The organism is Arthrobacter sp. SIMBA_036, from assembly GCF_046535135.1.
In the GTDB taxonomy this organism is placed as follows: domain Bacteria; phylum Actinomycetota; class Actinomycetes; order Actinomycetales; family Micrococcaceae; genus Arthrobacter.
On sequence record NZ_JAWRXG010000004.1, the window covers coordinates 230,687 to 288,357 of the forward strand.

Below are 57,671 nucleotides of genomic sequence, written 5' to 3' on the forward strand. Positions count from 1 at the left end.
GAACCGGGCAGAGCGTCGGGCGACCTCACGGCAAAACCAGCGATGGCTGAAAGCCCTTTGGGCATCCGACGCTCCGGCTGAGGCTAAGCAGCTCGGCAGGGAGCTAGTGGCTATTGCGACACCTGACGGGCGCGTTACATTGCCCGCCCAGAGGTCAGTGACGTTCATTCTTACGGTTCCCCAGCAGCGGGCCGCGGTGGCGACCCGATGAACAAGTGGATCTGGTTAGAGGCTCTAACTTTCGCTCGGACGGCACCGAACGGAGCAGTGCGCACTGGATACGCCCTCGCAGCCTATGCGGACAGTGAGACGGGAAAGAACGCATATCCCAGTCAAGCTACCCTCGCTGAACGCTTGGGAATCAGCGACCGGGCAGTTCGGAAGAACCTTTCATGGCTGAAAGACGCCGGATGGATTCTTGAGGAACGGCGTGGGCGTCGAGCGGGCACGCAGGGCATCAGTTCAAGCTACTCACTAACATTCCCAACCGGAACGAATGTTCCTACTGGGGAAATGCCAACCGGAACGAATGTTCCTCTTGGGAATGGCCCAACCGGAACTTTTGAATCATCCCAACCGGAACGTTTAGGTTCCCCAACCGGAACAGAAGTTCCTACTACCCTGTCTTTAACCAAGCAAGACCCTATAGAGCGCCCCAGGCGCAACACCAAATCCTCTGCACCGGAAACCATGGACGTCACAGAGGCGCTGCGTTCTTGGGCCAAGGACAATCACATCACGGTGAACCTTGAAGCCGAGACCGCTAAGTTCCTTTCGTGGCATGCGGCCCGTGGGAACACTTTCAATGATTGGAACCAGGCTTGGCGTAATTGGATGCTCCGGGCCCAGGACTGGGCTCCGAAAGCTTCGCCGGGTTGGGATGGTCAGGCTGTTGCTGTTCCGGCCCCGGTTGAGGAACCGGACTACACCCCGAACCCGAACGGCTGGGGACAGTGGTGGCCAGAGAAGGTGCAGCCATGAACGCTATCGATGGTTACCGGCAGTTCGTCAGGGCTTTCCCGAAGCACAGGTTTCAGCAGGGCGGAATCGCTGCTTATGAAGCTGCGCTGCGCACGACCTCACATGCTCACCTCATGTTCGCTACCCGCCGGTTCGCGACTGAGGTTCGAGCTGCGTGCCCGAACGGGAAAGCTTGGAAGTTCTGCCCCGGTCCGGCCCGCTGGCTGGCCGAAGAACGCTACCGCGCCTACCTGCCCGAAGAGGAGACGCCATGACTCGCCGCTACTTCCGCATCCATGCGTACCTGTGGGATCCGGGCAAGCCCACGGAACTTACCGGCGTCATGCTTCATGCCGGGGCCGGCTCAGTGTTCCTCACCCCCGAGCAGGCGTTCGCCGTAGCCAATCAAATCGTGGACTTGGCGGAGACGCTTACTGAAAAGCAGGAGGCCAACAGTGCAGCGCCATGACCCAGGCTTCCGGAAGCTCCAAGCCCGCCTTGACGGCCAGCGTCGGACCCGACCGATCTCCCGGCGCACCCTGGAACAGCTCGCCCCGCTGAGCTGGTCCGTCGGGGCCGTCTGTAGCCAGAGCATTCTCGAATCGACAAGGACAAAACCTCATGACCGCAAGACCAACTGACCTACCCGCTTTCCTAACCGATGCGGATCTGTCCGAACGCATCGCAGACCTCGAGCATCTTGCACGCAGCGAGCCTGATCAGAAAGAAGAACAGAAGTGAGTGATGACAAAAACTAGCCGAGTACAGGCCGGCCGGGACCGGTTCGCCAGCCAACACCCCTTAGCGGGAAATCCCGAAGAGTCCGCACGGGCGGACCGGGAACGAATCCGACAGGAACGTGCGGATCTGAAACGGGGCACCCTGACCGCAGGCAGGGACCGCTTCGCAGCACGCCACGGCAAAACCAGCGACGAATAGGAAAAATCCAAATGAAGAATGACCTTATTGCCGAAGCGATGTCGCAAATCCACGGATACTCGGAGGCGGAACGTGCCGCTACTGTCTCGGCCCGGTGGTTGAGGGAGCTTCGGGCGAACCTTGGCCCACAGGCGACAGACTTTGGGTCTCCCGTGCAGTCCGAACTCGCGGACGCCGCAGCGGGAGATGGAAAGTTCCCTGCCGGGGTTGGGATGCGACACGTTCAAGCCGTTCAAGCAGTCCAGGCGGGAAATGAAGAGATCCATCAAGTGCAGCGTTTTCATGAGGACTCTCTCGCGCGGAAACGTGACGCTATCTCGAACGGTTCCGCGCCGGCTCTTGCCTTCCTGAACGAGGCCCTTGCCGGGTTCGTGGACGAACTCCTGGAACTCACGCCGGAATTGATGGCACTTCCTGACCTGGAGACCATCGCGGAAACCGGGAACACCAAAGCGCTGGCTTTACGGAAACGCCGCGCTGAGTTGGTGGAAACGTATCTTCAGATCCGCGCCGCCCAGACGACCATCACGCACACCGTCCTGGACAGCCTTTCGGACAGCACCCTCCGAACCCGCGGCCGTCAAGCGGTGCTCCGCGTCGGGCAGGTCCGGCAAGCCATCGACGTCGAGAAGGCATGGACCGATCGCCGCAGCAACGCATGCACGGAAGCCAAGAACCGACGCCTGACCGGCTTCACGGAACTCATGGGCTGGTGGGGCGCGGACCCTGCCCCGATCCTCGCAGCGGACGACTGGGGCGCGCCACTTCCCGGAAGAGACCTAGACGAGCAAACGGCGGCGCTCATCCGGGTCGCAGAGAACACGAATCCCTGGGTGCCCACCGTGGACCAGTTGCTGAGGGCTGAGGAACTGGCCGAAATGGCGACGTCACCGCTGTACCGGCAGGGCGACGACGAGCGCATCGCGAAAGCCCTCGAGGCGCTGGCGGACGTAACGGGGCACGCGTCAACGGATGCCCCCGCCCCCACAGGAGCGGCACCCAGACCCCGCGGCCCTATCAAGCTCACCCCCGCCCAGGGCCGAGCCCTCCTCCATGCCAGGAACAGCAGGTAACCCGCATACCCCCGTTGGCCGAGGCTCATAACGAGGCAGGCCTCGGCCAACGGGCCACCACCATGACAGCAAGACACCAAGACGAGAGGAATCAAAAAGACATGGCACTCGAAAGCAAAGCCACGTTGATAGCAGCACAGCAACGAGCCGAAGCGTACGCGGAAACAACCGCGGACGCACTGAAGGCCGCGCATGCGAGCCTGCAAGCAACACTCAGAAGCAATTTCATCGCCGGCACAGCCGTTGGGACCACAGCCGACTCGGCCGCAACGGACGTGGCAAGGCTGACCGCGACACTCACAGCCACACGCGCAGTCGCAACGGAACTGTCCTTTCAGGTGAACATCAGCTAAGGCGCTCGCAAAGCTGTGGACACCAAAGACCATGCCAATCAAAGGGCAACGGTGTCCACAGCACGACACCCCCACACCCCCCACCCCCCGGGCCGAACAGGCCACCCCCGGTGCATAGTGCCCGATCTATCTATTGCATTTTTTTCTTTCGGGATTCCGGGGCTGTGGACACTCGAAGGATTCCGACTATGCAACCGGCACCTTATGTTTCTCGTGAGGTTTGCAGGGTACTCATGCACTAGGTCGTATGGTTTTGCATATTGGTGTACTCGGAGGGCTGGTGGCTATGGAGCGTGAGCGTGTGGTTCTTAGTGACTGCGTCGTGGAGCGTTTTCATTCGCCTTTCGCGTATTTGCATATGACGTGGTCCCCTGGCGTGCGGCTTGACGCTGAAATGGCCCTTGCGGCTCTTGCTGCTGTGAACGGGCTCGCGAACGGCGCTTCGCTTCCGTTGATGGTGGACATGGCGGGGATGGCTTTCCTGAGCAACGGCGCGCGGCAGGTGTTCGCTGCTCCCTCCACTGCGTCTCGTGTTGCCTTGGTAGGTGCAAGCCCGGTGGATCGCATGCTGGCCGATTATCAACTGGGCACCGGTCCGGTTCCGTGCCCTGTCCGGTTTTTCATGTCCCGTGATGACGCGCTGACCTGGCTCGGGCAGGCACGACCGTCTGACTAAACAAAGGGCGGATTCTAAGCCCCTTTCGTTCGATTTGTTCTGCTCCATTCGATAGAATTATTACGCCAACCACTTGTTTGAGAGGTGGTTGGCGTGTCATCAGAACTCGCGGCGATGTACGTGAGTATCACGCCGAACATGTCCGGTTTCCGGTCGTCGGTGTTGAAGGAACTCAAGAGCGTTGATGCTGATGCGTCCGCCACGGGTTCCTCTTCCGGTAATGCTTTCTCCTCCGCTTTCGGTAAGGCCGTCAGCGGTGCCGGTGAGGCCCTCGCAAAGGTTTTGAAGATCGGGGCCGGGGCGGCTCTTGCGGGTATCGGTGCGGCCGGAGCTATTGGTATCAAAACCGCTGCGCAGCTCGAAACCGCTCAGATCGGTTTCACGACCATGCTCGGGTCCGGGGAGAAAGCCAAAGCTTTCTTGCAGGACCTGACGAAATTCGCTGCTGCGACCCCGTTCGAGTTGCCGGGCCTGGAACAGTCAGCGTCCCAGTTGGTCGCTACCGGGATAGCGTCCGACAAGGTCATCCCGATTATGACCACCCTCGGCAACATCACCTCTGGTATGGGCACCGGTTCTGAGGGTATCCAGCGGGCTGTTGTCGCTATCCAGCAGATGAACGCGGCGCAGAAGATCAGCGCTGAGGACTTGAACCAGTTGCGTGATGCTGGTGTCCCCGTTTACGAGCTGCTGGCTAAGGCCACGGGCAAGTCCACTCAGGAAGTCGCGGCCCTCGCGCAGTCCGGCAAGCTCGGCAAGAAGGACCTTGACGACCTTATGGCGACCCTCGAATCAGGGGTTGGCCTGGAGCGGTTCAACGGGCTCATGGAGAAACAATCACAGTCCCTGGCTGGCTTGTGGTCCACGGCTTCGGACACTTTCAGTATCGGCATGGCCACGGCAATTGAGCCGCTCATCCCCATGATCAAGGACGGCATTGGCGGAGCCACGCAATGGCTTGGAGCCGTCGCGATCCCGGCGGTTGTTTCTTCCCTGACGAACTTCGCGTCGTTCGCGCGGACTGACCTTTTCCCCGCCATCGGGAACATCGGTGATTTTGTCCGGACCAACGTCATGCCACCGCTGAACGACTTCTCGAGTTTCATTCAAACGAACGTAGTTCCGGCCGTAATCGGTTTCGCCGGGTTCGTCCGGACGGATGTGGTTCCGCGGCTTATCGATATCGGCAATTTCATCCGGACAGTCGTGCTTCCCGCCATTGGCGAATTCGGCTCATTCCTGAACACGAACCTGCTTCCCGGGTTGCGTGACTTCGGCAAGTTCCTTTGGGATAACTCCGCCGCGGTCCTAGCCGTCGCGGCCGGTGTCGGCGCTTACGTTGCCGTGACCAAGACCATGGCGATTATCGCGACCGTGCGGGAGTGGATCACCGCAGCGTCCGCGGCTCAGTGGGGTTTGAACCTTGCCATGAACGCGAACCCTATCGGTCTGGTGGTCGCCGGGATCGTCGTCCTCGTCGGAGGACTGATTTGGTTCTTCACCCAAACGCAGCTGGGGCAGCAGGTGTGGGCGAACGTTTGGAGCTTCATCACTACGGTGACGAACGGGTTCGTGACGTGGTTCCGCGACGTCGCGGTTCCGTGGATCATCGGGGCGCTGAACGTGGCCGGCGCGATGTTCTCCTGGCTGTACGCAACCATCATTCAACCCGTGTTCGCAGGGATCTCAGCCGTCGTGAAATTCGCGGTTGAGGGCGTCGTCATGCCGACGATCAGCGGGGTCGTCTGGTACATCCAAAACGTGTTGGCCCCAGCTTTCACGTGGCTATGGCAGAGCGTCATTTCCCCGGCGTGGCAGGGCATTTCTACGGCCATCAGCACGGTGTGGAACTGGATTCGGGACAACGTGTTTACTCCGATGTCCGATTTCATCACGAAAACCATCCCGAAGGCGTTTGATGATGGGGCCACGGCCATCTCGACGGCGTGGAAGAACATCGCGGCGTTCGCTAAAGCGCCGATAGATTTCGTGGTCAACACGGTCCTGAACGGAGGCATCCTCGCGGCCGTGAACAACGTGATGAGGTTCTTCGACAGCGGCCATAAGGACATCTCAATCCCGTGGCCCCCGGCCGGGTGGGGCTCCTACGACGTGGGCGGTTACACAGGTCCGGGTGGTAAGTACGATCCGGCCGGTATCGTCCACGCCGGGGAAGTCGTCTGGTCGCAGGATGACATTTCCCGTTGGGGCGGTGTCGGCATCGTTGAGGCTCTCCGCACGGCGAAGGGCTACGCCGGGGGCGGTCTCGTGTCGCCGTTGGCGTCGTTCGTGATCACTCAGGGCTTCTCCGGGATCAATGGGCACAACGGCATCGACATGGCCGCTCCTCAAGGAACGGAGATCCACGCAGCCGGCCCGGGCCGTGTGTCGTTCGCTGGCTGGTCATCCTATGGTGGCGGCAACGAAACCCACATCGACCACCCGAACGGGTTGCAGACGTGGTATGCGCACCAATCCGGTTTCACGGTCGGTAACGGTTCGATGGTCGATCAGGGCCAGCCGATCGGTTTCGTCGGCATGACCGGTTTGGCTACCGGCCCTCACCTTCACTACATGGTTTTGGATGGTGGGTGGCCTAACGTCCTTGACCCAACCCCTTACCTGACTGGTGGGGGAACGGCGGGGTCCGGTCAGGGCGGCGGCGGGTTTTTCAACCCACTCGCGGGCCTGTTGGACGGGTTCCTGAGTCAGATCACCGCGGCGTTCCCCGGTGCCGGCCCGATGGTCGATATCGTGGCCGGTGCGACCAAGAAAGTTTTTGACGCCGGCCTGAGCTTTGTTGGGCACCTGTTCACGGGCTCAACCGGCGGTCCGATGCTGTTCGACAACGGCGGCTGGCTCGAGCAAACCGCTCAACCGCTCCTGGTTCAGCACCGCAAGACGAAACCGGATGCGGTCCTGTCCAACGGTGACTGGCAGGCCCTCCACAGGACCAGCCAAGCGGTGAGCGGTCTCACCCCGGAGGCATTGGAGGAAGCCCAGTACAAGGCGACCACGCGCGCTATGCAGGGCATGGAAGTGGAGCTGACTGGCGTGGACTATCTGACTAATTCGACGGCTGCACGGATCAACTTGGCACGCTCCAGGAGGGTCTAAGGGGAATGTCTGAGGAGAAACCAACTGCTGAGGACTTGGCTGCGTGGGCGGCGCGCGGTCAGGAGTATTTGAAAACTGTTGATGAGCAGATCGCAGGGTGGCGGAGCGAAGCGGCGCACATCATGGTTGACGCTGCCAGGGCCGGGACGGGCTGGGCCGGTAACAAGGACGTCGAATTTGCTGTGTCCCGTCTCGGGAACATGGTCCTTATGCGGCAAGTCGGTGAGCAGGTAGCGGACGCCCTCGCGCTTTACGACATGACATTCGCGGACAGCGGCACAACCCCGGAGCCGTAATCGTCAGTTGCTGCTCTCGGCCTCAGTAAGGTAGCGGCCGCACTGCGGTAGCTGCACGCGTTGGGTTTTGTTCTCCCCGGCCGGCGACGTCCAAGACACAGTGGCCATGTTTCGATCTGGATTGTTTGCGATCTGGTTATTCCACAATGTGCCCCCAGCGCTGAAGGGTCTCAGTTCAAAGAGCGTGATGAAGGTGACATGTTCGCCGCGGTCGATGAACGGCCACGCCTGCGGGGGAATGTGTATGTGCGTGGGGTCAAAATCGAAGGAGATCCTTACGTCTCGGCCGGGTGACTCACCGCGGTTGGTTAGCCTCAATTCCGTCGTGGGGCCACCAGCGTATCCACCCTCTGGTTCCGGTTCAGAGATCAGTGTCCAGTACGGATCCTTGTATAGAACGGTGATGTCGTTAGCGCGCCGCGACTCGTCGGCGGATTTCTCTGCCGCATCAGCCGCCCGGTCAGATGCCCGTCTGGCTTCCACTGCAACCCGTACACTGACAGCCGTAATCAAGATCGACAGGATTGCAATTATCATCGACGCCCAGTCCATCAAACCCCCCGCATTTCTCTCTCCCGGACAAACGACTCTGAGCATACACAATCCTGACTATCATGCACCGCCTCAATGAGGGATTCCGTACCGAGTATTTTGTCGGACCCCATCGGTAAGCTTTCCGCCATGGCATACAACCAGCACCCAGATGACCAACCGCCCACGAACTGGAAGCGGCAAACCAGCGAAGGGGAGAGCCGGCAGGCGTACTTCTCAGCTACAGGCGACCCTGCTTTCCTCTTGGGCGTCCACTTTTGCAGCCTGCTCGATGACGAATCGACCCCAGCCAGCGAGCTTGCTCGACTAGTGACACCAGAGTCACGTAAGGCATGGGGGGATTTCCGCGAAGTCGGGGACTGGTTTAGGAGCCTGAAAGATGTCGGCTACGGCAGCATCGCGGATAGGGCGCTAGGCGACGATGCCGTCGCGTACTTCAAAGTCATCCCCGGCACGGTGGAGAACTACCAGGTCAGGGATGAACAGATCGTCTCGGCCATTATTGTCACAGTCGTAAACCGTGCTGATCTTGGCGGGTGGCGCGTCCACGGAATCGGAGACTACTTCCCGGCTGAGGCTGTCCCACACTAGAGAGCGTTCGATCCCTCCGCGGCCTCCAGCACCCCACCAACTAGCTATTGGGTGGGGCTCCGTTCTGACGGGGGCGGCGCGCTGCTTTGACGATCAGCCATACGACGAGACCGATAATCCCAGCAACGACAGCAAGAAGAATCGCGATGATGATGACCCAGACTATCCAGTTCATGGAGTGTGCCCCTCTCTTAGGAAAACGTTCCCGATGACCCGAGCCTGTGCATTCTTGACCCAGTCGGAGCCATGGGCAAGGCCTAGAGAGCGTCCATCCCGTCACGGAGCGCCGGGAACCCCTGGACCGTGAGACGCATTCAGTAAATGATCCCTAACTGAGAGTCCGCAGAAAGTCCGCAAGACGTCCGCAATCCCCCATAAATCACCATCACTCTACAATCATGAAAACCCTAGAATCTAGCGGTTTTCAACACCGTCCAGCACTTACCACCACCCCTTGAAAAGTTCGAGCTCTACTACGGCGTCTAGCAGCCACGTATGTCGAAAAGGCCAGTCACGGTTCAACGAACCGTGGCTGGCCTTTCTGCGTGCGCCTGATCCACCGCGTCGTCGGTAGCGCAGTCCTTGCAAAACAGGGTCTCGGTTTCTTCACCGCAGCACTGACAGCGGTGGATCAATGCGGCGGATTCAATCACATAGGCTGTCATACCTCCATGGTGCCCGCGCCGTCTTTCCGGGACACGAGTAGTGTGTACTCGTATTTTCGTCGTCCCACTGCGGCCACTACGTGTATGCGGCGAGCCGGTGTGTGGATGAATAGCCCGTCAGGCCGCTGTCGTTATCCGGCCCTGCAGAGGAATCGTGGTCGGCAAAAGTAGCAAAGCATCGGCGGCAGGCGAAGAACCCAGGTTGTCCGTGTCGGGATGCCCAATGCGGTCCCGCCTGCTCGCAGCGGAAGCAGCACGCATTCGAGAATGCCGCACCGTCCGAGTCGCGCATGACCGTCACGAGGTCAGCTTAGAGGAGCCTGACGCCGACCAACAAGAGGGTCAAAGCCCCTTCCGGTGCAGGGCACCCGGCAGGAAGGCTACTGCTTCCCATATTTCTTGTGCACGGCTTGTTTGCTCACGCCGAGGCAGAGTGCGATCGCTTCCCAGGAAAGCCCCGCCCGGCGCGCCGATCGCACCAGAGCGGCTTCAGTACGCCCAACTTCCTTGTGCAGCTCCGCCACTGCATACAAGGCCTCGGCAGGTCCCATGCCGTCCATCGATCCCACAAGCGTCTTCATGCGATCCTCCTCCATGTCGTCAACGCTAGTTGACGATCAGACTGACGTCAACCTGAGTTGACGCCACACGCACGGAAAGGAACGTACATAGTCCGTTGCGGTCCAGCATTACCGCCAAGGTATTGGCCCCGGTCAATGAAACCGGCATTGCGGTAGGCAGACAACGCCGCCGGATTGGCCTCATTGACAGAAAGCACGACGCCGGCCTGCCCGCCTTGCAACCTGTCCGTCACCTTGCGCGCTTCGGCAACTGCCGCTACGGCTGCCCGGGAGCCCAAACGCTTTCCCTGGCTCGCATAGTCAATGAGGAAACCCCGCAGCAACCAGGCCGAATCGTCGTCGGCCCACCCCGCCATCCGCGCTGCCCCATGCTGCAACGTCAGCACGCCAACAGTTTTGCCCTCCGCCTCAATGACATAAGGCAGCCTTGACGCCTCATGCAGGCCCACGAGCATCATCCGCAACGGGTCCCCAACAAAAGCTCGTTGGTGAAGCCCCACCGCCATCTCGGCCACCGCACCCAGGTGAATCGCCCGGGAGTCGTCGTCGAGCAGTTTTAGCGGGATCAACCACACATCACCCCATGGTGGACCAGCGTCAGCGATGTACAGCGGGTCTTGTGGGCGTTCCGGTCCATGGGCAGTCATGATGGTCTTCCTCTGAACGGCTACAGCGTTTAGTAACCGTAGAACAGTCTCTCGAAGACGCTGCGTGCGCGGCGGCTCACCCGCAAGTAGTCCTCCTCGAACTGACCGGCATTCCCGGGAGCGTAGCCACACCATCTGGCTGCGGCTTCCAGGTCCCTCCGGGAGGAAGGCAGCAGGTCCGAGGCCCGCCCGGTGTCGATCACATTTGCCGAACGGATCCGGCTGGCCAACTGCCAGGCCTCCTCCAGGAGCGCCGCGTCGTCGTCGCCCACCAAACCAAGCTTGACCGCTGCGGCGAGCGCCTCCATGGTGGAAGTGGTCCGCAGGTCAGGATGCTTCCCCGCGTGCTGAAGCTGCAAGAGCTGCACCAGCCACTCCACGTCGCTGAGTCCTCCACGGCCAAGCTTCACGTGCCTGGCCGGATCGGCACCCCTCGGGAGGCGCTCCGACTCCACGCGGGCCTTGATCCTGCGAATTTCCCGCACGTCAGTTTCGGCCAACTCTGCCGGGTACCGGATGGGATCTATCAACTTCACAAAGTCCGCGGCCAATTCGTCGGAACCAGCCATCGGACGGGCTCGCAGCAGTGCCTGCGCCTCCCAGGTCAGTGACCACCGGCGGTAGTACTCCGCATAGGAGTCCAAGGAGCGGACCATGGCCCCGTTCTTGCCCTCCGGCCGGAGATCTGCGTCGAGGACCAGGACCCGCTCGGCCAGGATGGCAGGCTTTAGCGGCTGAGTGAGGAAACTGGAAATCCGCGCAACCACTGCGGAGGCCTGTTCCTGCGCTTCCGCGTCGGTGAACCCCGGCCGCGCGCGATGGACGTAGATGACGTCTGCATCAGATCCGTAGCCGATTTCCCGGCCGCCCTGGCGTCCCATGGCGACGACGAGAACATCTGTCTTCAACGGCCCCGAACCCGCCACTGCCGACTCCGCAACGTGCAAGGCTCCGAGGACTGCAGCACGGTCGGTTTCAGCCAAGGCATGACCCACTGCGTCTTGATCGAGCAACCCGGCACTGTCCGCGATGGCTGTCCTGAGGATTTCCCGCCTTCGGATGAGCCGGACCAACCGCATGGCACTCTCCGGATCCGGATGCCTGGAGAGTTTGGACTTGATCTCCTGCCACTGCGCCTCGAAGGGAACCGGAACAAGCTCCTTGTCATTACCGAGCCAGGCAACCGATTCCGGAGATACCTCCAACAGGTCCGATATGAGCCGGGAATTGGCCAGTACCTGACACAGGCGTTCTGCTGCAGCCTGGGAATCACGGAGCATGCCAAGGTACCAGTGGGTAGTGCCCAACGCCTCGCTGACGCGGCGGAAAGCGAGGAGCCCGGCGTCGGGATCCACTCCTTCGGCCAGCCAGCCGAGCAGTATGGGCAGGAGCTGGCGCTGCAAGGCAGCCCGTCTGCTGACGCCCGCCGTCAAAGCCTCAATGTGCCGGAGCGCCCCCCGCGGATCGAGGTAACCCAGGGCGGCCAAGCGGCCTTGCGCAGCCTCGGGGGTGAGCTTGGCATCTTCACTGCTGAGCTTGGCGGCTGTGTTGAGCAAGGGACGATAGAAAATCCGGTCGTGGAGTTCACGCACGGACCTTTTGGTCTTTTGCCAGGTCCCCATCAACTGATCGGGGTGTGGACGCTCCAGGGAGAACGGTCCCAGCACGGCTTTGGCAAGGAACCGCTGGGCATCTTCGGCCGCAGGCATCAGGTGTGTCCGTCTGAGCTGGAACAGCTGGATGCGGTGCTCCAGTAATCTCAGGTAACGGTATGCGTCGTCGAAAGCTGCGGCGTCCGCCCGTCCGATGTAACCACCGGCGGACAACGCAGCAATGGCGGAGGTGGTGTCCCGGCACCGGAGCGACTCGTCTGATTTGCCGTGCACCAACTGCAGTAGTTGGACAGTGAATTCGACATCGCGGAGGCCGCCGCGGCCCAGCTTAATCTGGCGCTGCTCCTCGGCCGGCGGAATGTGGTCCGTGACCCGTCGCCGCATGGCCTGAACGGACTCAACGAACCCTTCCCGACCCGCCGATGCCCAGACAAGTGGAGCCACCGCTTCCTCGTACCGGCTTCCGAGCTCCCGGTCTCCGGCAATGGTGCGGGCCTTCAGCAAAGCCTGGAACTCCCAGCTTTGGGCCCACCGGGCGTAATAGCTCAGATGCGAGGGCAGTGTGCGAACCAACGGCCCCGACTTACCTTCGGGACGGAGGTTCGCGTCGACCTCCCACAGCCCCGGTTCAGGCGCCGGCGAAGAAATCGCGCGCGAGAGCCCCGAGGCCAAGGCGGTACCGATCGTGGCAGCGCGGGCGTCATCCAATGTTCCGGACTCGATAACGTAAATGACGTCGACGTCGGAGATGTAGTTCAGCTCGCGGGCGCCGCACTTACCCATGCCGATCACAGCGAGCCCGACGTCGGCGACCTCACCGACGTCGAACTGTTCTGCCGCCTCGGCACGGGATACGGCGAGGGCCGCCTCGATCGCAGCTCCGGCGAGGTCCGCCAGTTCCGCGCCAACGGCTGGCATGAAGTCCTGGGGAGAAGCCGCGCACAGGTCCTTGATGGCAAGTTCCGTCAGCCCCCGCCTGTAGGCAGTGCGTAATGCGGCATAGGCAGGTTGGCCGGTCATGCCGGCGACGGGCCGCTGCGAACCGGGCTCCGCTTTCACCGAACGGAGGATCGTTGCACGGAGCTCAGCGCCTTTGGCGCTCATCGGTTCAGGGCTCACCCGGACATTGAAGACGTCCAGATGCTCGGGGTGTCGTATGAGGAACTCCCCCAAAGCTTCGGATGCACCCAAAAGACGGTAGAGCGGCTCACTGGTGTCCAGATCGGCTGCCGCCAGCTTCTTCAGGCCGGGGCTTTTCTCGATCAGCCTGACCAACGACTGCAAGGCCGTATCCGGGCTGGCAGCTACGGAGAGCCCGGCAAAGAGTGCATCCTGGTCGATCCCGTCCAATTCGGGGGCAGCAAGGAAGCGTTCGCCCTTGTCAAGATCGCTGAACCCGGCCGAAATGAGCCGACGTGCAAGGCTCACTGGCCCTGCCTAGAGGATGCCGAGGTTGCGCTGCAACTCGTACGGGGTGACCTGCAGGCGGTAGTCCTGCCACTCCGCACGCTTGTTGCGCAGGAAGTGCTCAAACACCTGCTCGCCGAGGATTTCGGCAACCAGTTCCGATTCCTCCATGGCCCGGATGGCGTCGTGGAGGCTTGCCGGCAAGGGGGCGTGTCCCATCGCCTTGCGTTCGGCCGTGGTCAGCGACCATACATCATCTTCCGCTGCAGCCGGAAGGTCGTAGCCTTCCTCGATACCTTTCAAACCGGCGCCCAAAAGCACGGCGTACGCCAAGTATGGATTGGTGGCGGAGTCGATGCCCCGGTATTCGATGCGCGCCGACTGGCCCTTCCCCGGCTTGTACAGCGGAACCCGCACCAGTGCGGATCGGTTGTTGTGGCCCCAGCTCAGGTAGCTTGGTGCTTCGCCGCCACCCCAGAGCCGCTTATACGAGTTCACGAACTGGTTGGTGACGGCCGTGAATTCCGGGGCGTGTTTGAGGATTCCGGCAATGAACTGGCGTGCGGTCTTGGAGAGCTGGAACTCGGCACCGGCTTCGAAGAACGCGTTGGTGTCCCCCTCGAACAAGGAGAAGTGCGTGTGCATGCCTGAACCTGGGTGGTCCGTGAACGGCTTGGGCATGAACGTGGCGTAGGTGCCTTGCTGCAAGGCAACTTCCTTGATCACAGTGCGGAACGTCATGATGTTGTCCGCGGTCTGGAGGGCATCGGCATAGCGGAGGTCGATTTCGTTTTGGCCCGGCCCGCCTTCGTGGTGGCTGAACTCCACGGAGATACCCACCGATTCCAGCATGGTCACGGCAGTACGGCGGAAGTCTTGGGCCACCCCACCTGGCACGTGGTCAAAGTAGCCGCCTTCGTCCACAGGCACCGGCGCACCGTTCGAACCCAGGTCCTGGGACTTCAACAGGTAGAACTCGATCTCGGGATGCGTATAGCAGGTGAATCCCATATCAGCTGCTTTGGCGAGCGCCCTCTTGAGCACGTTGCGGGGATCAGCGGCCGACGGCTCGCCGTCGGGCGTCAGGATGTCGCAGAACATCCTTGAGGTCTGTTCGGTTTCGCCCCGCCAAGGAAGTATCTGGAATGTGGACGGGTCGGGCTGGGCAAGCATGTCCGATTCGAAGACCCTGGCGAGCCCTTCGATGGCCGACCCATCAAAACCAAGGCCCTCTTCGAAAGCGCCCTCAACTTCCGCCGGCGCCAAGGCTACCGATTTAAGGGAACCCACGACGTCGGTAAACCACAAGCGTACGAAGCGCACGTCACGCTCTTCGATCGTCCGCAGAACGAACTCTTGCTGGCGGTCCATGGGGCCTCATTTCCAATTCATTGTCCATGCCTCTGGTTCCAGTGATTGGAGCCAGGACAGCTCAGCCTTCACTCTACTAAGAGTTCAGTGCCAATGTGGTGCTGGCGGCTTCGCGTAACACAGCGTTTACATACGGAGACGGCGTCCCCGCTGGTGGCAGGCACCGCACGCACGGCATAGGCTCTATCCATGGCCCCGAGCAACTTTCCAGAATCCAGCACGCCCAGCGAAGTATCCGCACCCTACGGTTCGGGCCCAGCCGCTACAAGCAGCAGTTCGACGGCGGGTAGCGCGAAGCCTGCCGGACGGGTCCGGATCCACCACCTGCAGCAGGCCAAGGACAACGGTGCCCGTTTTGCCATGCTGACGGCGTACGAGCAGTACACTGCCGAGATCTTCGACCAAGCCGGCATTGAAGTCCTCTTAGTGGGCGACTCAGCCTCGAATAACGTCTTCGGCAATGAGACCAGCCTTCCCGTCACGGTGGACGAGCTCCTTCCGCTGTGCAGGGCCGTGAGCCGCTCGGCCAAGAGGGCGCTGATTGTTGCGGATCTCCCATTCGGCAGCTACGAAGTTTCCGCCGAACAGGCCGTGGCCACCGGTGTCCGGTTCCTCAAGGAAGGCCTGGCCCACGCCGTCAAGATCGAGGGCACCGCTTACTACGCTGATACTGTCACTGCGATGGTGCAGGCCGGGATCCCCGTCATGGCGCACATCGGATTCACGCCCCAGAGTGAGCATTCCCTCGGGGGATACCGCGTCCAAGGACGTGGCGATGACGCCCAGCGACTGATCGACGACGCGATCGCGTTGCAGGACGCCGGTGCTTTCAGTGTCCTCATGGAGATGGTCCCGGCAGACACTGCCGCTGCCGTCGACGCTGCGTTGCGGGTGCCGACGGTTGGCATCGGCGCGGGCAAAAGCACCACGGGACAAGTCTTGGTGTGGCAGGACATGGCCGGTCTCCGCGGCGGCAAAATGGCAAAATTCGTCAAGCAATACGCGGACCTGCGGTCAACGCTGAGCGACGCCGCCGCGGCCTATGGGGAAGACGTAAGGTCCGGCCAGTTCCCCGGACCCGAGCACTCCTTCTAGTCCGGGCCCCGCCCGTCTTCGTTTCGGCTAGTCCTCGTCCAGGCTAGTCTTCGTCCTGCGCGTCCCACGCATCATTGCGGGCCTTGACCTTTTCCAGGGCGTGTTCGGCTTCTTCCCTGGTTTTGTAGGGGCCGATGAGCTGAGACCAGTCGGACATGGCGTCCTCTTCGATCTCGTGGGTGTTGACGTTGTACCAGTACTCCGGCACTTTTCCTCCTCCATCAGTAGTTGGTGCACGCGTAACGTTCGGCGGACCAGTGGAAGCCCCGCCGGGCATTGTTACTTACGTCTCTTGGGCCTTATATGATCAATCTATGCCTTCTCCAGCTTCCACTGCACCTACCGGCACGCTCACCCCTGGAACCATCAGCCCTGAGCGAGCTGTTCCGGCGTCGATCGCCAGGCCCGAATACGTTGGCAAGAAGGCACCCAGCAAGTTCACGGGTTCCGAGGTCAAGTCCGCCGAGACCATTGAGAAGATCCGGATTGCCAGCAAAATAGCCGCACAGGCGATTGTCGAAGTTGGCAAGTACATTGTCCCCGGCGTCACCACGGACCGGTTGGACGAGGTTGGCCATGAGTTCCTCCTCGATCACAATGCCTACCCATCCACGCTGGGCTACCGCGGCTTTCCGAAGTCGATTTGCTCGTCCCTGAACGAAGTCATCTGCCATGGAATCCCGGACTCAACGGTGGTTCGAGACGGCGACATCATCAACATCGACATCACGGCATTCATCGGCGGGGTGCATGGGGACACCAACTACACCTTCCTTGTTGGCGATGTGGATGAAGAATCCCGTCTGTTGGTTGAGCGTACGCAGGAGTCGCTCAACCGGGCCATCAAGGCCGTGGCTCCGGGCCGCGAGATCAACGTAATCGGCCGAGCCATCCAGTCGTACGCCAAACGCTTCGGCTACGGCGTGGTCCGGGATTTCACTGGCCACGGTGTAGGTGAAGCCTTCCATACAGGCCTCATCATTCCGCATTACGACGCCGCACCGGCGTACAACACAGTGATCGAAACGGGCATGGTCTTCACCATCGAACCCATGCTCACCCTCGGCAGCATCGAATGGGACATGTGGTCTGATGACTGGACAGTGGTTACCAAAGACCGCAAACGTACGGCCCAATTCGAGCACACGCTGCTGGTCACTGAAACCGGCGCGGAAATCTTAACCCTTCCCTGAGTTACCGAAATGTGTCTGCAGCCCAGGGGCTGCCGCCGCCCATCCCTCCTGCCATGATCGGAAATGCATTGTCCAAAAAGGATGAGAAAAACCACAAGCACGCCCCGCTGATCGGTATCGACATCGGCGGCACCGGAATCAAGGGCGGCATCGTCGACCTAAAAAAGGGCAAGCTGATCGGTGACCGGTTCCGGGTTCCGACGCCTCAACCGGCGACGCCGGAGGCCGTTGCGGAGGTCGTGGCCGAGATAGTCGCCGAGCTCTCGAGCCGACCCGACGCACCCGACGCCTCATCACCCGTAGGAGTCACCTTTCCCGGCATCATCCAACATGGTGTGGTTCACTCAGCGGCTAACGTGGACAAGTCCTGGCTTGAAGCCGACATCGACAAGGCGTTCACCAAGCGGCTTGGCCGCCCTGTAGAGGTGATTAACGACGCCGACGCCGCCGGGCTGGCCGAGGCCCGCTATGGCGCCGGCGAAGGCGTGGACGGCACGGTCCTGGTGATCACGCTGGGCACCGGCATTGGATCGGCCTTCATCTTCAATGGCCATCTGGTTCCCAACGCCGAGCTTGGCCACCTCGAAGTGGACGGTGTCGACGCCGAAACCAAGGCATCCGCCGTCGCCCGGGAGCGGGATGGGCTGACCTGGGACCAGTACGGAGTTCTTCTGAACCGGTACCTCCAGCACGTCGAGTTCCTGTTCTCCCCTGAGCTTTTCATCATTGGAGGCGGCATCTCCAAGCGCTCCGATGAGTACTTCCCGCACTTGGATCTGCGGACCAAGATCGTCACTGCAGAGTTGAAAAACGATGCCGGCATCGTGGGTGCAGCGCTCGAGGTGGCCCTGCATCACAAGCTCGCCAAGTAGGCTTCGGATACTTCTCCGGCGGCTGCGGATTCGTGTCCGCGGCCGCCCGGAGCTAAAGCTGGCTTTTCTCAGTACCTTTTGCTTCTGAGTTCACCGCTTTGGCATGGTCTTGGGCCTCGTGCCGCAACAAGGAGATCGCCGACTCAAAGTCCTCCAAGGACTCAAATGCCTGGTAGACGCTGGCGAACCGGAGGTAGGCGACTTCATCGAGCTTCCGGAGCGGGCCCAGGATGGCCAGGCCTACTTCGTGCGCGTCGATTTCGGCTGCACCCGATGAGCGGATGTTTTCTTCGACCTCTTGGGCCAGCATGGCCAGATCGTCTTCGGTGACGGGACGCCCTTGGCACGCCTTCCGGACGCCACTGATGACCTTGATCCTGCTGAAGGGCTCGCCAACACCGGAGCGTTTGATAACGGACAGACTGGTGGTCTCCACCGTAGTGAACCGACGTCCGCATTCAGGGCATTGCCGCCGACGTCGAATGGAAGTACCGTCGTCCGCCATACGGCTGTCCACGACGCGGGAGTCGGGGTTCCGGCAGAACGGGCAATACATGCTGGGCCTCCCCCACAGTTCCGGACGTCTGTGGGCAGGGCGCCGCGAGCGTGCCGGAGGATTCACTTCCGACTTCAGTTTACGGGCGCGGGCACCGTAATGACAAGCTTGTCATTACTACATGTAGTGCCAGCCACCCTTACATGTTGTGGTTGGCGTCCGGTTGGAAACGGATCCTGACAGCGTCTCCGTGCCCGGGAAGGTTCTCCGCGCCGGACAGGCTCACGATATGGCTGCTGACCTGCTCCAGGGCGGCACGGTTGTAATTGATGACTTGGACTGCACGCAAGAACGTGGTCACATTCAGCCCCGACGAGAAAGCCGCCGTCCCGCTGGTCGGAAGCACGTGGTTGGACCCGGCACAGTAGTCACCCAGGCTGACCGGGCTGTAGTCGCCAACGAATATCGCTCCGGCATTTCGGATCCGTGCCGCCACGGAGGCTGCGTCCTTGGTCATGATTTCCAGGTGCTCGGCGGCGTAGGCGTTGCAGACCGCGATGCCCTGTTCCAAGTCATCCACCAACACCACGCCGGACTGGGGCCCGGACAGCGCCTCCACCACGCGTTCGCTGTGCTTGGTCGCTGCCGCCTGCTTCTTCAATTCACCCACGACGGCGTCAGCGAGTTCCGCTGAGTCGGTCACCAACACGGACGCAGCCTTGGGATCGTGCTCTGCTTGGCTGATGAGGTCCGCCGCCACCAAGGGGGCCTGTGCGGAGGAGTCTGCCAAGATCGCGATCTCCGTGGTGCCCGCCTCCGAGTCGATGCCTACCACTCCCCTGACGAGCCTCTTGGCGGTGGCTACGAAGATGTTGCCCGGCCCTGTGACAACGTCAACGGGCTCGATCGGTAATTGCCCGTTACCCCCGGGGACTCCGTAGGCAAAGGAAGCGATCGCTTGGGCTCCGCCAATGGCGTACACCTCTTCTATACCGAGCAGCGCCGCTGCCGCCAGGATGGTTGGGTGTGGCAAGCCGCCGAATTCCTTCTGTGGCGGCGAAGCCAAGGCGATGGATTCGACGCCGGCAGCCGCTGCGGGCACGACATTCATGATCACCGAAGAAGCAAGGGGCGCAAGACCGCCAGGAACATACAACCCAACCCGGCCTACGGGAATCCAGTTTTGGCTGACGACGGCGCCGTCCGCCAATGCGACGTCGACGTCGGCTGGCCGTTGCTGCCGGGCGAACTGCTTGGCCCTGCTGATCGATTCCTCCAGCGCAGCGCGGACGTTCGGCTCCAAGCCTGCCAGCGCTTGGGCGAGCGCCTCTGCAGGCACCCTGGGATGGGACTGTTCCACGCCGTCGAACGTCTTTGCCAGTGCTGACAACGCCTCAAAGCCGCGGCTGCGTACGGCGGAAATGATATCAAGGACCTTTTGTTCCGCGTCCGCCATCGTTTGATGCTTCGCCCTCGGCACAGCCGCACGCAATTCCGCCAGGGAAAGGCTGCGCCCCCGGAAATCAATGGTTCGGAAGGCCAGGGAGACGGCGGGTGCGGAGGTATCGGGAGAAGTGGTCACCGCCCTATTTTACGGGCTTCCCGGAAAGAACCCCGAACAAGGAAAGGACGAACGTGACAAATGCCGTAGCACCTGGCCATAAGGCCAGCACCGAATAGGAGCGCAGCGTGAATCCATAGTCGGACCCGAGCGCTGGATCCACGGCGGGACCCCACAACTGCGCGGCCAGCAGGCCGATCGACCAGGAGACAACGGCACCTGCGGCCCCACCGAGGAGCGCAAACGCAAAGCGCCGGCCTGCTCCCCGTGTGTTCAGTTTCCCGTCCAAAAGGAAACCCGTCACCACTCCGGCAACCAATGCCAAACCGCCAAGGACCAAGTCACGCGGCAACCACGATGCTGGAACTGAGGGGTTGGCCAACGCCGGATTTCCGGACAGCAGATTGCCTCCCCCCGGGGCCAACAGCCACCAGAGGAGGCCCACAGCAATCCCCGAAGCCGCCGGGAGAACCAGCCAGGCTATGTCCCGCCGCCCTGGGCGGTGGGAGGCGGGGCCGGCTGTGGCTTCCGCGGAAATCTCTACAGTGGGGTCGGTCATGCTCCCACATTAACAAAGGTTCATGCCACCTCAACAAAGTAAGGAGCCGCACCAGAAGGGGAATACGCTGAAGGGAGTACCTACCCGCACCATGGAGGAGAAACACCCCGTGTCCACCGAGCCGACTGGCTTTCAGCAAACCTTCAGGGAAATGTTCCGCCGGCACGCGGCAGGGGTGGCGATTATCACCGCCAACCTCAACGGGCACCCGTTCGGGTTCACCGCCACGTCAGTGGCCTCGCTATCCGCTGAGCCGCCTCGCTTTACGTTCAACATGGCCCGGAGCTCGAGTTCATGGCCTGCTGTGGCCAACTCCGAATTCATCGGCGTGCACATGTTGGGCCTTGAGAACCAGGCTCTGGCCAACCGTTTCGCAAGGACCCGCAACCGCTTCGAGGGCGACCACTGGGAGCCCGGTCCCCACGACGTTCCGATCCTCAAAGACGTCAGCGGGTGGCTGGTGGGACGGATACAGATGCGGCTTTCCTTCGAGAACAATGCCGTGGTGGTGGTAGAGGTCATCGACGGCCAAGTGGGCGAGGACGGCACTCCCCTGCTGTACCACGGCGGAGCCTACAGCAAGCCAACACCCTTGGATTATGAGATCTGAACACGCTAGCTAGCAATAGGTGTAGCTAGCAAGTACTCCTCAGTTGTCGTCTTAAGTGTCAAGGCAGGCCGGCCCCAGGAGGACCTTGAGGTCGCCAAAGAGTGACCGGCTGGGATTTACCCGCAAATGTACGGGCAGGCCCATGACTTCGACTTTGGTATCACCGGTGAGCTTGAGGCGCACCTCGGAATTTCCGCGGTGCGTTCGAAGAACGTCGCGCAAATCTGTCACCACCGTCTCTGTGGCTTTATAGGTGGGAAGAGTGATGACCACCGGACCGTTCACACTTTCGCTGAGGTCCGGTACCGATAGTTCCATGCAGTTCAGCGTCACCGCACCATCGTCCCGGCGCTGCAAGCGGCCTTTAACAACCACGATCAGGTCCTCGGCCAGCACTGAAGCTATGGGACCGTATACCTGGCCAAAGAACATAACCTCAATGGACGCACCAAGGTCCTCGATCTCCGCGCGGGCATAGGCATTGCCGCTGGCCTTGGCGATCCTGCGGCTGAGGGAGGTAATCATGCCCGCAATGGTGACTATCGCGCCGTCGTGCGGCCCATCCTCGGCGATAATCGACGCAATGGACTGTTCCGCGTGCTGGTTGAGGACGCCTTCGAGGCCCTGCAACGGATGGTCCGATACGTAGAGCCCCAGCATGTCCCGTTCGAAGGACAACTTGTCCTTCTTTTCCCATTCCGGCAGGTCCGGGATCTCAGTGGTCAAGGACGCTTCAGGTTCTTGGTCTTCAAAGCCAGCAAAGAGGTCGAACTGGCCAATGGCCTCATTCCGCTTAAGGGTGATGACCGAATCGATGGCTTCCTCGTGGATCATCGCCAGCGCGCGGCGGTGATGCCCGAGCGAATCGAACGCTCCAGCCTTGATCAAGGACTCGATCGTACGCTTGTTGCACACCACGGCAGGCACCTTCAGCAGGAAGTCCTTGAAAGAGGTGTATTTGCCCTCGGTGGTGCGGGCCGAGACCATGGCGTCCACCACGTTGACGCCAACGTTGCGGATAGCGCCCATGCCGAAGCGGATATCGTGGCCCACTGGCGTGAAGTTCAACGATGATTCGTTCACATCCGGAGGCAGGACCGTGATGCCCATCCGCCGACATTCGTTGAGGTAGATAGCCGATTTGTCCTTATCGTCACCCACCGATGTCAGCAGGGCAGCCATGTACTCCGGCGCATAGTGCGCCTTCAGGTAGGCCGTCCAGTACGAAATCACGCCATAGGCAGCCGAGTGCGCTTTGTTGAAGGCGTAGTCGGAGAACGGAAGCAGGATGTCCCACAGCGTCTTGACAGCGGCCATGGAGTAACCGTTGTCCTGCATGCCTTGGGAGAAGCCGGCAAATTGCTTGTCCAGCTCGGATTTCTTTTTCTTACCCATGGCGCGGCGAAGGATATCTGCCTGGCCAAGTGAGTAGCCGGCCAGCTTTTGCGCCACGGCCATGACTTGCTCTTGGTACACGATCAGGCCGAAAGTGCCGCCAAGGATCTCCCTCAGGGGTTCTTCCAACTCCGGGTGGATGGGGATCACTTCCTGGATCCCGTTCTTCCGCAGTGCGTAGTCGGTGTGGGCGTTGGCGCCCATGGGCCCGGGGCGGTACAGCGCGAGAACTGCCGAAATGTCTTCGAAGTTGTCGGGCTTCATGAGCTTCAACAGGGAGCGCATGGGGCCGCCGTCGAGCTGGAACACGCCCAGGGTGTCGCCGCGTGCCAGAAGTTCGTACGACGCCGCGTCGTCCAGTTCCAGGTTTTCCAGGTCCAGGTCCACGCCGCGGTTCATCTTGATGTTCTCAAGTGCATCAGAAATGATCGTCAGGTTCCGGAGTCCCAGGAAGTCCATCTTGATCAGGCCGAGGCCTTCGGACGTTGGGTAATCGAACTGCGTGATGACCTGGCCGTCCTGGAAACGGCGCATCACGGGGATGACATCGATGATGGGGTCCGAGGACATGATCACACCAGCGGCGTGGACACCCCATTGGCGTTTCAGTCCCTCAATGCCCAATGCCGTCTCGAAGACCTTCGCGGCCTCGGGATCTGTGGCGATGAGCTGGCGGAAGTCCGCGGCTTCGCTGTAGCGCTTGGACTCCGGGTTTTGGATGTCCGCGAGCGGGATGTCCTTGGCCATCACAGCCGGCGGGAGGGCTTTGGTCAACTGCTCACCCATGCTGAATGGGTAACCCAATACGCGCGATGAGTCCTTCAGCGCCTGCTTGGTCTTGATGGTTCCGTAGGTGACGATCATGGCTACGCGCTCGTCACCGTACTTCTTGGTGACGTAGTCGATGACCTCGGAGCGGCGCCGATCATCGAAGTCGACGTCGAAGTCAGGCATGGAAACGCGGTCCGGGTTGAGGAAGCGTTCGAAGATCAGGCCGTGCTGCAGGGGGTCGAGATCCGTAATGCGCATGGCATAGGCAACCATGGAACCCGCACCTGAACCACGGCCGGGACCCACGCGGATTCCGTTGTTCTTTGCCCAGTTGATGAAGTCGGCCACCACCAGGAAGTAACCGGGGAAGCCCATGGATGTGATGACGCCGAGTTCGTAATCGGCCTGGGCGCGCACCTTGTCCGGAATGCCTTGCGGATAGCGGTACTTGAGGCCCGTATCCACTTCCTTGACCAGCCACGAGGTCTCGTCTTCCCCGGGCGGGCAAGGGAACCTGGGCATGTAGTTGGCACCGGTGTTGAAGGATACCTCGCAGCGTTCAGCGATCAAGAGGGTGTTGTCGCAAGCCTCAGGGTGGTCGCGGAACAATTCGCGCATCTCTTGGGGAGACTTCAAGTAGTAGCCGCTGCCGGAGAACGCAAAGCGTGAGCCGCCATTGTCGTACGTTGGCTCCAGCAAGGTAGAGCCTGATTGGATCGCCAGCAGCGCCTCATGGGCCTTGGCGTCGTGCTCGTGCGTGTAATGCAGGTCATTGGTGGCGACGAGGGGAAGGTTCAGTTCTTTGGCCAACCGCAGGAGGTCGCCTGTGACGCGGCGTTCAATATCCAGTCCGTGGTCCATCAACTCACAGAAGTAGTTTTCCGCACCGAAGATATCCCGGAACTCGGCGGCCGCTTCGACCGCCTCCCGGTACAGTCCCAGCCGGAGCTTGGTTTGGACCTCCCCGGAAGGACACCCTGTGGTGGCAATCAAACCTTCGGAGTAGGTGTTGAGGAGTTCACGATCGAGCCGGGGCCATTTGCCGAACACGGAATCGAGGGAAGCGATCGATGAAGCCCGGAACAAATTGCGCATGCCCACGTTGTTGTAGCTCAGGAGCGTCATGTGGGTGTACGAGCCACCACCGGAGACGTCGTCCTTGCGTTGGCTTTCATCGCCCCAACGCACACGCTCCTTGTCACCGCGCGCGGTTCCGGGAGTTACGTAGGCTTCGACGCCGATAATCGGCTTGATGCCTTTGTCCGTGGCTTTACGCCAGAAGTCGAATGCGCCGAAAAGGTACCCGTGGTCCGTGGTCGCCAGGGCGGGCATGCCGAGCCGTTCCGTTTCATCAAACAACTCACCCAACCTGGCTGCTCCATCCAGCATGGAGTATTCGGTGTGGGTGTGCAGGTGGACGAACGAATCATTGCTGGAAGTCACCCGGACAGTCTACCGTCCAGGGTCCGACAGGATAGGAACGTGCGCGGCACGTGCCTCTACGCCGCCCCGGTTGCCAAGAGGTCCAAAGCGAACTGCAGATCTTCCGGATATTCGCTGGTGACTTCCACCCATTCGCCGGTGCGCGGGTGGGTAAAGCCAAGCTGGCGGGCGTGCAGCCACTGACGTGTGAGGCCCAAAGTCGCAGCGAGGCGGGGGTCCGCCCCGTAGGTTAGATCACCGGCACAGGGGTGCCGCAACGCGGAGAAGTGGACCCTGATCTGGTGGGTTCGCCCGGTTTCCAGATGCACCTCCACCAAGGTGGCCTTGCCGAAAGCTTCCAACACCTCGTAGTGCGTCACTGACGGCCGACCGTCTTCGATGACGGCGAACCTCCAGTCATGCCCTGGGTGACGTCCAATCGGCGCGTCGATGGTTCCCTGCAGGGGATCGGGAAGCCCTTGGACCACTGCGTGGTACACCTTGTCCACCGTTCGTTCCTTGAAGGCCCGTTTCAGCACCGTGTAGGCGTTCTCCGTCTTCGCCACCACCATGACGCCGGAGGTGCCGACGTCCAGCCTGTGCACGATTCCGGCACGCTCCGGTGCACCCGACGTCGAAATCCTGAAACCGGCACCTGCCAAGCCACCGACCACCGTGGGCCCAACCCATCCCGGCGACGGATGGGCAGCCACACCCACGGGTTTGTCGATGACAACGAAATCCTCATCATCAAGCAGGATATTCAGGCCTTCCACGACTTCCTCCACCACCTCCAATGGATCCCGGCGTTCCGGAATCGTGACGTGCACAACCGCGCCAGCTGTAAGCTTGGCCGATTTCTCAAGCGTTGCTCCCCCGCTGGTGACGTTGCCCTCCGAGAGGAGCAACGCCGCCGCCGACCGGGAAACATCCAGCAGTTTCGCAATGCCTGCATCGGCCCGGACTCCGCCCAACTCCTCTGGAATGCTCAGGTCCCTACTCACCGGGTGCCTCCGGAGCGGGACCTTGCGCGTTGCCTGCGTCAGCGGTTCGCTCGCTCGGTGCGCCGTGGCGCGAACCGTCCATGGCTATCCCGCGAAGCGTCAAGATACAAACGATCGCGACCCCGGACACCACAGCAGAATCCGCGATGTTGAAGATCGCGAAGTTGGGGAACTGGATAAAGTCCACAACGTGCCCCATACCGAACGACGGTTCGCGGAAAAGACGGTCCGTCAGGTTCCCCAGCGCTCCCCCCAACAGCAAGCCCAGTGACAGCGCCCACCACGCAGACCCAAGTCGGCGGAGTTGGAAGAGGATAGCGACGACGACCACTGCCATGATGATGGTGAAGATCCACGTAACGTTCTCTCCAATGGAGAAGGCTGCACCCGAGTTGCGGATGTAATACCAATGCAGCAGTGGCGGGAGGACAGCAATCCGCTCGCCTTCCTCCATGGTGCTGGTGACCCAGAGTTTGGTGAATTGGTCCAAGGCGTAAGCGAAGGCAGCGCAGGCTGCGAAGAGCCAGAGCTTTGCCGGACGCCACTTGCGATCGCGTGCAGGCATGGGCGTCAGGGCGTCATCGGTAAGATCGTCGGTCATTGTGCTTTCATTCGGGAGGCTTGGTGCGTTGCCGTCGGGCGTTAACAGCAAAAGCCGGTGACCGAGGAAACCCCAGCCACCGGCTTTCAGAATACTTGCTAAACGTCGGCGGTTGCTTCGCCGACCTCAGGAGCAGCAACTGAGCCGCGGGCGTCGAGATCGCGGAGCTGGCCTTCGATGTAAGCCTTCAGGCGTGAACGGTAGTCACGCTCGAAGCCGCGGAGCTGCTCGACCTTGCGTTCGAGGACAGAACGCTGCTGCTCCAGGGCACCCAAGATCTTGCGGGACTTTTCCTGTGCGTCGTTGACCAAGCTGGAGGCCTCAATCTGTGCCTCAGCAATGATTTTTTCCTTCTGCTGTGCACCGTCGGCGACGTGCTTGTCGTGCATCTGCTGGGCCATGGCCAGCAGGCCTGCAGCGGATTCAGCGGAAGGAGTGAGGTTGTTGCTGGGCGCCGGGGCCTTCGCTGCTGCAGCGGCGGCGGCGTCGTCGGCTGCCTTCTTCTTGGCAGCTTCCGCGGCCTTGGCCTCAGCCTCGGCCTTAGCTTCGGCTTCTTTATCAGCCTTAGCCGGGGCAGGAACCTTCTCCACGACCGGGGCAGCAGCGGCGGCTGCAGGAACGGCAGCACCGGCCTCGCCAAGCTTCTTGCGAAGTTCGTCGTTCTCCTGGTTCAAGCGGCGAAGTTCAACAACGATCTCGTCAAGGAAGTCATCGACCTCGTCTTGGTCGTAGCCTTCGCGGAACTTGGTCGGCTGAAAGCGCTTGTTGACAACGTCTTCTGGCGTCAAAGCCATCTGGTCACCTCATTGGTCTAGTTAGTCAGTAGGCCTTCCGGCCGTTCAAAACTACGGTACCTAAATATCATCTGGTTACTCTAATTCAACACCATCGTGTTGATTTGGAGAATTTGCGCACGTCAGGCCCCTGTTGGAGCCCTCGGTGACCCGGCGGGCTAGGCCAAGCTGCTGGTCACTGCCATGGCGATGCTCACTGCAATGATGAGGATCAGGAAGCCCAGGTCCAAGGACACGCCACCCATTTGCAAGGGTGGAATCAGCTTGCGGAGCCTTCCAAGCGGTGGGTCCGTCACGGAGTAGACCACGTGGGCAGTTACCAAGGCCGCACCCCGTGGCCGCCATTGCCGGGCAAACATCTGCACCCAGTCAAAAATGAGGCGGATGATCAGGGCAATGAAAAACAGCAACAACACGATGTAGATAAGGCCGAAAACAATGCCCACAGGTTAGCTCAAATCTCCCGAATACTTCCGAATGCCATCGCTACCATTTCAACACAGATGCCAGGCAGGTTTCCCCGCCTGGCATCTGCCCAAACCGGTAGTGTCAGCTTTGGTTGAAGAAACTGGCCTGCGTTTCGCTGGCCTTCTTGTCATCTCCGATGACTTCAACGTACGACGGCGACAACAGGAAGACTTTGTTGGTGACCCTCTCGATGCTTCCGTGGAGTCCGAAGACCAAGCCGGCAGAGAAGTCAACCAATCGCTTGGCATCGGCTTCGCCCATGTCGGTGACGTTCATGATGACCGGAATGCCATCCCTGAAGCTTTCACCGATGAGCTTGGCATCGTTGTAGGAACGGGGGTGAACGGTGGTGATCTGCCTCAGGCCAGAGGCATCCTCGCGGCTGGAGGCCGCACGCTTGATGGGTGTCACGGGTGCGCGGTATTCCTCTTCGGCGTCAACAACGGGCAATTCACGGACTACTTCCCGGACGGGAGCGGGCGCCCGGCGCTCTTCCCGCTCCTGCTCTTGGGGACGTTCTTCATCATGCTGTGCCACGGGCTGCTCAGATTGGTAGTGTTCATCGCCGTCGGCGAGCCCAAGATAGATCATTGTCTTGCGCAGAGCGCCAGCCATGGTGCACTCCTTATCGTTTTTGCAGTAGCGGGCCGCCATGACATGCAAGTATCAGAACCCCGGCCCATCGTTCCAATAATTCGACGCTACCCCACGGCCGGACGTGATCCGAGAATATCGGAGCCAATTCTCAGGTGTGTCGCCCCGAACTTCACCGCAGCTTCCAAGTCCTGGCTCATGCCGGCAGATATACCTGTGGCTGCGGGGTGCACGGCGCGGAGGGCTTCGGAAATTCCGGCGAGTTTTTCGAACGAACGTTCCGGATCGGCACCCAGCGGAGCCACAGCCATGATTCCTGCAAGGCCAAGGCCTTCGGCGGCCTGGATCCTGTCGGCGATATCTTCGACGTCGGACGGGTCGGCACCGCCGCGGTGTCCTCCAGCGCCCGAGTCAAGGCTGACTTGGATGAAGCACTGCAGGTCGCTGCGTCCCGTGGCGTCTTGCTCCCGTTCGATGGCCTTTTCCAAGGCCGCCACGAGTTGCGGCCTGTCGATCGACTGAACGGAGGCTGCATACTTGACGACCGACTTTGCTTTGTTGCTCTGAAGCTGCCCGATGAAGTGCCAGCGGACGTCAACACCTGCCAACTCGGCCGATTTGGCTGCCGCTTCCTGGTCACGGTTCTCACCAACGTCGGTGACACCTAGGGTAACCAGTCGCCGGACGTCATCGGCAGGGTGGAACTTGGTCACCACAATCAGCTTGGGTTGGTCGTCCCGCCCTGCAGCAACGGAGGCAGCCGAAATCCGGTGCTTAACGGTGTCCAGGCGTTCCGCAAGCGTCCGTGTCCGCGCGTCCTCAGTCATGCATCCACACCAAACCAGCGAACCGACCAGTCTGTGTGTCCCGTCGGTAGGAGAAGAGCGCGTCATTTTCCAACGTGCACTCCCCCGAGTACTCCACGGCAACATCAGCGGCGGCCAATTGTTCGCGTACCCCTGCCGGAAGGTCCAAGGCGGCCGTACCCCACGAAGTGGTTGACCACGTAGCCGGTACCTGCGCGGCGACTTCCGCCCGAAGCTGCTCCGGGACCTCGTAGCAGGAGCCGCATATGGACGGCCCCAGCCAAGCACTGATGCGGATAGCTCCGCGATTGCGCATTTCGGCAACGGTCGACGGAACGACGCCGGAGGCCACGCCGGGGCGTCCGGCATGCGCCACAGCAAGGACGACGCTCCCATCGGCGCCGTCACCGACGAGCACCACGGGGACGCAGTCGGCCACCATGACAGCAAGCGGCTGGGCACGGCCGGAGAACCCTGGTACTGGAAGACCCCCGGACACCATGGCATCGGCAGTGGGGCCGGGCCCCAAGGCGTCGATTGAAGCCACGGTATTGCCGTGGACTTGATTCATATATTGGAACTGCCCCGTGTATTGGAAGTTCCCTGTGTATCGGGACTGCCCTGTGTATTGGGACTGCCCTGTGTATTGGGACTGGCCCGTGCCAAGGCCGGCCGCCCTGTTCAAACGGGTCCGGCGTGCCGCCACCTGTGCGGGGTCGTCCCCTACGTGAAGGGCCAGATTCCCGGCGCCCGTATCCGTGAAGGCTACAGAAACGCCGGGTCTCACTTCATTGCGCCACCAAAACACCGAGCAAAGTCTCCGAACGCGACTTACTTGAGGAAGTCAGGAACGTCGAGGTCGTCCGAACGGCTGCCCGAAAGGTCGGGCTCCACTACTGCCGGAAGGTCGACGTCGAACCCTGAGTCCGCTGGCAACGCGGACGGGCGCTGCTGGCCCCAGTTGCTCAGGCCGGCAGCGCCGATACCTGCCGTCGCATGCTGCGGTGCGGCAGCACTGGAGGGAGCCGCACCGGGAGCCGGGCGGTCCGGGGTGGCCGGGTGCTGCGCCGGGCGCGACTGGTCCATGGACGGCGACGTAGCCTTGACGTCGTCGAAGCCTGCGGCAATAACGGTGACGCGGGCTTCATCGCCCAAGGCGTCATCGATAACTGCACCGAAGATGATGTTGGCCTCCGGGTGCGCAACTTCCTGCACCAAGCGGGCTGCCTCGTTGATTTCGAACAAACCGAGATCGGAACCACCCTGGATGGAGAGCAGCACACCGTGTGCACCATCGATGGAGGCTTCAAGCAGCGGCGAAGCGATAGCGAGTTCAGCTGCCTTGACAGCGCGGTCCTCACCGCGGGCCGAACCGATACCCATCAAGGCAGACCCTGCCCCTTGCATGACGGACTTCACGTCCGCAAAGTCCAGGTTGATCAGGCCCGGCGTGGTGATGAGGTCGGTGATGCCCTGGACACCGGAAAGAAGGACCTGGTCCGCCGAGCGGAAAGCGTCCAGAACCGAGACATTGCGGTCGCTGATGGACAGAAGGCGATCGTTCGGGATGACGATCAGCGTGTCCACCTCGTCACGAAGCGCGTCGATCCCGGCTTCAGCTGAGCCTGCGCGACGCCGGCCTTCGAAGGTGAAGGGGCGGGTGACGACGCCGATGGTCAGCGCACCGAGGGAACGGGCAATGCGGGCAACGACCGGAGCGCCGCCGGTGCCTGTACCGCCGCCTTCGCCGGCCGTGACGAAGACCATGTCAGCACCACGCAGGACTTCCTCGATCTCGTCGGCGTGATCTTCGGCGGCCTGCTTGCCAACTTCGGGGTTGGCGCCGGCGCCAAGGCCACGGGTGAGTTCACGTCCGACGTCGAGCTTGACGTCAGCGTCGCTCATCAGCAAGGCTTGCGCGTCCGTGTTGATGGCGATGAACTCGACACCACGGAGACCCACCTCGATCATGCGGTTGACTGCGTTCACGCCACCGCCGCCGATGCCGACGACCTTGATGACGGCCAAGTAATTCTGCGGTGCTGCCACGTTTCGTGCCCCTTGCTTGTGTCCTATAGCGAAACTGATCGAGTCCAACGTGAATCCTTGGACCTTAACCCTCTAGTTGAAGGTTATACTTATGTCAAGTAACTCTACTGCGACGGTATTTCCTCTGGTTCGCACATGCAATGACCGCTTGCGCGTGTCGTCCGAATGTCCTGTTCCGAGTCGGAAAGTCGTGTCCCGTCGCTGGAGGGTTACGGGTGGAAGTAGTTATTTTGTGAAAGGGTGCCTCGGGACGCTGACGTCGTAGACGTTGATCGGGTCCTTCGGGTTGGGCGGCATGTTCAGTAATGCCTGGAGTGCTTTGGCCTTCAATTCCCTGTCCTCGGCATTGCCCCACACTACAGTCTTTCCGTCAACGAGTTTTAGTTCCACCGCATCCGGCGAGGCTGCGGAGGCCGTAGCCATTTTAGCCAAAACGTCTGCGGGCAAGGTGTCCAGAACGGCCGCAATAGCCTTGAACAGATCCGTGTTCACCGTTCCCGCGCCCGGGTCGATCAGAGGCAGCGCGGCTCCCGTTGGGTCCTTGGTTACCCCGAGTTGCACGCCGTCGACATCCACCATCACGTACGCGTCCCCTTGCTTCAAGAGCGCCACGGGTACGCGTTCATCGATGTGGACCAGCAATTCCGACGGCGGCCGTGCTTCCACCGTGGCCGAACGGACCTGAATCAACGGCTTCAAGAGATCGTTCACTTGCTGTTCGCTGACTTGCGGCAATGGCTTTCCCTGAAGTCCCGACAACGCTTTTTGAACAGCGTCCGGCGTCACGATCTTGGTGCCGTCCACGGCGATGGAACGGACCGCAAGGACAGGCGAGTACACGGCTCCGCCCACAATAGCCGCCACCAGCACAACGATGATCGCCACTGTCCATCCGATGAGCCGCCGCTTTCGCTTGCCCTTTGGCTCCGGAAAGACGATGACGTTGGCAGGCACTTCCGCCTTAGCCTGTTTGCCACCCGGTTCGGCAGGGCGTGGAACTTCCACGGAGCGTTGGGCACTGATGACGTCGGCACCACTGCGAATCGGCCCCGGCTTGCGTGTGCTAGCCACCCAGGGCCTCCACGATAACGGGACCGTATGCGGTCACGTCACCGGCGCCGACCGTCAGCACGACGTCGCCGTCCTCCGCCACCGTCGCGATGGCGTCAACGGCTTCGTTACCGCTGACCAATCGACCCTTGGCCAGCCGATCGGCGATCAGCGCGCTGGTGACCCCTGGAATGGGGTCCTCGCGGGCGGGGTAGATATCCAGTACCAGTGCCGTATCTGCGGTGTCCAACGCTGCCGCAAACTCGGGAGCGAACTCACGTGTCCTGGAGAACAGGTGGGGCTGGAAAAGGACATGGACTTTCTTGCCCGCGGCCACCGAACGGGCGGCAGACAAGGCCGCGCGGACCTCCGTGGGGTGGTGTGCATAATCGTCATAGACGCGCACTCCCCTGGCCTGGCCCTTGAGCTCAAAGCGCCGCGATGCACCTGTGAAGTGGGCAAGGGCCTCTGCTGCGACCTCAGGGAGCACACCGAGTTCCACGGCAACTGCGAACGCCGCCGTCGCATTGAGGGCATTGTGGCGCCCCGGTACCTGCAAATCCAGGGCGTGCCGGTCCTCCCCTATGGCCACGGACACCTTGCCCGGGCCGTCGTCGTAGAGGCGGATGTCGGCGTCGTCCGCTGTTCCGTAGGTGACCACGCGTGTGGTGCCCTTCGCCGCTGTCCGCTCCGCCAATGCCCGCGCCCCCGCATCGTCGGCGCACGCGAACAGGACGCCCTCAGACGGAAGTAGCGCTGCGAAGTTGTCGAAGGAGGCGAACACAGCCTCCGGGGTCCCATAGTGATCCAGGTGGTCGGCTTCCACGTTGGTGACGACAGCAACCAGCGGCTTGTAGTTCAGGAAGGAGCCATCGGATTCGTCGGCTTCGGCCACGAAAATGTCAGAAGACCCGTGCGCTGCATTGACCCCTAGTGCGGGGACGTTCGCGCCGATCGCGAAGGTGGGATCTCCCCCCGATTCCTTCAACAGGACCGCCACCATGGATGTAGTGGTCGACTTGCCGTGCGTGCCGGCGACGAGGACCACGCGGTGGTCCGCCATGGCCGCCGCCAGCGCCTCGGAACGATGCAACACCGGCAGACCCTTGGCGCGCGCCGCGGACAGTTCCGGATTGTCGGGACGGATCGCAGACCCGGCGACGACGGTTTCCGCATCGCCGAGGTTGGCGGCGTCATATCCGACGGCGATGCGCGCACCGGCCGATGAAAGGTCACCCATCACCGGCAGGTCTTTGGCGTCGCTGCCGCTCACGGGCACGCCGCGCGAGACCATGATCCGGGCAACTGCAGACATCCCAACACCACCGATACCGATGAAATGGACCCTGCCTAGGGTTTGAAGGGAATCACTGCTCTGGTTCATGCGGACACCGCTTCCAAGACAAGATCAGCCATTCGCTGATCGGCGTTTCTCACTCCAAGGGCTTCGGAACGGCGGCCCATGTCGGCAAGCCTTTCCCTATCCGTCAATAACGGAATCAGCTGTGTTTCGATCCATTGCGGGGTCAGGTCCTTGTCATCCACCAGAAGTGCTCCTCCAGCTCCAACGAGGGCGGCGGCGTTCAGTGCCTGCTCGCCATTGCCGATGGGCAGCGGCACGAACACTGCCGGAACACCCACTGCAGCGACTTCGCTGACGGTACCGGCCCCGGCGCGGGCCAGGAGAACGTCGGCAGCCGCGTACACGTTCTCCATACCATCCACGTACTCGACCTGGTGATAGCCCTGGGCCGTGAGTGCACCGCCGTCGCCATCTTGGACAGCTTTACCGCGGCCAGTGATGTGCAAGGTTTGAATGCCCGCTACGGCCAAGGCCGGGAGGGCAGCAGTGATGGAGCGGTTGATGCTCAACGCGCCCGAGGACCCACCGGTGACGATCAGGGTCGGCTTGTCCGCATCCAACCCCAGGGCAGCCCTGGCAGCTGGACCGGCAACTGAGCGGTCAAGGGCTGAGACCGCCCGGCGCATCGGCATCCCTACGTGCCTGGCACCCCGCAGCCGCGTGCCCGGGAACGCCACTGCCACGCGGTTGGTGAAACGCGCTCCCACCCGGTTGGCCAAGCCCGGCCGGGCGTTTGCTTCGTGGATAACAATGGGGATCCGCAGCCGGCGTGCGGCCAGGTACATGGGCGTACACACATAGCCGCCGACTCCAACCAAGACGTCGGCGTCTGCCTCCCGCAAGATCTTGCGTGCTTGCGCGACGGCGCCGCTCAGCCTCCCTGGAAGCCTGAGGAGATCGGCGGATGGCCGTCGCGGAAAAGGAACACGGTCAATGGTGGCAAGCTCATAGCCGGCAGCAGGGACCAGCCGGGTCTCCATGCCCGAGGACGTTCCAACGGTCAAGATGGCGGCATCCGGCCGTTGCTCCTTGATGGCATCGGCGATCGCCAGCAGCGGACTGACGTGCCCGGCCGTTCCGCCGCCGGCAAGGACGACTGAAAGGGGCTTGGTGACATGGGAAGAGGCAGACGTCATGAAGGGCTATGTACGCTTTCGTGTGGTCTTGGGAGAACGGCGCGGGAGGAACCTGGGACGCTCCTGCGGTGGCAGTTGGCTGCGGGCCAAAGACAAGACTACGCCCACACCGCACAGCGACATCACAAGCGCTGAACCACCTGCCGAAATAAAGGGCAGCGGTACACCGATCACCGGCAACAACTGCGTGACCACTGCCATGTTCATGTTGGCTTGGCCCAGTAGCCACACCATGATCCCACCGGCGAGGGTGCGCTGGAACGGGTCCGTTTGCCGCACCACAACACGGAATATCGCGATGCCGAGGATGGCGAACAGGACCAACACCACCACTGTGCCCACGAGGCCCAGTTCCTCGCCGATGATGGCAAAAATGAAGTCGTTGTGCGCCTCGGGAAGCCAGTTGTACTTTTGCCGGCTCTGGCCCAGTCCCAAGCCTGTCCAGCTTCCCTGCGCCAGCCCGTACATTCCATTCGTCGACTGGTAGGTGAAGTCCGAATCAGCCGTGCAGGACGGGTTGGCCATGCCCAGCCAAGCGGTGACGCGGCACATGCGGTTGGGGCTGATGAGCGTCATCGCCGTAGCCCCAATGGCCCCTATGGCAGCCACGATCGCCAGCATCCTGCCAGGGACCCCTGCAAAGTAAAGCCCTGCCGCCACGATGGACATCACGACGATGGCGGTACCCAAGTCGTTTCCCACCAAGATCAGCCCAAGAACGGCCCCTGCCCCGGGGAAGACGGGAATCATCACGTGCATCCAGCGGTTGAGGTACTTCTCTTTGCGCGCCAGCACGGCGGCAATCCAGACGCATAGCACCAACTTGGAAATCTCGGATGGCTGGATGCTGATGCCACCGATATCCAGCCAGTTTTGGTTGCCCAATGCGCTGCGGCCCAACACCGGGACTAGTGCCAGCAGCATGATGACGACGCCCATCGCCCACCACGACAACTTCTTCATCCAGATGACATTGGTCCTGGAGATCACGTACATGGCAATCAGCCCGAACACGCCGAACATGGCCTGCTTGAGCGCATCACCGTACGGCGACTTGCCAACCGAGATCGCTTCAACGCTCGACGCCGAGAGCACCATCATGACGCCAATGGCCGTAAGCGCCACGGCACAACCCAGAATCAGGTAGTAGGTGGAGCTGTTGGGGGCCTTGTCTTTGCCTTCGATGTAGTCCCAAAGGCGACGGAGGCGGCTACGGAGACCGCCGCCGTCGTGACCTGGAGGTGGCGACGGACGCTTGGACGCCCGCGGTATCGTGCCGCGGGTGGGCGTGCTGACCATTGCTACTCCTTGGCGGTCTGTGCCTGCCCTTCCACAAGCTCGCGTACCGCCTGGACGAAAGCGTCGCCACGGTGAGCGTAGGAAGAGAACTGATCCATGGATGCGGCAGCCGGGGCCATGAGCACGGTGTCCCCGCCCGATGCCAGCCGGGCAGCCGATACCACTGCTTGCGCCATGACGGCCTCACCGGAAAGCGGCGAAGCGACATCAGCGGCTGCGTTGTCCACCTCTTCAGTGTCACCCTTCGCTTGCGCGATCACGGGGACATTGGGTGCGTGTCGTTGGAGGGCCGACTCCAAATCCGCAGTATCCGTGCCGATGAGGACAACAGCTTTCAGGCGGGCCGCATGTTCCTTCACGAGGTCGTCGTAATGGACACCTTTGGACAGACCGCCGGCAATCCAGATCACCTGCTGGAAGGCGGAAAGGGCTGCGGAGGCTGCATGCGGGTTGGTCGCTTTGGAGTCATTGACCCACAGGATGTCCTCATGCTTGGCCACCAACTGGATGCGGTGCGCGCCCGGAAGGTAATTGGCCAGGCCCTGCTTCACGGCTGATGGCTCAACTCCATATGCCCGGACCAAAGCCGCAGCGGCCAAGGCGTTGGCGACCATGTGGCGCGGGGCCACAGGTCCGAGATCCGTCATGGAAGCGAGTTCGGCTGCGGAGTCCTTGCGCTCCGCAATGAAAGCACGGTCAACGAGCAAACCATCCACCACCCCCACCATGCTGATCGCCGGTGTGTTGGTGGTGAAACCAATGGCCCGGCAACCTTCGACGACGTCCGCGTTCTCCACCATGCGTTCGGTTTCGATCTGTTCCGCGTTGTAAATTGCCGCGCGCTGGGTGTTTTGGTACACCTTGGCCTTGTCAGCCAAATACGAGGCATAGGACCCGTGCCAATCCACGTGGTCCTCTGCGACGTTGAGGCACACGCTGGCCACGGGCGATAACGAGTGGCTCCAGTGCAACTGGAAGCTGGAAAGCTCCACGGCGAAGGCATCGTAGTCCACGGGGTCGCGCAGGGCGTCAAGGATTGGGGTGCCCACGTTCCCGACGGCGATTGCCTTCAGGCCCGCCGCCTGCAACATGGACTCGGTCATTCCAACCGTAGTGGTCTTGCCGTTGGTGCCTGTGATCGCCAGCCAGTCGGCAGTCTTGCGCCCTGCCCTTACCCTGAGACGCCACGCCAGTTCAACGTCGCCCCACACCGGGATGTGCTTGCGCTTTGCCGCGGCCAGCAGCGCTTGGTCCGGACGCCACCCAGGCGAGGTCACCACCAATTCGGGGAGGCTTCCTTCTATGAGGGGCAGGGCTTCAACGGCTTCCGCCCCGAGGAGAACGTCCACGGCGCCCACGATCTTCAGTGTGTCTGCCTGGGCTTGGGCCTTGGAAGTGGTCGCAGCATCGACAACCACCACTTTGGCGCCGAGTTCGATCAAGGTGTCCGCGGCCGCGAAGCCGGAGACCCCGATCCCGGTAACCACAACGCGCAATCCGCTCCAGTCGGAGTCCCAACTGTTCAGGTCCTTGAGCCGGTCACCGGCTTGGGGATCGTTCCCGGGACTCCCGTTCACAGCAGCACCACCCATTCAGCGTAGAAGATTCCCAGGCCCGCAGCCACGAACAGCCCCGCCAGGATCCAGAAGCGGACCACCACCGTGACCTCGGCCCAGCCTTTTAGTTCGAAGTGATGTTGCAGCGGCGCCATCTTGAAGACACGTTTGCCGCCGCTGAGTTTGAAAAAGCCCACCTGGATAATCACTGACAGGGTGATCAGGACAAAGAGACCACCGATGAACGCAAGGAGCAGTTCCGTCCGGGAAAGGATGGCGAATCCTGCCACCGCACCGCCGATGGCCAAGGACCCCGTGTCCCCCATGAAAATCTTCGCCGGCGACGTGTTCCACCACAGGAAACCCACCAAAGCCGCGCTCAGGATTGCTGCCAGGAGTGCCAAATCCAAGGGATCGCGCACCTGGTAGCACCCGCTGCCTGCTTCCCGGGGAGAGCCACAGGCCTGGTTGTTCTGCCAGATTCCCATGATGGTGTAGGCACCGAAGACCATGACGGACGCACCTGCGGCGAGGCCGTCCAAGCCGTCTGTGAGGTTAACGCCATTGGTGGCCGCCGTGATGATCAGGTTGGACCACACGATGAAGAGAATTGCGCCCAGGACCGTGCCGCCAAAGGCAAGGTTGAGCCAAGGAATGTCGCGAACCAGCGAGATTTGCGTGGATGCAGGACGCAAGCCGTCGTTGTTAGGGAACTGCAGGACCAGCACGGCAAAAATGATGCCGACGGCGGCCTGCAGGATCAGCTTCGCACGGGCGTTCAGGCCGAGGCTTCGCTTGTTCGAAATCTTGATGAAATCGTCCAGGAACCCAACAAAACCCATGCCGACCATGAGGAAGAGCAGCAGGAGTCCTGAAGCGGAGGGACCGGGCGAATGCGGATTCAACATCCACATCACCAGGTGCGTCAGGAAATAGCTGAGGAGGACCGCCACCACCACAACAGCGCCGCCCATGGTGGGCGTACCTCGCTTCGTGTGATGGGAGGTGGGCCCGTCATCCCGGATGAATTGCCCATAGCTCTTGGCAACGAGAAACCTGATAAACACAGGGGTGCCTGTCAAGGCCACCAGAAGGGCGACGCCTGCGCCGATCAAAAGTGCAATCACTGCAGATCGTTCCCTTCGTTTGCGGCATCTCCTGCCGCACTGTCCCCTGCGGAGCCAGCCCGTGGGGGTAATGCTATCCGATCACCCAAATGCCGCAGCCCCACTGCTTTGGAGGACTTGAACAAAACAAGATCACCTGGACGGAGCTCGTTCTGCAGCAGCTCATAGGCTTCATCTACGGTCTCCGTGAAGGAACACTCGTCACCCCAGGAGCCTTCCTGGATGGCTGATACATAGAGTGCACGGGCTTCGCGGCCCACCACCACGAGCCTGGAAATGTTCAATCGGACAACCTGGGTACCCACGGCGGTGTGCTCGCGGATCGAGTCTTCGCCAAGTTCCAGCATGGCGCCAAGGACAGCCCAGGTGCGTCTTCCCTGGCCAAGATCGGCAAGTGTCCGCAGGGCGGCCCGCATGGATTCGGGGTTGGCATTGAACGCATCGTTGATGATGGTCACGCCGTCTTCGCGCTCAATGCGCTCCATCCGCCAGCGGCTGGCGGCCGACTGGGAGCTCAATGCCGTTGCAATGTCGTCGGCCGGAATGCCTGCTGCGAATGCGGCGGCCGCTGCGGCCAAGAGGTTGGTGACGTGGTGACCACCGATCAGCCGACTGCGCACGCGAACGGACGGACCGCCGTCGGGCAATACGAGATCGAAGGTGGGGTGTCCCTCATCGGTCACGACGACGTTGCGCGCCTCCACCTCTTCGGTGGTGGCAGGGGCAGCAGTAAAGCCGAGGACCTTGGCCTTGGTGCGGGTGCGCATGGCAGCCACGCGGCCGTCGTCAAGATTGATCACGGCCGTGCCCTGCTCACCGAGGGCCTCAACGAGCTCACCCTTGGTCTTGGCGATGTTCTCCACGCCGCCAAACTCGCCGGCATGGGCGGTACCCACCATCAGGACCACCCCAATGTCCGGCTTGACCAGGTCCGCGAGGTACTTGATGTGGCCGATCCCGGTGGCACCCATCTCGATAACCAGGAAACGCGTGTCCTCGTCAGCGGAAAAAACAGTGAGCGGGACGCCGACCTCGCCGTTGTAGGAGCCTTGGGGGGCAATGGTATTCCCGGCGGCGGAGAAGACTCCGGCCAGGAGGTCTTTGGTGGTTGTCTTGCCGGCGGAGCCGGTGATACCGACCACCGTGAAGTCCTCGCCGCGCTGCTCACGGCCTGAACGGATGCGCCGAACGCATTCCGCTGCCAAGGCGCCCATCGCCAGCACGGCGTCTTTCACGACGACGGCGGGGTACGGGTTTCCGTCCGCATCGGTCACTTCGCGTTCAGCCAGGACAAGCACGGCGCCGCGTTCGAACGCGGCAGCTACGAAGTCGTGGCCGTCAGCGTACTCGCCGCGCTTGGCGACGTACAGCGAACCGGGGGAAACTTCCCGCGAATCAGTGACGACAGAGCTGGGCACGACGTCCGTTTGTACGGTCAGTCGGCCATGGGTAAGGTCGGCGATCTCCGCCGCAGTCAATGAAATCATCTCGGTTTAGGACTCTATCCGCTGGTCCGTTGAAACGCTGAATCCCTTGGATGTCAAGGCCGCACGCAACTCCACCCTGTCGTCGAGCGCCAGGTTCACCCCTTGGACCTCTTGCCACACCTCGTGGCCCCGGCCCGCAACGAGGATGGTGTCCTTCGCGGTGGCCAGGTCCACCGCCAGCCTGATAGCCACGTCCCTTGGATGCGACTCAATGATCTCGCAGGGGAGGTTTTCGCTCTCCCGGGCCGCCTGTGCCCCCCGCAGGACGTCGGCACGGATAGCGGCCGCGTCCTCGTCGTGGGGATCATCATCGCTGACGATCACCACATCAGCCAAGCGGGCAGCGATCGCGCCCATGGTGGGACGCTTGCTTTGGTCGCGCTGCCCCGTGGCGCCAAAGACGACAATCACGCGGGACCCCTCTTGGGGTGAACGGACTGCCTCCAGTGCGCGTGCCAAGGCATCCGGATTGTGGGCAAAATCAACAACCGCGGCAGGTTCAGTGGAGATCAATTGCATACGTCCGGGAACAGCCACCGTCAATGGGTCCTTGGCGTCCAACGCCTCTTGTACCGCTTCCGGGGCCACACCGGACGTCAAGAGCATGACGACGGCCAGCGCCGCATTGGCCACATTGAAGTCCCCGGGGAGGCCGGTATGGACGCGCAGGCTACGCCCGTCCCTGTGCTTCAACTCAAATTCGGTACCAAGCCCACGCGGTGACGTCGAGGCCACCTCCCAGTCGGCATTAGAGGGCGCAGTGGTGGACGGCGTGGTGGTGGACAGTGTCGTGACAGGGATATCGGCCTGCTCGGCAAGACGCCGACCCCACTCGTCGTCCACTGTGACAACGGCGCGGCGTGCCCTTCCGGAGGTGAAGAGCTCCGCCTTGGTCTGGAAGTACTCCTCCATGCTGCCGTGCAGATCCAGATGGTCCTGTGTGAGGTTGGTGAACCCCACGACGTCGAACATCACCCCGTCCACACGGTGGTAGGAAAGTGCGTGGGAGGAAACTTCCATGGACGCCGCATCCAGCCCACGCTCACGCATGAGGGCCAGCAGTGCATGGACATCAGTCGACTCCGGCGTCGTGAGCACGCTCGGGATCGGCTCACCGCCGGCCAGGATCTCGATGGTTCCAATAAGCCCGGGTTTCTTGCCCAAAGCCCGCAGCAACGAGTTAACGAAGTAGGTAGTTGTGGTCTTGCCGTTGGTTCCGGTGACGCCGAACAGGGAGGGCGAACCGCCGTCGGCTGGCTGGCTTCGGTAAATCAGGGAGGCCAAACGCCCGACGACGGCTCGTGGGTTCTCCACGATCAGCACCGGGACAGCCTGGTCACCGGCCAGGGCAAGCTGGCGGGCACCGGCGTCGTCCGTCACGATGGCGACGGCTCCGGCATCCACAGCCTGGGGCACAAAATCTGCTCCGTGGCGGGAAGACCCTGGCAAAGCGACGTAGAGATCACCCGGCTCCACTGCCTTGGAATTGAGCGTAATTCCGGTCACCCCCGTCGCATGCTCATCGCTGGGCAGGGATATTCCTAAAGCTTTGGCGATGCTGGCCAAAGGCACGGCCGCCACGGACTCAGGCCGGAAGCCGGAACGCACTGCCCCTGGCTGCGCGGCATGGGAAACTGCCTGATGGTGCTCTGACACGTGGTTCTCCGTTGGTGCTCGTGGAACGACCCGGCCGGGGCTTGCGTCGTCCTGGGCCGGTATGGGTAAATCTTGGTTTCGCCGAAACAGACGCCCAAAAAGCTTACTTGACGAATTGCGGTAGGTGCGCGGCGGTTCCCGTGGAGGGAGCCACGTTGTAGGCCCTGAGGACCTGCGACATCACGGACCGGAAGACCGGACCGTTGGTGATTCCATAGATGTTCCCCTTGGGCCGCTGCACCACCACCTGCACGATGAAACGCGGGTTATCCATGGGAGCCATGCCCACCATGGAGGCGGTGTAGCCGTCGAATCCAGGCAGTCCATCCTCCCGCGGCGCCTCGGAGGTTCCGGTCTTCGCGCCCACCCGATAGCCATCGATGCCAGCGTCCTTGATTTCGCCTTCGGTCACCGCGCTCTCCAGGATGTCGCGTACCTGCTGGGCAGTTTCCTTCGACACCACCTGACGGGAGTCCTTTGCGGGCACTTTTTGCTCTTCGCCCTTGGGGTTGATGTACGAGTCAATCAGCCGGGGCTGGAGCATGAGTCCATCGTTGGCAATACTCTGATAGGCGCGGACGGTTTGCAGCGTGGACTGCGATACGCCTTGGCCGAACAGCACCGTGTACTGCTGGCGGTCATCCCACTTGTCCGGCGTGGCCAGGATTCCCGTGGCTTCACCCGGCAGGCCGATGTCAGGCTGTTCGCCAATGCCGAAGTTCTTCAACCAGTTGTACCGCTGTTCTTTGGTAAGCCTGCTGCCTGCCATCACCGTTCCGGTGTTCATGGACCAGCCCACGATGCCTGCCAAGGTACGCTCCTCGGTGCCGTGCTCAAAAGCGTCGGTGAAGGTCTGGCCATCGATGGTCAGTGCTGGCGGAACAGTGAAGTGGTCCAGTGGGCTCGACTTGCCCTCTTGGATAACGGCCGCAGCCGTAATCATCTTCTCCACCGAGCCCGGTTCGTACGCTGCCGTCACGGAGCGGACACCACGGTCCTTGGCATCGACTTTCCCGGGGTCATTGGGATCGGGGGCATTGGTGTCCGCCATGGCAACCAGGTTGCCGGTCTTGGTGTCCATCACCACGATTGATCCCCACTCGGCGTTGAGCTTGTTGACCTGGCTTTGAATGGCCTGCTGCGCGAAGTACTGGATGTCGGTGTTGAGGGTCAACTTGACGTCGCTGCCGTCCACGGCTGGGGTCAGCTCGTCGGTAGCCACTGGAATCCTCAGGCCATCGGCACCAATCTCGAACACACGCTTTCCTGCCGTTCCGCGGAGGATCTGGTCCTGTGTTTGTTCGATGCCCGCCTGGCCCGTGGTGCCGTCCTGCAGGAAGCCGATCACCCCTCCGGCTACGCTCCCGTTGGGATAAACGCGTTTGCTGACTCCCTCGGAGCTAAGGCCGGGAATGTAGAGCTTGGAGATTCGGTCCTCAAGCTCCGGCTTGATGTCTTTGGCCACAACGAAGTACTTCTTTTCGCCGGTCAGGGATGCCCGCACTTGGTTCACGTCCATACCCAGGAGTCCGGCAAGTTCCGTGATGCCTTGGTCCCGGGAGATCTCATTAAGCTTTCCGGTGGCGTCGTCGTACCGGTGGAACGTTGCCGTATTCGTATTGACCGTCTGATCTACCACGATGTTGTACGCGATGATGCTGCTGGCCAGGACGGCGCCATTGGCATCAAGGATCTTCCCCCGCTGAGCGGGCAGAACCATGGGAGTCAGGCGCTTCGCCAGCGCGGCTTCGGCCATGCCGCCGACGTCGAGCCCTTGCACCATGAAGAGCTTGCCGCCCACCACCAGCAGAAGCGTCAACATGATGCCGAGACCAAGCCGCAGCCGTTTCCTGGCTACCGGCACCTTCGTCTTGTTCGATTTGCCGGGGTTCTGCGCCACGTTATTTCCTTGCTGCTGGACTTGCTTCAGTGGACGGGTTGGCTACTGCCCCGGTACCTTCTGCAAAGGCGCCGGGACGGATCCCCCGTTGAGGTCGACCGGAGGCGCGGCGGCAGGCACGGATGCCGTCGGCGCGGGGCTGGGTGTCGCAGCCTGCGAGGTTGCGGGTGCCGGCGTCGCGGGCGCTGAAGATTTGGACGTCGTTGCCGTCGAGGCAGCTGCCGTGGCATCCTTGGCGGCCGCCGACGGCGCTTGCCCTGAGAGTGCAGGAGGAGCGATAACCGCTCCCGGAGCGTCTCCCTTAACCGCAGGAACTGCCTTGCCGGTCACCGTCATCGTATTCACATCAATCTGGCCTTTGACCGTGGAAGCTACCATTCCCAATTCTGCAGCTTTGGCGGCTAAATTCTGTGGAGCTTCGAAGCTTTGCTTCTGCTGTGTCAGATCCTGGTTTTCTTTGTCCAGGGTCGCAGCCTGGGCCTTGAGCTGGACCAACTGGTACTGGGCTGTGGACACGGAGATGTTCAAGACAAGAACCGTGAGGAGTGCAGCAGCCATCGCGGCGAAGCATAGGACCACAAACGGCGTCCGACGGCGGACCGGGACACTGCGCACCAAGGAGAGGGGCGTGCGGGCCTTACGGTCGACGTCGGGCTTCCCGCCCGGGAGCGGGAGCTGCCTGGCGGTATTGCCCACAACAGAATGCCCCACTACGGAGGGCCGTGTGGTCGCTGCGGCGTTGCTCATGCTTGTCTCCTTGGTTTGATGCGCTCCACGGCCCTCAATCGGGCTGACGCCGCGCGGGGATTTTCAGCAATTTCTGCTGCTGTTGGGACTTCGGTGCCCTTAGTGATGGTCTTCAACTCGGCCTTGTGTTCCTCGAGTTCCACCGGGAATCCGAGCGGTGCCGAGGATTTGGAGCCGGACTGGAAAACCGACTTCACGATCTTGTCCTCAAGCGAGTGATACGACATCACCACCACCCGGCCGCCCAGTGCGGTGGCAGCTACCGCCGCAGGAACTGCGCGCTCCAGGACCTCAAGCTCTTCATTGACTTCGATCCTGAGGGCTTGGAAAGTGCGTTTGGCCGGATGTCCCCCGCTCTTCGCCGCGGCGGCGGGAACGACGCTCCGAATCTGTTCCACGAGTTCACCGGTGGTGGCGAAAGGCTTTTGGGCACGGGCACTGACAATACGGTTGGCAATGCGCCCGGCGAACTTCTCCTCGCCCCACTTCCGGATGATCCGTACCAATTCCTCTTCGCTGTAGTTGTTGACCACATCTGCAGCTGTTTGACCCCGGCTGGTGTCCATGCGCATGTCCAGCGGAGCGTCATAGGAATATGCGAAACCCCGCTCGCGTTCGTCCAACTGCAGCGAGGAGACGCCCAGGTCCATGAGGATTCCATGGACTTCACGGATACCGAGGTCCGCCAGGACGTCCTCAATTTCGTCATACACCGCGTGGACCAAATCAGTCCTGCTGGAGAAGGCCTCGAGTCGGGCGCCGGCCAGGGCAAGTGCTTCCTCGTCCCGGTCTATGCCCACCAGATGTAGGTCGGGAAAGCGCTGCAGCATCGCCTCCGAGTGTCCGCCCATGCCGAGCGTGGCGTCGATGGCCACGGGAATTTCGCCGCGGCTGCGAGCAGCCTCGAAACCTGGCGCGAGGAGGTTGATGCAGCGGTCCTTCAGGACGGGTACGTGGCGCTCGGATGTGGGCTTTGCCGCGTCCTGCTCTTCCACACTGCCTCCTCTTTCCTCAGTTTCTTCGCGCTGTTCCTTGGATCGGATCCCCATCCGCGCCTATCGGACCGCCGGCCTGGCTCAGGGGAAGTTGAGCCAGGAAGACAGTTCAATGGGCGGCTGGAGATCCCATCCAAGAACCGGGGCTGCTGCCCCACTGACCGGTTAGATGAAACCGGGCAGATTGTCGTCATCCGTTTCCGAGAAGGCTGCTTCCTTCTCGCTGAGGTACGTATCCCAAGCCTCGGCGTCCCAGATCTCCGCGCGGGTGCCGGCACCAATCACTGCCAGTTCCCTGCCGAGCCCTGCATACGAACGGAGCGCTGGCGGAATCGTCACGCGCCCTTGCTTGTCAGGTACCTCATCAGAGGCCCCAGACAGGAAGACCCGCATGTAGTCCCGAGCCTGCTTGGAGGAAAGTGGAGCCTCCCGCATGGACTCGTGAATACGCTCGAATTCTTTCTGGCTGAAGACGTAGATACAGCGTTCCTGGCCCCTTGTAAGCACCAGGCCTTCCGCGAGTTCCTCGCGGAATTTGGCTGGCAGGATGATCCGCCCCTTTTCGTCCAGACGCGGAGAGTGAGTGCCAAGAAACACCTGCCCACCGCCCCTCAGTAAAGGTGCCTCACATATCCAACGCTGCCACTACCCTCTTATGCGCTCCACTTTACTCCACAACACCCCACAGTCAACGCATAGCGGGCCGTTTCTCCACCACTTTGAGTTTTCAGTCGCTTCGATTCGGTCCGGCATAGCGCTGAATAGTCCCGAATCAGTGGCGCGGGGTGGAAAGTGGAGGGAAATCACCAGATGCGGTGGCCCGGGCCCGGCCCTGGGAGCGTGTGGTGTGCTTCAAGACGCCGCCTGCCCTTTAAACCCGAAAAGACCCGCCAAGGCGGGTCTTGATGGTTGTCTTGATGGCTACAGCGTATTCGAGCATTGACGCTCACGCGTGGCGACGGCGGTTCCTAAGGAGCGCTGCCACTGGGAGGAGCGGGCTACCTACGAGCCGCGGTTTATCTGAACGAAGGTCCGGCCCGGGAAGGACTTAGTTCTCGTCCCGGCGACGTTCGTCCCAGCGTTCTTCCAAGCTGCTCATGAACGAACTCTTGGACTTGGTCTTTCCGGATTTTGCCTTGCGGCCCTTACTGAAGGCTGACCCTCGAAGCGTGGCGAAATAGACCCCTGCGCCCATCACAACGAATCCCAGAACTCCCACGGGGATCGCCTGGACGGTTACTCCGAAAAGCAACAAGAGGATGCCCGCGATGGCACCGAGGATTCCTATGATCACGTGTCTGGTGGACCAACTCCGAATGGGGTCCGATCCCATGGTGTTGGCGAACTTTGGGTCGTCCTCGTGAAGTTGCTTCTCCAATTGCTCAAGCAGCTTCTGTTCGTGCTCCGAGAGGGGCATCGCGACCTCCTTTAGTCAGCCAGCGTCTGGACATAACGCGTCCTGTGCATCTGTAACCAAAACGATCGGTCCTTCGGATTTGTTCCCCAAAAACCCGCACGGTTTCAGTGGAACCCGGGCCGTCTGTTCCGGAAGCAGTTTGTCCAGACGATCAAATCTCTGTAATAAATAGGATAGTTTGTCCGGCCCCGTTCTGAAAGACACGCCAAGGCTTGGGCGCTTTGGCCGAAAGTCACTGTTCGGCCGGCGGCTTCCCTGACTCGAGGAGCCTGGCTGGCAGGAGTTTCTTGGATCCGAAGCGCTCAGAGACCCTGTCCAAGGCCTGCTCAGCCGCCCGCCAGTTGTCGTCCCGGCGGTCAAGGCTTAACTGGAGCGAGGTCTCCTCGGCAGGTTCAAGCTGTTCCGCGCGTATCCCCACCAGGCGGACAGACATGGGCCGCGCGCCCAGTGACTCCATCAGTTGCACCGCGACTTGGTAGATCAGTTGAGCGCTGTCGACCGCCACGTGGACGGTCCGGCTCCGAGTCACCGTTGAAAAGTCCGCATACCGAAGTTTTAAAGCCACCGTCCTGGCCACCATGCCGGAACTCCGCAACCGGGCGGCGGTCCGGTGCGACAGCCGCAGCAGTTCCCTGCGCAACACTGCGTCATCAGCTGTATCCGAGGAAAATGTCTCTTCCGCCCCGATGCTCTTTTCCAGCCTCGTGGGAGTCACCGGCCGCGGATCAATACCCATGGAGAGCCTGTGCACGTGCTCTCCACTTGCGCCCAGGACTCGTTTCAGCGTGGCAACGGGAGTGGCCGCCACGTCCGCCACAGTACGGATCCCCAAGCGGGCAAGGACCTCGCCGGTTTTGCCGCCAACACCCCACAAAGCGTTGACCGGGAGGCTGTGCAGGTACGCGATGGTATCTTCGGCATCAATTTGCAGAATCCCGTTGGGCTTGCAGCGGGTGGATGCGATCTTGGCAACGAACTTGGTACTGGCAATCCCTACTGAAGCCGTGATTCCCAGTTCGGCACGCACCCGGCGGCGGATGAGGTGACCAATGTCCAGCGGCGACCCCAAGCGCCGGATAGCACCACCGACGTCGAGGAACGCTTCATCAACGCTCAGTGGCTCGACGAGATCGGTAATGGAGGCAAAAATCCCCATGAGCTGGGCTGAAACCTCGTAGTACTCCGAGTGGCGCGGGTTAATAATGATCGCGGAGGGACACCTGCGCATGGCAATGGCCATGGGCATCGCAGATTTCACCCCGGTGGCCCGGGCTTCATAAGACGCAGAGAGGACAACGGACCGTTCAGCAGGGAACCCCACGATCACGGGCTTGCCGATCAGTTCGGGCCTGGTGCGGAGTTCCACGGAAACGAAAAAGGCGTCCATATCCACGTGGAGAATGCTGGTTCGCCGCCATTTTTGCAGGACATCACCGGCGCTGCTTGGGTGCACGACGCCGGTGCCCGGGGCGCTGCTGGATGCTTCCTGACTCACACCGGCAATACTATGCCCGGCCACTGACTAAACTGGAGGCACGATCCGGCGAAAGCCCAAGGAAGGATACCCCCTGTGAAGCTCTTCGGAACTCCTCAAGCGCGAGGGTTTGCCCTGCTCGCAGCGAGCCTCGCGGTGGCAGTCGCTGCTTGCACCCCCCAGCCCAGCGGTTCAGCAGCACCCTCCTCTGCGGGCGCGACGACGTCATCGCCTTCTCCAAAGAGCACGACGTCGGGTTCAGCGTCAGCGTCGGCAAACCCGAGCAGCTCGGCGTCGCCGGGTTCGTCGTCGTCCGGTTCGCCCGTGCCAAGTGCCACGGCCACTGTCGGCGCCCTGGTTGCAGGGTTCCCCCAGCAACTCATTCCCGTGATGCCGGCCACAAGCGTCCGCTCCAGCAGCTTTGATAAGACCAACTCCCCCGCCACGGTGGCGCTGGTTGGTGCGGTCAAGGCGCCCCCGGAGAGTGTGGTGGACTACTACAAGACTTCCCTGGAGGCCCAGGGATTCAAGGTGGTACCCGGCCCCGAGGCCGTGGGAGCGGTCACCTCGATTAACTTCATCCGCGGCGACAACGAGACCGTCAACGTCTCGATCAGGCAAAAGGAGGGCGTCTCAACGTTCACCATTGGTGCGAACGTAGCCGCCGGGTCTCTCAAGTGACACTGAATCCCCTCGTCGCATCCGAGCAGGACCGATTCAGGGCAGGGGTCGCCGAAAAACTCACGGGCTTCCTCCAGGAACAGCAAAACCTGATGTCCGGAATCTCCCCGGACGCCGCACCGCTCATCGAGTCCATCTCCACGTTGGTAACTGGCGGGAAGCGGCTGCGCGCACTGATGTGCTACTGGGGGTGGAGAGGGGCAGGTGGATCTGCCAATGACCCATCGATCGTCACAGCGGGGTGCGCTTTGGAGCTCTTCCAGGCCGCTGCATTGATCCACGATGACATTATCGACCGATCCGATACGCGCCGGGGAGGACCCAGCGTGCATAGGCTATTCGGCCAGCTGCACGAGGACAGCGGCTGGGCATTGGACAACGAAAGGTTCGGGCACGCAGCAGCAATTCTCACTGGAGATCTCTGCTTGTCCTTCAGCGAGCAATCCTTCACCGAGATCGGCCAGCGGGCCGGGTCCGGGACCAGCGCGCGTGCGATCTTCAACGTCATGCGGGCAGAAGTCATGGCCGGGCAGTATCTCGACATTTTGGAAGAGGTAGCCGGCCCGGTACGCCAACGTGCGGGCGCCGTTGACAGGGCCAAGTCGATCATTCGGTACAAGTCGGCAAAATACTCCACGGAGCATCCGCTGGCCATGGGCGGTGCACTGGCTGGGGCGTCGCCCGATTTGCTGGCGGGGTATTCGGAATTCTCGCTGCCCCTTGGCGAAGCGTTCCAATTGCGCGACGACATCCTCGGCGTTTTTGGCGACCCTGAGACCACCGGCAAGCCGGCCGGTGACGACCTTCGGGAGGGCAAACGTACTGTGTTAGTGGGCTTTGCCCTCAATCGGGCTCCTGAGGAGCAGGCTGCCTACCTCGACCGCGAGCTGGGCAACCCGGACCTGGGTGAGGACGACATTGCCCGGATCCGCAGCATCATCGTGGACAGCGGCGCGCTCGATGCCACGGAGACCCTCATTGCTGAGTTGAGCGATCAGGCCTTCGAAGCGCTGGGCCGGCTCCCGCTGGAGGAACTACCGTTGACGGCGTTGCGGGCACTCGCCGAAGCGGCGGTCAGCCGGGCGGCCTAAGGCATCACGGGTCAGTACCCCACCAGTTAGAGATGACGACGACGGCGGCCGGGGCCGCCGTCGTCGCTCGTTTCTGTTACCAGGCCAAAGAGTTACCAGGCCAAAGACTGGGCCCGGCGCCGGATTTCGGTCTTCCGCCCCTCGCGCAGGGCGTCAATCGGCCGTCCCCGCAATGATTCGTCGGCTGTAAACAGCCACGTGATCAGCTCTTCGTCGGTGTAACCGGCGTCGCCGAGAACCGCGATAGTCCCCTTCAAGCTGTCCACAACGTGTCCGTCCTGTAAGAACAGTGCCGGGACGGAGCGTATCTTTCGCTCCCCCAGCCTGACGGCGACGATGGCGCGCTCGTCCAACAGTCCGTGGACTTTGGTGATGGAAACGTCCAGTTGCTCAGCCACATCCGGCAGTGGCAGCCATTCGGAAACAAGGCTTTCTACATTACTCACAGACCAAGGTTGCCATGTCGCCCGGCCTGGCGCCTAGCCGAGGGGCGGCGGGCGAGCTCATACGGCGCACAAAAGCAGCATTTTCTTTGCACTAAATGAGGCAAGGCTTTCCGAACGTGCGGAATTGTTGTGCCGCGTGCATAAGTGTGAGAGATTCGCAGAGATCACATTTGTAACATCGGTAACATTGATAACACTGATAACGTTGATAACACTGATAACAGCGATAACAATCCCGCCGCTGTTCGAGATGAGGAACCCCTTCATGACGACGCCCCGCTCGCCAAAAAGACCCATGAGCATGCCCGTTATTGCGGCTACAACGGCTGCGCTCCCAGCCGTTGTCCTGTCCTCCCTTGCCTTGGCCCAGCCGTCCGTGGCCATGCCTGCCCCCCAGGTGAACAAGATTCCGGCTACCCTCGCGGCCGCCATGAAGGCGCAAGCAGCTGCCTTGGGAACCTTCATCCCGGCACAAGAGGTTGCTTCGACTATTCCCGCGGCCTTGCGTCCCATGGCACCGACGGTCCCGAGCAGCTACACGATCGTCCGCGGCGATACCATCAGTGCCATTGCGCGACGGTTCAACCTGGACACTTCCACTGTTCTGCGGTTGAACAACCTGACGGCCACGACGCTCATCTACCCGGGCCAGACCATCAAGCTCACAGGAACCGCGCCCGCGGCGCCGGCACAGCCCGCCGCGCCGGCGGCTCCGAGCAGCGGCGCAACCGGAGCGACCACCTACACAGTGGTTTCGGGCGATACCCTGGGCGGGATCGCCTATAAGTACGGTGTCCCGCTGTCCGACGTCTTCCGGTGGAACGGGCTCAATGGAGGCTCCATCATTTACCCGGGGCAGAAGATTATCGTCAGCGCAGGCTCCTCCGCTCCAGCGGCGCCAGCCGCACCAGCGGCTCCAGCAGCCCCGCAGGCACCGGCCACGACGACGGCGGGTGGTTCCTACACCATCAAGGCCGGCGACACCCTGAGCTCCATCGCTTCGCGGAACGGCGTCTCCCTGGCAGCGTTGATGTCCGCTAACAACGTCACGGCCACCACCGTCATCTACCCTGGCCAGAAATTGACCATTCCCGGCACTGCCACGCCGCCGGCAGTAAACACCAAGCCCTTGGTTCCCAGCACCTTCCTGGGCTACACCTATCCGCCGGCGGTTGTCAGCTCCGCCAACGCCAACAAGGCCCTGCTCAATGCGGCCCCCGTGCCTACCCGGGCCGAGATGAAGACCATCGTGCGGGATACCGCTGTTCGCATGGGAGTTACCCCCTCGCTGGCCCTGGCCTTCGCCGAGCAGGAATCAGGCTTTGACCAGCGGGCAGTTTCCCCTGCCAACGCCATTGGCACCATGCAGGTCATCCCGTCCTCCGGACAATGGGCCTCAGATCTGGTGGGACGTAAGCTCAACCTTCTCGATCCTTACGACAACGCCACGGCCGGGGTGGCCATCATCCGGGCCTTGGTCGCAACCAGCAAGGACGTCGACACCGCGATCGCGGGCTACTACCAAGGCGCGTATTCCGTGAGCAAGTACGGAATGTATGACGACACCAAACGCTACGTCGCGTCAATCAAGGCGCGCCAGCGCACTTTTGCCTAAGCACTGCCCTGCACCCGGAAGGGGTCTGGATCCGGAGGGATTCGGGTCCCTTCCCTGCCTCGTTTAGGATCATATGGTGCAAGAAGCAACGCAGGACCACCTCATCGGGACCACCGTGGACGGCCGCTACGAAGTCCGCTCCCGTGTGGCCAGAGGCGGAATGTCCACGGTTTATTTGGCCACCGACCGGCGGCTTGAACGTGACGTAGCCCTCAAGGTGCTGCATCCGCACCTGGCTGATGACCCCGTTTTCCTGCAAAGACTGAGCCAGGAAGCAAAAGCGGCCGCAAGCTTGTCCCACCCGCACATCGTGGGAGTCCTGGACCAAGGCCAAGACGGCCACCTTGCGTACCTTGTGATGGAGTACGTCAAGGGGCACACCCTTCGCGACGTGCTGACCGAGCAAGGCGCCCTCACTCCCCGCTTGGCCCTCGCCCTCATCGACCCGCTCATCGAGGGACTGGCTGCCGCGCATGCCGCAGGGCTGATCCACCGCGATGTCAAACCTGAGAATGTCCTCATAGCTGCCGATGGTCGTATCAAAGTCGGAGACTTCGGTCTCGCGCGGGCAGTCTCAGCTAATACGAGCACTGGCGCACTGATCGGCACTGTCGCCTACCTGGCCCCGGAGCTTGTGCTTGGCCAGCCCGCAGATGCCCGTAGCGACATCTACTCAACGGGCATCATGCTCTACGAGATGCTGACCGGCACGCAGCCGTATGCGGGTGATACCCCCATCCAGGTTGCCTACCAGCATGTCAATTCGACCGTTGGCCGCCCCTCCGAGGTAACGCCGGGCCTCGCCGAGGACCTCGACGAATTGGTGCAGTGGTGCACGGCAACGGAAGCCGAGAACAGGCCCGTTGACGGAACAGCCCTCCTCACCGAACTACGACACATCCGCACCTCCCTGACCGACGAACAATTGGACCACAGGCCTGCATCACAGGAGGCGTCAGCACCAGCGGGCGCCACGGTGGTATTGGCCAATGAAGGGACCAACCACACCCGAGCCCTACCCCGGGACCTGCCTTCGGCAACCGAATTCATTCCGCGCCAGAGCAACCCGACCACCGTTCTCTCACCTGCAGGCAGCCCGAGCCGGCATGCCGGGCTTGGTTCACTCGCGGAAATCGATGCGGACAAAGACCTTCGTCCACCCGGCAAACGGCAGCTGAAACGGCTCGAACGCCAGGAGGCCAAGGACCAGGCGCGGTTGGCGGCAACTCCCGTTCGTCAGTTGCGGGAGGGTAATCCACGCCGTCGAGCCGTCATCTGGATCATCATCATCGTGGTCCTGGCACTGCTCGCTGCGACTGCCGGCTGGTTTTTTGGCATGGGACCGGGCTCGCCTGGAACCGTCCCGGATGTCAAGAACAAGACAGTGGCCGAAGCCCAGCAATTACTGCGCACGGCCGGGTTCCAGTCGGAGCCCGAGGACGTCTATGACGACGACGTCTCAAGCGGCCTTGCCGTGGGGACAAAGCCTGAATCGGGTCAAACGGTTCGGAAGTTCCAGCCCATAGAGCTCTTCGTTTCCAAGGGCGCGCAACTCTTCCCGCTTCCGGGGCTCAGCGGGTCCAGTTTGGCCGACGCCAAGACGGCCCTGAACGCCGCCCGGATGACGCTGGGTAACATCACTGAAGCCTTCGATGATCATGCCCCTGCGGGCACGGTCCTCTCCCAGGATCCTGCGCAGGGCACGGCTGTGCGGCATGGAACTCCTGTGGCGTTGGTGGTTTCCAAAGGTCCGCAACCTATCCCGGTCCCGGACGTCCGCAACCTCACTCAGGATGAGGCCGTTAAGGCGCTCAAGGACGCAGGATTGACGCCCGTGGTCGCTCCGGAAACAGTCAACGACAAAAAGGTCCCGCAAGGCTCCGTCGTGTCACAGTCCCCGGCCAATGGAACGCTGGCCAAGGGCGGCACAGTGACCCTTACGGTGTCCAAGGGCCCCAAGATGGTCAAGGTTCCGAGCTTCATCGGCAAGCAAGCCAACGCCGCCGAGAAGGAGCTCCGCGCGCTCGGCTTTGATGTGCGGCTGAACAAGGTCCTGGGCGGATTCTTCAACACAGTCCGCGACCAGGACCCTGTGAACACTGAGGCTCCCGAGGGCTCCACAGTAACGCTCACGGTGGTGTGAGCGGTGGTTTGAGCGTTACTGTGAGCCCGTGGTGTGAGCCCAGGGAGCACTACCGCTTGGAGAGTGCGCCGGCCACCAGGAATGCCATCTCGAGGGACTGCATGTGATTCAGCCGCGGATCGCAAACGGACTCGTACCGGTCAAGGAAGGCATCCTGGTCGATAGGGTCGGCACCGCCAAGGCACTCGGCGACGTCGTCGCCCGTCATCTCGACGTGGAGGCCGCCTGGCACCGTTCCCAAAGAATGATGCACTTCGAAGAACCCGCGGACCTCATCGATCACGTCGTCGAAGTTCCGCGTTTTGTAGCCGTTCGGCGAGGTAACGGTATTGCCGTGCATGGGGTCCGTCACCCACAGGACCTGGGCACCTGAGGCTGTGACGCGCTCGACGACGGCGGGCAGCTTTTCCCTGATGTTCTTGGCGCCCATGCGGGTGATGAATGTCAGACGGCCAGGTTCGCGGTTGGGATCGAGTTTGTCGATCAACCGGAGGGCATCGTCCCCGCTGGTGGTCGGGCCCAGCTTGACGCCGATCGGGTTCCGGACGCGCGAAAGGAAGTCCACGTGGGCATGATCGAGATCCCGGGTCCGCTCCCCTATCCAGAGGAAGTGCGCTGACGTGTCGTAGGGAAGGCCGGTCCGGGAATCGATGCGGGTCAGCGCACGTTCGTAGTCGAGCAGCAAAGCCTCGTGGCTGGCAAAGAACTCCACCCGCTTGAGGGCTTCAAAGTCAGCCCCGCATGAGTCCATGAACTTGATCGCGCGATCGATATCGCGGGCCAATGACTCATAGCGCGCGTGCGCCGGGTTTTCCGTGAAGCCTTTATTCCATTGGTGGACCAGCCGAAGGTCGGCGAAACCGCCTTGCGTGAAGGCACGGATGAGGTTCAGCGTTGAAGCCGAGGTGTGATAGGCCTTCAGCATCCGGCCGGCATCGTGCGCCCGGGACTCTGGTGTGAAGTCGTAACCGTTGACGATGTCACCGCGGTAGGCCGGAAGCGTCACGCCGTCGCGCGTTTCATCATTGGACGAACGGGGCTTCGCGAACTGGCCGGCCATGCGCCCCATCTTGATGACGGGCATGGCAGCGCCATAGGTGAGGACCACGGCCATCTGCAGGATGGTCTTGACGCGAGCGCTGATCTTGTCCGCCGTTGCCGCTTCAAAGGTCTCGGCACAGTCGCCTCCCTGCAGCAGGAAGGCTTTCCCCTGGGCAGCAGCGGCGAGGCGCTCACGGAGAACGTCAACCTCTCCGGCAAAAACCAGTGGCGGAACCGCGGAGAGCTCCTTGACGGACGCCTTGAAGACGTTCTGGTCAGACCACGTGGGCTGCTGGGAGATCGGCAAGTCCCGCCAGGCATCGAGCCCCGGGTAGTCGGCAGCCCCGCTCTGGGCGGTGCTCGTGAGGGGATCTGCTACAAAAGGTGCGGTGTTCGCGGTTAGCTCAGTCACCCTACAAGACTAGTAGCCTTCGGTGCGGTTGCGAGAGTGCTGCCGTAACCCTCGACGGCGGATGCGTCACAGTGTCGCGGCGGGGTCCTGGCCATCGTCGGCCGCACCGTTGCCGAAACCAGACAGTCCGTTGCCGAACTCAGCCGGGCCCGCCTCCGGGCCAGCTCCTTTCGGAATGGGGCCTGCTGTGGGAATGGGACCTTTGGCCGCCAACCGGGCCTTCACCACGGCAGCGTATTCATCGACGTATTCTTGGCCGGACAGGCGCATGAGCTCGTACATGATCCGGTCCGTGACCTGCCTCTGCACGTCGCGGTCGTCCTCCCGGCCGTAGTAGTCGCTGAAGTCCAGCGGCTGCCCAAAGATGATCCCTATGCGCCGAATGCTCGGCAGGCGCTTCCCGATCGGCTGCACCTTCTCCGTTCCGATCATCGCAACGGGTATCACGGGGACGCGTGCTTGGAGCGCGATCCGGGCAACGCCCACCTTGCCCCGGTACAAACGCGCATCCGGGCTGCGGGTGCCTTCAGGGTAGATACCCAAGAGACCGCCAGCGGCCAGGATCTCCTTGCCGGCCCGGAGGGACGTTTCGGAGGCGGCACCTCCGGATCTGTCCATAGGGAGTTGGCTGCTCAGCCTGAAGAACAGTGCTGTGAGACGGCCCTTGAGCCCGGTGCCGGTGAAGTACTCAGCCTTGGCGAGGAAAACCACCTTCCGCGGCAACATCAAGGGAAGGAAAATCGAATCGGAAAAGGACAGGTGGTTCGACGCCAATATTGCCGCACCAGTTTCCGGTACGTTATCCAAGCCCTTGACCCAGGGCCTGAAGATGAGCTTCACCAAGGGACCTAGAAAGATCCGCTTCATGACCCAATAGAACACGCTTGTCCTCCCGCGGTGGATCCATGGCGTGCTTCGGGACTGCCCCGCCGGCACTCATCAGCAACCCTACTCCAGTGAGAAATGTCCGGAACAGTGACACGATGGAGCCATGACGGAACCCAAGGCACCGCTGGCTTTCCACTACCCCGGGCATGGAAGCAACGCGTCCATCGGAGTGGCCATCTGCCACGGGTTCACTGGCAGCCCGTTGAGCTTAATGCCCTGGGCGGAGTACCTCGCCGGTCAGGGATTCGCCGTCTCCGTGCCGCTGCTGCCGGGTCACGGAACCAGTTGGCATGATCTCTCAGCCACCAAGTGGCAGGACTGGTACACCACGTTCGAAGGCAGTTATGTGGACTTGGCAAGGCGAACCCGGTCTTGCTTTGTGGCCGGCTTGTCCATGGGTGGTGCGGTAGCCCTCCGGGTGGCGGCCCTGCACGATGTTCCCGGAGTGGTGCTGGTGAACCCGGGACTGAGTTTCTACGACCGTCGCGTGAAGTACGTGGCTGCGCTGAAATACTTCAAACGCACCACCACTCCTATTGTCGAGGACCGCCCGACGCCGGTTTCAACCGAAGACGGCGACTATTCCCAGACCCCACTGGCATCGGTCCACGAGCTGAAGAAACTCTTCCGTTCCGCCACACGCGCCCTGCCCGAGGTGCTGGCCCCTACCCTGATCTTCAAGTCCACCGAGGATGCCGTGGTCCCGCCCAGTTCCGTGGAAAGCATCACCCGGCACATCGGAGCGCGCAAGCTCAAAGTCGTGACGCTTCCGCACAGCGGCCATGTGGCAACGTTGGATGCGGACGCCCCCACCATTTTCGAAGAATCTGCCGGGTTTTTCCGCCAGCACGCCAGCTACACGGTAGCCTCAGAGTCATCATGAAAATCCTTCCCGACTTCTCGCCGTTCCTTAGCAGTTGGAATGGAACCGGGCCGCGCGTCGGCGTCGTCATGTCCCATGGATTTACCGGGAGTCCGCACAGCGTGAGGCCTTGGGCCGAACACTTGGCTGCGGC

57 protein-coding genes and 1 pseudogene (2 of these 58 running past the window's edge) are annotated in these 57,671 nt (G+C 61.7%); 22 read left to right on the top strand and 36 right to left on the bottom strand.

What is annotated here, in order from left to right; translation table 11 throughout:
• From SB659_RS07680 to SB659_RS07730, 11 genes and pseudogenes are all read left to right on the top strand, one after another.
• Positions 1-2 carry a 2-nt sliver of a hypothetical protein gene (locus tag SB659_RS07680; protein WP_410550019.1) on the top strand. Its footprint begins 313 nt before the window's first position, so only 2 of the gene's 315 nt are visible here; the start codon falls outside the window, past its left edge; its stop codon straddles the left edge of the window (only 2 of its three bases are visible, at positions 1-2).
• Positions 3-207: 205 nt separating this feature from the next.
• A pseudogene (locus tag SB659_RS07685) lies at positions 208-405 on the top strand (helix-turn-helix domain-containing protein); the annotation flags it as partial.
• Positions 406-690: 285 nt separating this feature from the next.
• Positions 691-981 (top strand): hypothetical protein, encoded by a 291-nt coding sequence (locus tag SB659_RS07690; protein WP_410550081.1) that lies wholly within the window; start codon positions 691-693, stop codon positions 979-981.
• Positions 978-1,235 carry a hypothetical protein gene (locus SB659_RS07695; RefSeq protein WP_410550020.1) on the top strand — a complete coding sequence of 86 codons (258 nt, stop codon included), beginning with the start codon at positions 978-980 and terminating at the stop codon, positions 1,233-1,235. The genes SB659_RS07690 and SB659_RS07695 overlap by 4 nt, the downstream gene beginning before the upstream one ends.
• On the top strand, positions 1,232-1,429 hold the full coding sequence (locus tag SB659_RS07700; protein ID WP_410550021.1) for a hypothetical protein: 198 nt from the start codon (positions 1,232-1,234) through the stop codon (positions 1,427-1,429). Before SB659_RS07695 ends, SB659_RS07700 begins: the two co-directional genes overlap by 4 nt.
• Positions 1,430-1,704: 275 nt before the next feature.
• Positions 1,705-1,899 (top strand): hypothetical protein, encoded by a 195-nt coding sequence (locus SB659_RS07705; protein WP_410550022.1) that lies wholly within the window; start codon positions 1,705-1,707, stop codon positions 1,897-1,899.
• Positions 1,900-1,910: 11 nt separating this feature from the next.
• The gene (locus tag SB659_RS07710; protein ID WP_410550023.1) at positions 1,911-2,972 is read left to right on the top strand and encodes a hypothetical protein; all 1,062 of its coding nucleotides are present in this window, start codon (positions 1,911-1,913) and stop codon (positions 2,970-2,972) included.
• Between the two features lie 101 nt (positions 2,973-3,073).
• The gene (locus tag SB659_RS07715) at positions 3,074-3,325 is read left to right on the top strand and encodes a hypothetical protein (protein ID WP_410550024.1); all 252 of its coding nucleotides are present in this window, start codon (positions 3,074-3,076) and stop codon (positions 3,323-3,325) included.
• A gap of 358 nt (positions 3,326-3,683) precedes the next feature.
• A complete protein-coding gene (locus tag SB659_RS07720) occupies positions 3,684-4,001 on the top strand; it encodes an STAS/SEC14 domain-containing protein (RefSeq protein ID WP_410550025.1) in 318 nt (105 codons plus the stop codon).
• 93 nt (positions 4,002-4,094) lie between these two features.
• Positions 4,095-7,118 carry a peptidoglycan DD-metalloendopeptidase family protein gene (locus tag SB659_RS07725; RefSeq protein WP_410550026.1) on the top strand — a complete coding sequence of 1,008 codons (3,024 nt, stop codon included), beginning with the start codon at positions 4,095-4,097 and terminating at the stop codon, positions 7,116-7,118.
• A gap of 5 nt (positions 7,119-7,123) precedes the next feature.
• The gene (locus SB659_RS07730; protein ID WP_410550027.1) at positions 7,124-7,414 is read left to right on the top strand and encodes a hypothetical protein; all 291 of its coding nucleotides are present in this window, start codon (positions 7,124-7,126) and stop codon (positions 7,412-7,414) included.
• A gap of 3 nt (positions 7,415-7,417) precedes the next feature.
• Here SB659_RS07730 and SB659_RS07735 read toward each other — a convergent pair whose 3' ends face one another.
• Positions 7,418-8,011 (bottom strand): hypothetical protein, encoded by a 594-nt coding sequence (locus tag SB659_RS07735; protein WP_410550028.1) that lies wholly within the window; start codon positions 8,009-8,011, stop codon positions 7,418-7,420.
• A gap of 84 nt (positions 8,012-8,095) precedes the next feature.
• Between SB659_RS07735 and SB659_RS07740 the strand changes: the two genes are divergently transcribed.
• Complete coding sequence (locus tag SB659_RS07740) at positions 8,096-8,557, top strand: hypothetical protein (protein ID WP_410550029.1); 462 nt, start codon at positions 8,096-8,098, stop codon at positions 8,555-8,557.
• 40 nt (positions 8,558-8,597) lie between these two features.
• Here SB659_RS07740 and SB659_RS07745 read toward each other — a convergent pair whose 3' ends face one another.
• From SB659_RS07745 to glnA, 5 genes are all read right to left on the bottom strand, one after another.
• Entirely contained in the window at positions 8,598-8,732 is a 135-nt protein-coding gene (locus SB659_RS07745; RefSeq protein ID WP_410550030.1) for a hypothetical protein, read from the bottom strand.
• An 870-nt stretch (positions 8,733-9,602) separates the two neighbouring features.
• Complete coding sequence (locus tag SB659_RS07750) at positions 9,603-9,818, bottom strand: AsnC family protein (RefSeq protein ID WP_410550031.1); 216 nt, start codon at positions 9,816-9,818, stop codon at positions 9,603-9,605.
• A 32-nt stretch (positions 9,819-9,850) separates the two neighbouring features.
• Entirely contained in the window at positions 9,851-10,450 is a 600-nt protein-coding gene (locus SB659_RS07755) for a GNAT family N-acetyltransferase (protein WP_410550032.1), read from the bottom strand.
• Between the two features lie 29 nt (positions 10,451-10,479).
• Complete coding sequence (locus SB659_RS07760) at positions 10,480-13,491, bottom strand: bifunctional [glutamine synthetase] adenylyltransferase/[glutamine synthetase]-adenylyl-L-tyrosine phosphorylase (protein WP_410550033.1); 3,012 nt, start codon at positions 13,489-13,491, stop codon at positions 10,480-10,482.
• A gap of 9 nt (positions 13,492-13,500) precedes the next feature.
• The gene (gene glnA / locus SB659_RS07765; RefSeq protein ID WP_284979559.1) at positions 13,501-14,841 is read right to left on the bottom strand and encodes a type I glutamate--ammonia ligase; all 1,341 of its coding nucleotides are present in this window, start codon (positions 14,839-14,841) and stop codon (positions 13,501-13,503) included.
• A 189-nt stretch (positions 14,842-15,030) separates the two neighbouring features.
• On the opposite strand from glnA, the gene panB reads away from it, so the two are divergent.
• On the top strand, positions 15,031-15,936 hold the full coding sequence (gene panB, locus SB659_RS07770) for a 3-methyl-2-oxobutanoate hydroxymethyltransferase (protein WP_284976101.1): 906 nt from the start codon (positions 15,031-15,033) through the stop codon (positions 15,934-15,936).
• A 43-nt stretch (positions 15,937-15,979) separates the two neighbouring features.
• On the opposite strand, the gene SB659_RS07775 is transcribed toward panB, so the two are convergent.
• On the bottom strand, positions 15,980-16,144 hold the full coding sequence (locus tag SB659_RS07775; protein ID WP_284976102.1) for an SPOR domain-containing protein: 165 nt from the start codon (positions 16,142-16,144) through the stop codon (positions 15,980-15,982).
• A 106-nt stretch (positions 16,145-16,250) separates the two neighbouring features.
• On the opposite strand from SB659_RS07775, the gene map reads away from it, so the two are divergent.
• Both map and ppgK read left to right on the top strand, forming a co-directional pair.
• Positions 16,251-17,129 (top strand): type I methionyl aminopeptidase, encoded by an 879-nt coding sequence (gene map / locus SB659_RS07780; RefSeq protein ID WP_410550034.1) that lies wholly within the window; start codon positions 16,251-16,253, stop codon positions 17,127-17,129.
• Positions 17,130-17,197: 68 nt separating this feature from the next.
• On the top strand, positions 17,198-18,001 hold the full coding sequence (gene ppgK, locus SB659_RS07785; protein WP_410550077.1) for a polyphosphate--glucose phosphotransferase: 804 nt from the start codon (positions 17,198-17,200) through the stop codon (positions 17,999-18,001).
• Between the two features lie 52 nt (positions 18,002-18,053).
• Here ppgK and nrdR read toward each other — a convergent pair whose 3' ends face one another.
• From nrdR to SB659_RS07800, 3 genes are all read right to left on the bottom strand, one after another.
• Entirely contained in the window at positions 18,054-18,557 is a 504-nt protein-coding gene (gene nrdR / locus SB659_RS07790) for a transcriptional regulator NrdR (RefSeq protein WP_284976105.1), read from the bottom strand.
• A gap of 139 nt (positions 18,558-18,696) precedes the next feature.
• Positions 18,697-20,079, bottom strand: a complete 1,383-nt coding sequence (gene hisD / locus SB659_RS07795; protein WP_410550035.1) for a histidinol dehydrogenase — start codon at positions 20,077-20,079, stop codon at positions 18,697-18,699.
• A gap of 4 nt (positions 20,080-20,083) precedes the next feature.
• Positions 20,084-20,617, bottom strand: coding sequence for a hypothetical protein (locus SB659_RS07800; RefSeq protein ID WP_284976107.1), 534 nt, complete (start codon positions 20,615-20,617; stop codon positions 20,084-20,086).
• 91 nt (positions 20,618-20,708) lie between these two features.
• Between SB659_RS07800 and SB659_RS07805 the strand changes: the two genes are divergently transcribed.
• Positions 20,709-21,227, top strand: coding sequence for a flavin reductase family protein (locus tag SB659_RS07805; RefSeq protein WP_410550078.1), 519 nt, complete (start codon positions 20,709-20,711; stop codon positions 21,225-21,227).
• Between the two features lie 51 nt (positions 21,228-21,278).
• On the opposite strand, the gene dnaE is transcribed toward SB659_RS07805, so the two are convergent.
• From dnaE to dinB, 23 genes are all read right to left on the bottom strand, one after another.
• Positions 21,279-24,836 carry a DNA polymerase III subunit alpha gene (dnaE, locus tag SB659_RS07810; RefSeq protein ID WP_410550036.1) on the bottom strand — a complete coding sequence of 1,186 codons (3,558 nt, stop codon included), beginning with the start codon at positions 24,834-24,836 and terminating at the stop codon, positions 21,279-21,281.
• Positions 24,837-24,892: 56 nt separating this feature from the next.
• On the bottom strand, positions 24,893-25,819 hold the full coding sequence (locus tag SB659_RS07815; protein ID WP_410550037.1) for an RluA family pseudouridine synthase: 927 nt from the start codon (positions 25,817-25,819) through the stop codon (positions 24,893-24,895).
• Entirely contained in the window at positions 25,812-26,420 is a 609-nt protein-coding gene (gene lspA, locus SB659_RS07820) for a signal peptidase II (protein WP_410550038.1), read from the bottom strand. Before lspA ends, SB659_RS07815 begins: the two co-directional genes overlap by 8 nt.
• A gap of 98 nt (positions 26,421-26,518) precedes the next feature.
• Positions 26,519-27,214 (bottom strand): DivIVA domain-containing protein, encoded by a 696-nt coding sequence (locus SB659_RS07825; protein ID WP_410550039.1) that lies wholly within the window; start codon positions 27,212-27,214, stop codon positions 26,519-26,521.
• Between the two features lie 158 nt (positions 27,215-27,372).
• Positions 27,373-27,660 carry a YggT family protein gene (locus SB659_RS07830; RefSeq protein WP_284976113.1) on the bottom strand — a complete coding sequence of 96 codons (288 nt, stop codon included), beginning with the start codon at positions 27,658-27,660 and terminating at the stop codon, positions 27,373-27,375.
• A 103-nt stretch (positions 27,661-27,763) separates the two neighbouring features.
• Complete coding sequence (locus tag SB659_RS07835; RefSeq protein WP_284976114.1) at positions 27,764-28,297, bottom strand: cell division protein SepF; 534 nt, start codon at positions 28,295-28,297, stop codon at positions 27,764-27,766.
• 86 nt (positions 28,298-28,383) lie between these two features.
• Complete coding sequence (locus tag SB659_RS07840; RefSeq protein ID WP_410550040.1) at positions 28,384-29,103, bottom strand: YggS family pyridoxal phosphate-dependent enzyme; 720 nt, start codon at positions 29,101-29,103, stop codon at positions 28,384-28,386.
• Positions 29,096-29,890, bottom strand: a complete 795-nt coding sequence (locus tag SB659_RS07845; RefSeq protein WP_410550041.1) for a polyphenol oxidase family protein — start codon at positions 29,888-29,890, stop codon at positions 29,096-29,098. The genes SB659_RS07840 and SB659_RS07845 overlap by 8 nt, the downstream gene beginning before the upstream one ends.
• Positions 29,891-29,913: 23 nt before the next feature.
• Entirely contained in the window at positions 29,914-31,131 is a 1,218-nt protein-coding gene (gene ftsZ / locus SB659_RS07850) for a cell division protein FtsZ (RefSeq protein WP_284976117.1), read from the bottom strand.
• 225 nt (positions 31,132-31,356) lie between these two features.
• Positions 31,357-32,202 (bottom strand): FtsQ-type POTRA domain-containing protein, encoded by an 846-nt coding sequence (locus tag SB659_RS07855; RefSeq protein ID WP_350224934.1) that lies wholly within the window; start codon positions 32,200-32,202, stop codon positions 31,357-31,359.
• Positions 32,195-33,565 (bottom strand): UDP-N-acetylmuramate--L-alanine ligase, encoded by a 1,371-nt coding sequence (gene murC / locus SB659_RS07860; RefSeq protein WP_410550042.1) that lies wholly within the window; start codon positions 33,563-33,565, stop codon positions 32,195-32,197. The genes SB659_RS07855 and murC overlap by 8 nt, the downstream gene beginning before the upstream one ends.
• Positions 33,562-34,680: an undecaprenyldiphospho-muramoylpentapeptide beta-N-acetylglucosaminyltransferase gene (gene murG / locus SB659_RS07865; protein WP_410550043.1), complete on the bottom strand. Its 1,119-nt coding sequence runs from the start codon at positions 34,678-34,680 to the stop codon at positions 33,562-33,564. The genes murC and murG overlap by 4 nt, the downstream gene beginning before the upstream one ends.
• A gap of 6 nt (positions 34,681-34,686) precedes the next feature.
• Positions 34,687-35,979, bottom strand: coding sequence for a putative lipid II flippase FtsW (gene ftsW, locus SB659_RS07870; RefSeq protein ID WP_410550044.1), 1,293 nt, complete (start codon positions 35,977-35,979; stop codon positions 34,687-34,689).
• Between the two features lie 2 nt (positions 35,980-35,981).
• The gene (murD, locus tag SB659_RS07875; RefSeq protein WP_410550045.1) at positions 35,982-37,571 is read right to left on the bottom strand and encodes a UDP-N-acetylmuramoyl-L-alanine--D-glutamate ligase; all 1,590 of its coding nucleotides are present in this window, start codon (positions 37,569-37,571) and stop codon (positions 35,982-35,984) included.
• Positions 37,553-38,662 carry a phospho-N-acetylmuramoyl-pentapeptide-transferase gene (gene mraY, locus SB659_RS07880; RefSeq protein ID WP_284979541.1) on the bottom strand — a complete coding sequence of 370 codons (1,110 nt, stop codon included), beginning with the start codon at positions 38,660-38,662 and terminating at the stop codon, positions 37,553-37,555. Before mraY ends, murD begins: the two co-directional genes overlap by 19 nt.
• Positions 38,659-40,149, bottom strand: a complete 1,491-nt coding sequence (locus SB659_RS07885; RefSeq protein WP_410550046.1) for a UDP-N-acetylmuramoyl-tripeptide--D-alanyl-D-alanine ligase — start codon at positions 40,147-40,149, stop codon at positions 38,659-38,661. The genes mraY and SB659_RS07885 overlap by 4 nt, the downstream gene beginning before the upstream one ends.
• Positions 40,150-40,155: 6 nt before the next feature.
• Positions 40,156-41,805 carry a UDP-N-acetylmuramoyl-L-alanyl-D-glutamate--2,6-diaminopimelate ligase gene (locus tag SB659_RS07890; RefSeq protein WP_410550047.1) on the bottom strand — a complete coding sequence of 550 codons (1,650 nt, stop codon included), beginning with the start codon at positions 41,803-41,805 and terminating at the stop codon, positions 40,156-40,158.
• Between the two features lie 103 nt (positions 41,806-41,908).
• The gene (locus SB659_RS07895) at positions 41,909-43,705 is read right to left on the bottom strand and encodes a peptidoglycan D,D-transpeptidase FtsI family protein (protein WP_410550048.1); all 1,797 of its coding nucleotides are present in this window, start codon (positions 43,703-43,705) and stop codon (positions 41,909-41,911) included.
• A gap of 42 nt (positions 43,706-43,747) precedes the next feature.
• A complete protein-coding gene (locus tag SB659_RS07900) occupies positions 43,748-44,452 on the bottom strand; it encodes a hypothetical protein (RefSeq protein ID WP_410550049.1) in 705 nt (234 codons plus the stop codon).
• Positions 44,449-45,447 (bottom strand): 16S rRNA (cytosine(1402)-N(4))-methyltransferase RsmH, encoded by a 999-nt coding sequence (gene rsmH, locus SB659_RS07905; RefSeq protein ID WP_410550050.1) that lies wholly within the window; start codon positions 45,445-45,447, stop codon positions 44,449-44,451. The genes SB659_RS07900 and rsmH overlap by 4 nt, the downstream gene beginning before the upstream one ends.
• Positions 45,448-45,612: 165 nt before the next feature.
• Complete coding sequence (mraZ, locus tag SB659_RS07910) at positions 45,613-46,044, bottom strand: division/cell wall cluster transcriptional repressor MraZ (RefSeq protein ID WP_284979534.1); 432 nt, start codon at positions 46,042-46,044, stop codon at positions 45,613-45,615.
• A 451-nt stretch (positions 46,045-46,495) separates the two neighbouring features.
• Positions 46,496-46,864: a DUF3040 domain-containing protein gene (locus tag SB659_RS07915; RefSeq protein WP_284979533.1), complete on the bottom strand. Its 369-nt coding sequence runs from the start codon at positions 46,862-46,864 to the stop codon at positions 46,496-46,498.
• A 232-nt stretch (positions 46,865-47,096) separates the two neighbouring features.
• Entirely contained in the window at positions 47,097-48,317 is a 1,221-nt protein-coding gene (gene dinB / locus SB659_RS07920) for a DNA polymerase IV (RefSeq protein ID WP_410550079.1), read from the bottom strand.
• A 117-nt stretch (positions 48,318-48,434) separates the two neighbouring features.
• On the opposite strand from dinB, the gene SB659_RS07925 reads away from it, so the two are divergent.
• Positions 48,435-49,019 carry a hypothetical protein gene (locus tag SB659_RS07925; protein ID WP_410550051.1) on the top strand — a complete coding sequence of 195 codons (585 nt, stop codon included), beginning with the start codon at positions 48,435-48,437 and terminating at the stop codon, positions 49,017-49,019.
• Positions 49,016-50,110 carry a polyprenyl synthetase family protein gene (locus SB659_RS07930; RefSeq protein ID WP_284979530.1) on the top strand — a complete coding sequence of 365 codons (1,095 nt, stop codon included), beginning with the start codon at positions 49,016-49,018 and terminating at the stop codon, positions 50,108-50,110. The genes SB659_RS07925 and SB659_RS07930 overlap by 4 nt, the downstream gene beginning before the upstream one ends.
• 92 nt (positions 50,111-50,202) lie before the next feature.
• Here the strand turns inward: SB659_RS07930 and SB659_RS07935 are convergent, their stop codons facing one another.
• Entirely contained in the window at positions 50,203-50,556 is a 354-nt protein-coding gene (locus SB659_RS07935; RefSeq protein ID WP_284979529.1) for an Rv2175c family DNA-binding protein, read from the bottom strand.
• Between the two features lie 265 nt (positions 50,557-50,821).
• Between SB659_RS07935 and SB659_RS07940 the strand changes: the two genes are divergently transcribed.
• Both SB659_RS07940 and pknB read left to right on the top strand, forming a co-directional pair.
• A complete protein-coding gene (locus SB659_RS07940; RefSeq protein WP_410550052.1) occupies positions 50,822-52,171 on the top strand; it encodes a LysM peptidoglycan-binding domain-containing protein in 1,350 nt (449 codons plus the stop codon).
• A 73-nt stretch (positions 52,172-52,244) separates the two neighbouring features.
• Positions 52,245-54,314: a Stk1 family PASTA domain-containing Ser/Thr kinase gene (gene pknB, locus SB659_RS07945; RefSeq protein WP_284979527.1), complete on the top strand. Its 2,070-nt coding sequence runs from the start codon at positions 52,245-52,247 to the stop codon at positions 54,312-54,314.
• 49 nt (positions 54,315-54,363) lie between these two features.
• Here the strand turns inward: pknB and SB659_RS07950 are convergent, their stop codons facing one another.
• Positions 54,364-55,767: a class II 3-deoxy-7-phosphoheptulonate synthase gene (locus SB659_RS07950; protein ID WP_284976135.1), complete on the bottom strand. Its 1,404-nt coding sequence runs from the start codon at positions 55,765-55,767 to the stop codon at positions 54,364-54,366.
• 66 nt (positions 55,768-55,833) lie between these two features.
• The gene (locus SB659_RS07955) at positions 55,834-56,649 is read right to left on the bottom strand and encodes a lysophospholipid acyltransferase family protein (RefSeq protein ID WP_410550053.1); all 816 of its coding nucleotides are present in this window, start codon (positions 56,647-56,649) and stop codon (positions 55,834-55,836) included.
• A 109-nt stretch (positions 56,650-56,758) separates the two neighbouring features.
• Here SB659_RS07955 and SB659_RS07960 point away from each other — a divergent pair, with 109 nt between their 5' ends.
• The gene (locus SB659_RS07960; RefSeq protein ID WP_410550054.1) at positions 56,759-57,538 is read left to right on the top strand and encodes an alpha/beta hydrolase; all 780 of its coding nucleotides are present in this window, start codon (positions 56,759-56,761) and stop codon (positions 57,536-57,538) included.
• Positions 57,535-57,671: the 5' end (the start) of an alpha/beta hydrolase gene (locus SB659_RS07965; RefSeq protein WP_410550055.1), read on the top strand. It continues 685 nt past the right edge of the window; only the first 137 of its 822 coding nucleotides appear in the window; the start codon lies at positions 57,535-57,537; the stop codon falls past the right edge of the window. The genes SB659_RS07960 and SB659_RS07965 overlap by 4 nt, the downstream gene beginning before the upstream one ends.

Coding starts and splice junctions, on each gene's coding strand:
- SB659_RS07690 (WP_410550081.1), top strand. CDS start 691: ATGGACGTCACAGAGGCGCTGCGTTCTTGGGCCAAGGACAATCACATC.
- SB659_RS07695 (WP_410550020.1), top strand. CDS start 978: ATGAACGCTATCGATGGTTACCGGCAGTTCGTCAGGGCTTTCCCGAAG.
- SB659_RS07700 (WP_410550021.1), top strand. CDS start 1,232: ATGACTCGCCGCTACTTCCGCATCCATGCGTACCTGTGGGATCCGGGC.
- SB659_RS07705 (WP_410550022.1), top strand. CDS start 1,705: ATGACAAAAACTAGCCGAGTACAGGCCGGCCGGGACCGGTTCGCCAGC.
- SB659_RS07710 (WP_410550023.1), top strand. CDS start 1,911: ATGAAGAATGACCTTATTGCCGAAGCGATGTCGCAAATCCACGGATAC.
- SB659_RS07715 (WP_410550024.1), top strand. CDS start 3,074: ATGGCACTCGAAAGCAAAGCCACGTTGATAGCAGCACAGCAACGAGCC.
- SB659_RS07720 (WP_410550025.1), top strand. CDS start 3,684: ATGACGTGGTCCCCTGGCGTGCGGCTTGACGCTGAAATGGCCCTTGCG.
- SB659_RS07730 (WP_410550027.1), top strand. CDS start 7,124: ATGTCTGAGGAGAAACCAACTGCTGAGGACTTGGCTGCGTGGGCGGCG.
- SB659_RS07735 (WP_410550028.1), bottom strand. CDS start 8,011: ATGCTCAGAGTCGTTTGTCCGGGAGAGAGAAATGCGGGGGGTTTGATG.
- SB659_RS07740 (WP_410550029.1), top strand. CDS start 8,096: ATGGCATACAACCAGCACCCAGATGACCAACCGCCCACGAACTGGAAG.
- SB659_RS07745 (WP_410550030.1), bottom strand. CDS start 8,732: ATGAACTGGATAGTCTGGGTCATCATCATCGCGATTCTTCTTGCTGTC.
- SB659_RS07750 (WP_410550031.1), bottom strand. CDS start 9,818: ATGGAGGAGGATCGCATGAAGACGCTTGTGGGATCGATGGACGGCATG.
- SB659_RS07755 (WP_410550032.1), bottom strand. CDS start 10,450: ATGACTGCCCATGGACCGGAACGCCCACAAGACCCGCTGTACATCGCT.
- glnA (WP_284979559.1), bottom strand. CDS start 14,841: ATGGACCGCCAGCAAGAGTTCGTTCTGCGGACGATCGAAGAGCGTGAC.
- panB (WP_284976101.1), top strand. CDS start 15,031: ATGGCCCCGAGCAACTTTCCAGAATCCAGCACGCCCAGCGAAGTATCC.
- map (WP_410550034.1), top strand. CDS start 16,251: ATGCCTTCTCCAGCTTCCACTGCACCTACCGGCACGCTCACCCCTGGA.
- nrdR (WP_284976105.1), bottom strand. CDS start 18,557: ATGTATTGCCCGTTCTGCCGGAACCCCGACTCCCGCGTCGTGGACAGC.
- SB659_RS07800 (WP_284976107.1), bottom strand. CDS start 20,617: ATGACCGACCCCACTGTAGAGATTTCCGCGGAAGCCACAGCCGGCCCC.
- SB659_RS07805 (WP_410550078.1), top strand. CDS start 20,709: ATGGAGGAGAAACACCCCGTGTCCACCGAGCCGACTGGCTTTCAGCAA.
- lspA (WP_410550038.1), bottom strand. CDS start 26,420: ATGACCGACGATCTTACCGATGACGCCCTGACGCCCATGCCTGCACGC.
- SB659_RS07825 (WP_410550039.1), bottom strand. CDS start 27,214: ATGGCTTTGACGCCAGAAGACGTTGTCAACAAGCGCTTTCAGCCGACC.
- SB659_RS07835 (WP_284976114.1), bottom strand. CDS start 28,297: ATGGCTGGCGCTCTGCGCAAGACAATGATCTATCTTGGGCTCGCCGAC.
- SB659_RS07840 (WP_410550040.1), bottom strand. CDS start 29,103: ATGACTGAGGACGCGCGGACACGGACGCTTGCGGAACGCCTGGACACC.
- murC (WP_410550042.1), bottom strand. CDS start 33,565: ATGAACCAGAGCAGTGATTCCCTTCAAACCCTAGGCAGGGTCCATTTC.
- murG (WP_410550043.1), bottom strand. CDS start 34,680: ATGACGTCTGCCTCTTCCCATGTCACCAAGCCCCTTTCAGTCGTCCTT.
- ftsW (WP_410550044.1), bottom strand. CDS start 35,979: ATGGTCAGCACGCCCACCCGCGGCACGATACCGCGGGCGTCCAAGCGT.
- murD (WP_410550045.1), bottom strand. CDS start 37,571: ATGGGTGGTGCTGCTGTGAACGGGAGTCCCGGGAACGATCCCCAAGCC.
- SB659_RS07885 (WP_410550046.1), bottom strand. CDS start 40,149: ATGATTTCATTGACTGCGGCGGAGATCGCCGACCTTACCCATGGCCGA.
- SB659_RS07900 (WP_410550049.1), bottom strand. CDS start 44,452: ATGAGCAACGCCGCAGCGACCACACGGCCCTCCGTAGTGGGGCATTCT.
- SB659_RS07915 (WP_284979533.1), bottom strand. CDS start 46,864: ATGCCCCTCTCGGAGCACGAACAGAAGCTGCTTGAGCAATTGGAGAAG.
- SB659_RS07940 (WP_410550052.1), top strand. CDS start 50,822: ATGACGACGCCCCGCTCGCCAAAAAGACCCATGAGCATGCCCGTTATT.
- pknB (WP_284979527.1), top strand. CDS start 52,245: ATGGTGCAAGAAGCAACGCAGGACCACCTCATCGGGACCACCGTGGAC.
- SB659_RS07960 (WP_410550054.1), top strand. CDS start 56,759: ATGACGGAACCCAAGGCACCGCTGGCTTTCCACTACCCCGGGCATGGA.